Annotated in this window: 53 protein-coding genes, 1 tRNA gene and 1 pseudogene (2 of these 55 cut by a window edge); 30 read left to right on the top strand and 25 right to left on the bottom strand. The window is 71.0% G+C overall.

Annotation, left to right across the window (positions count from 1 at the left end; translation table 11 throughout):
- Both G3I54_RS35505 and G3I54_RS35500 read right to left on the bottom strand, forming a co-directional pair.
- Positions 1 to 956, bottom strand: the 5' portion of a protein-coding gene (locus tag G3I54_RS35505; protein WP_164618657.1) for an MFS transporter. The gene continues 325 nt to the left of window position 1, outside the view; the window shows 956 of its 1281 coding nt (coding positions 1-956); the start codon lies at positions 954 to 956; its stop codon lies off the left edge, out of view.
- A 299-nt stretch (positions 957 to 1255) separates the two neighbouring features.
- The gene (locus G3I54_RS35500) at positions 1256 to 2899 is read right to left on the bottom strand and encodes a potassium/proton antiporter (RefSeq protein ID WP_164618845.1); all 1644 of its coding nucleotides are present in this window, start codon (positions 2897 to 2899) and stop codon (positions 1256 to 1258) included.
- 217 nt (positions 2900 to 3116) lie between these two features.
- Between G3I54_RS35500 and G3I54_RS35495 the strand changes: the two genes are divergently transcribed.
- Positions 3117 to 5861 carry a penicillin acylase family protein gene (locus G3I54_RS35495; protein ID WP_164618659.1) on the top strand — a complete coding sequence of 915 codons (2745 nt, stop codon included), beginning with the start codon at positions 3117 to 3119 and terminating at the stop codon, positions 5859 to 5861.
- Between the two features lie 96 nt (positions 5862 to 5957).
- Here G3I54_RS35495 and G3I54_RS35490 read toward each other — a convergent pair whose 3' ends face one another.
- Complete coding sequence (locus G3I54_RS35490) at positions 5958 to 6563, bottom strand: 5-formyltetrahydrofolate cyclo-ligase (protein WP_164618661.1); 606 nt, start codon at positions 6561 to 6563, stop codon at positions 5958 to 5960.
- 93 nt (positions 6564 to 6656) lie between these two features.
- Between G3I54_RS35490 and galU the strand changes: the two genes are divergently transcribed.
- The 7 genes from galU to G3I54_RS35455 all read left to right on the top strand — a co-directional run bounded on the left by galU (position 6657) and on the right by G3I54_RS35455 (position 12356).
- Complete coding sequence (gene galU / locus G3I54_RS35485) at positions 6657 to 7559, top strand: UTP--glucose-1-phosphate uridylyltransferase GalU (protein WP_164618664.1); 903 nt, start codon at positions 6657 to 6659, stop codon at positions 7557 to 7559.
- Positions 7560 to 7563: 4 nt separating this feature from the next.
- A complete protein-coding gene (gene glp, locus G3I54_RS35480) occupies positions 7564 to 8874 on the top strand; it encodes a gephyrin-like molybdotransferase Glp (protein ID WP_164618666.1) in 1311 nt (436 codons plus the stop codon).
- A 99-nt stretch (positions 8875 to 8973) separates the two neighbouring features.
- Positions 8974 to 9474 (top strand): cyclic pyranopterin monophosphate synthase MoaC, encoded by a 501-nt coding sequence (moaC, locus tag G3I54_RS35475; protein ID WP_164618668.1) that lies wholly within the window; start codon positions 8974 to 8976, stop codon positions 9472 to 9474.
- A 146-nt stretch (positions 9475 to 9620) separates the two neighbouring features.
- Complete coding sequence (locus G3I54_RS35470) at positions 9621 to 10121, top strand: MogA/MoaB family molybdenum cofactor biosynthesis protein (protein WP_032766941.1); 501 nt, start codon at positions 9621 to 9623, stop codon at positions 10119 to 10121.
- A 17-nt stretch (positions 10122 to 10138) separates the two neighbouring features.
- Complete coding sequence (locus G3I54_RS35465) at positions 10139 to 10768, top strand: GNAT family protein (protein ID WP_164618670.1); 630 nt, start codon at positions 10139 to 10141, stop codon at positions 10766 to 10768.
- Between the two features lie 168 nt (positions 10769 to 10936).
- Positions 10937 to 12178, top strand: a complete 1242-nt coding sequence (gene glpR, locus G3I54_RS35460; RefSeq protein WP_343240454.1) for a gephyrin-like molybdotransferase receptor GlpR — start codon at positions 10937 to 10939, stop codon at positions 12176 to 12178.
- 104 nt (positions 12179 to 12282) lie between these two features.
- A tRNA-Ala gene (locus tag G3I54_RS35455) sits at positions 12283 to 12356 on the top strand.
- 118 nt (positions 12357 to 12474) lie between these two features.
- Here the strand turns inward: G3I54_RS35455 and G3I54_RS35450 are convergent.
- Positions 12475 to 15864: a hypothetical protein gene (locus tag G3I54_RS35450; RefSeq protein WP_164618673.1), complete on the bottom strand. Its 3390-nt coding sequence runs from the start codon at positions 15862 to 15864 to the stop codon at positions 12475 to 12477.
- Between the two features lie 7 nt (positions 15865 to 15871).
- On the bottom strand, positions 15872 to 16222 hold the full coding sequence (locus G3I54_RS35445) for a hypothetical protein (RefSeq protein WP_343240455.1): 351 nt from the start codon (positions 16220 to 16222) through the stop codon (positions 15872 to 15874).
- Positions 16223 to 16549: 327 nt separating this feature from the next.
- Between G3I54_RS35445 and G3I54_RS35440 the strand changes: the two genes are divergently transcribed.
- Complete coding sequence (locus tag G3I54_RS35440) at positions 16550 to 17770, top strand: S1 family peptidase (RefSeq protein WP_164618675.1); 1221 nt, start codon at positions 16550 to 16552, stop codon at positions 17768 to 17770.
- Between the two features lie 57 nt (positions 17771 to 17827).
- Here the strand turns inward: G3I54_RS35440 and G3I54_RS35435 are convergent, their stop codons facing one another.
- Positions 17828 to 18901, bottom strand: a complete 1074-nt coding sequence (locus tag G3I54_RS35435) for a helix-turn-helix transcriptional regulator (protein WP_164618677.1) — start codon at positions 18899 to 18901, stop codon at positions 17828 to 17830.
- A 138-nt stretch (positions 18902 to 19039) separates the two neighbouring features.
- Here G3I54_RS35435 and G3I54_RS35430 point away from each other — a divergent pair, with 138 nt between their 5' ends.
- The 3 genes from G3I54_RS35430 to G3I54_RS35420 all read left to right on the top strand — a co-directional run bounded on the left by G3I54_RS35430 (position 19040) and on the right by G3I54_RS35420 (position 21976).
- Positions 19040 to 20572: a sigma-70 family RNA polymerase sigma factor gene (locus tag G3I54_RS35430; RefSeq protein WP_164618679.1), complete on the top strand. Its 1533-nt coding sequence runs from the start codon at positions 19040 to 19042 to the stop codon at positions 20570 to 20572.
- A gap of 53 nt (positions 20573 to 20625) precedes the next feature.
- Positions 20626 to 21087 (top strand): GNAT family N-acetyltransferase, encoded by a 462-nt coding sequence (locus tag G3I54_RS35425; RefSeq protein ID WP_203687337.1) that lies wholly within the window; start codon positions 20626 to 20628, stop codon positions 21085 to 21087.
- 103 nt (positions 21088 to 21190) lie between these two features.
- On the top strand, positions 21191 to 21976 hold the full coding sequence (locus G3I54_RS35420; protein ID WP_164618681.1) for an SAM-dependent methyltransferase: 786 nt from the start codon (positions 21191 to 21193) through the stop codon (positions 21974 to 21976).
- A gap of 59 nt (positions 21977 to 22035) precedes the next feature.
- Here the strand turns inward: G3I54_RS35420 and G3I54_RS35415 are convergent, their stop codons facing one another.
- Positions 22036 to 22527, bottom strand: coding sequence for a GNAT family N-acetyltransferase (locus G3I54_RS35415; protein WP_164618683.1), 492 nt, complete (start codon positions 22525 to 22527; stop codon positions 22036 to 22038).
- Between the two features lie 50 nt (positions 22528 to 22577).
- Between G3I54_RS35415 and G3I54_RS35410 the strand changes: the two genes are divergently transcribed.
- Positions 22578 to 23393 (top strand): exodeoxyribonuclease III, encoded by an 816-nt coding sequence (locus G3I54_RS35410; protein ID WP_164618685.1) that lies wholly within the window; start codon positions 22578 to 22580, stop codon positions 23391 to 23393.
- Positions 23394 to 23492: 99 nt separating this feature from the next.
- Here the strand turns inward: G3I54_RS35410 and G3I54_RS35405 are convergent, their stop codons facing one another.
- Positions 23493 to 24134 carry a MerR family transcriptional regulator gene (locus tag G3I54_RS35405; protein ID WP_164618854.1) on the bottom strand — a complete coding sequence of 214 codons (642 nt, stop codon included), beginning with the start codon at positions 24132 to 24134 and terminating at the stop codon, positions 23493 to 23495.
- Between the two features lie 168 nt (positions 24135 to 24302).
- Here G3I54_RS35405 and G3I54_RS35400 point away from each other — a divergent pair, with 168 nt between their 5' ends.
- The 4 genes from G3I54_RS35400 to G3I54_RS35385 all read left to right on the top strand — a co-directional run bounded on the left by G3I54_RS35400 (position 24303) and on the right by G3I54_RS35385 (position 28047).
- Positions 24303 to 25901: an NAD(P)/FAD-dependent oxidoreductase gene (locus G3I54_RS35400; protein WP_164618687.1), complete on the top strand. Its 1599-nt coding sequence runs from the start codon at positions 24303 to 24305 to the stop codon at positions 25899 to 25901.
- Positions 25898 to 26851 (top strand): alpha/beta fold hydrolase, encoded by a 954-nt coding sequence (locus G3I54_RS35395; RefSeq protein ID WP_164618689.1) that lies wholly within the window; start codon positions 25898 to 25900, stop codon positions 26849 to 26851. The genes G3I54_RS35400 and G3I54_RS35395 overlap by 4 nt, the downstream gene beginning before the upstream one ends.
- Positions 26848 to 27741 carry an SDR family oxidoreductase gene (locus tag G3I54_RS35390; protein WP_164618691.1) on the top strand — a complete coding sequence of 298 codons (894 nt, stop codon included), beginning with the start codon at positions 26848 to 26850 and terminating at the stop codon, positions 27739 to 27741. The genes G3I54_RS35395 and G3I54_RS35390 overlap by 4 nt, the downstream gene beginning before the upstream one ends.
- Positions 27742 to 27852: 111 nt before the next feature.
- Positions 27853 to 28047: a hypothetical protein gene (locus tag G3I54_RS35385; RefSeq protein WP_164618693.1), complete on the top strand. Its 195-nt coding sequence runs from the start codon at positions 27853 to 27855 to the stop codon at positions 28045 to 28047.
- A gap of 460 nt (positions 28048 to 28507) precedes the next feature.
- Here G3I54_RS35385 and G3I54_RS35380 read toward each other — a convergent pair whose 3' ends face one another.
- Together G3I54_RS35380 and G3I54_RS35375 are read right to left on the bottom strand one after the other, a co-directional pair.
- On the bottom strand, positions 28508 to 29161 hold the full coding sequence (locus G3I54_RS35380) for a hypothetical protein (RefSeq protein WP_164618695.1): 654 nt from the start codon (positions 29159 to 29161) through the stop codon (positions 28508 to 28510).
- 461 nt (positions 29162 to 29622) lie between these two features.
- Entirely contained in the window at positions 29623 to 33030 is a 3408-nt protein-coding gene (locus tag G3I54_RS35375) for a S41 family peptidase (RefSeq protein ID WP_164618697.1), read from the bottom strand.
- 184 nt (positions 33031 to 33214) lie between these two features.
- On the opposite strand from G3I54_RS35375, the gene G3I54_RS35370 reads away from it, so the two are divergent.
- Together G3I54_RS35370 and G3I54_RS35365 are read left to right on the top strand one after the other, a co-directional pair.
- Positions 33215 to 33787, top strand: a complete 573-nt coding sequence (locus G3I54_RS35370; RefSeq protein WP_164618699.1) for a TetR/AcrR family transcriptional regulator — start codon at positions 33215 to 33217, stop codon at positions 33785 to 33787.
- A 160-nt stretch (positions 33788 to 33947) separates the two neighbouring features.
- Complete coding sequence (locus tag G3I54_RS35365; protein ID WP_164618701.1) at positions 33948 to 36182, top strand: MMPL family transporter; 2235 nt, start codon at positions 33948 to 33950, stop codon at positions 36180 to 36182.
- 166 nt (positions 36183 to 36348) lie between these two features.
- On the opposite strand, the gene G3I54_RS35360 is transcribed toward G3I54_RS35365, so the two are convergent.
- Complete coding sequence (locus G3I54_RS35360; protein ID WP_164618703.1) at positions 36349 to 36771, bottom strand: SsgA family sporulation/cell division regulator; 423 nt, start codon at positions 36769 to 36771, stop codon at positions 36349 to 36351.
- Between the two features lie 251 nt (positions 36772 to 37022).
- Between G3I54_RS35360 and G3I54_RS35355 the strand changes: the two genes are divergently transcribed.
- The 6 genes from G3I54_RS35355 to G3I54_RS35330 all read left to right on the top strand — a co-directional run bounded on the left by G3I54_RS35355 (position 37023) and on the right by G3I54_RS35330 (position 42363).
- Positions 37023 to 38081: an energy-coupling factor ABC transporter permease gene (locus G3I54_RS35355; protein ID WP_164618705.1), complete on the top strand. Its 1059-nt coding sequence runs from the start codon at positions 37023 to 37025 to the stop codon at positions 38079 to 38081.
- Position 38082: 1 nt separating this feature from the next.
- A complete protein-coding gene (gene cbiQ / locus G3I54_RS35350; protein WP_164618707.1) occupies positions 38083 to 38844 on the top strand; it encodes a cobalt ECF transporter T component CbiQ in 762 nt (253 codons plus the stop codon).
- A complete protein-coding gene (locus tag G3I54_RS35345) occupies positions 38832 to 39629 on the top strand; it encodes an ABC transporter ATP-binding protein (RefSeq protein ID WP_164618709.1) in 798 nt (265 codons plus the stop codon). The genes cbiQ and G3I54_RS35345 overlap by 13 nt, the downstream gene beginning before the upstream one ends.
- Before the next feature lie 186 nt (positions 39630 to 39815).
- Positions 39816 to 40982: a serine hydrolase domain-containing protein gene (locus G3I54_RS35340; protein WP_164618856.1), complete on the top strand. Its 1167-nt coding sequence runs from the start codon at positions 39816 to 39818 to the stop codon at positions 40980 to 40982.
- Entirely contained in the window at positions 40979 to 41764 is a 786-nt protein-coding gene (locus G3I54_RS35335) for an SDR family NAD(P)-dependent oxidoreductase (protein ID WP_164618711.1), read from the top strand. The genes G3I54_RS35340 and G3I54_RS35335 overlap by 4 nt, the downstream gene beginning before the upstream one ends.
- A 41-nt stretch (positions 41765 to 41805) precedes the next feature.
- On the top strand, positions 41806 to 42363 hold the full coding sequence (locus G3I54_RS35330; RefSeq protein WP_164618713.1) for a GNAT family N-acetyltransferase: 558 nt from the start codon (positions 41806 to 41808) through the stop codon (positions 42361 to 42363).
- Here the strand turns inward: G3I54_RS35330 and G3I54_RS35325 are convergent.
- The 5 genes from G3I54_RS35325 to G3I54_RS35305 form a co-directional block, all read right to left on the bottom strand.
- Complete coding sequence (locus G3I54_RS35325) at positions 42287 to 42733, bottom strand: SRPBCC family protein (protein ID WP_164618715.1); 447 nt, start codon at positions 42731 to 42733, stop codon at positions 42287 to 42289. The two genes, G3I54_RS35330 and G3I54_RS35325, sit on opposite strands and share 77 nt — an antisense overlap.
- 77 nt (positions 42734 to 42810) lie before the next feature.
- Positions 42811 to 43842 carry a hypothetical protein gene (locus G3I54_RS35320; protein WP_343240456.1) on the bottom strand — a complete coding sequence of 344 codons (1032 nt, stop codon included), beginning with the start codon at positions 43840 to 43842 and terminating at the stop codon, positions 42811 to 42813.
- A 179-nt stretch (positions 43843 to 44021) separates the two neighbouring features.
- On the bottom strand, positions 44022 to 44381 hold the full coding sequence (locus tag G3I54_RS35315) for a hypothetical protein (RefSeq protein WP_164618717.1): 360 nt from the start codon (positions 44379 to 44381) through the stop codon (positions 44022 to 44024).
- A 170-nt stretch (positions 44382 to 44551) separates the two neighbouring features.
- Positions 44552 to 45034, bottom strand: coding sequence for a GNAT family N-acetyltransferase (locus G3I54_RS35310; protein ID WP_203687323.1), 483 nt, complete (start codon positions 45032 to 45034; stop codon positions 44552 to 44554).
- 80 nt (positions 45035 to 45114) lie between these two features.
- Positions 45115 to 45807 carry a hypothetical protein gene (locus G3I54_RS35305; protein WP_164618719.1) on the bottom strand — a complete coding sequence of 231 codons (693 nt, stop codon included), beginning with the start codon at positions 45805 to 45807 and terminating at the stop codon, positions 45115 to 45117.
- Positions 45808 to 45926: 119 nt separating this feature from the next.
- Here G3I54_RS35305 and G3I54_RS35300 point away from each other — a divergent pair, with 119 nt between their 5' ends.
- The gene (locus tag G3I54_RS35300) at positions 45927 to 47042 is read left to right on the top strand and encodes a MerR family transcriptional regulator (RefSeq protein WP_164618721.1); all 1116 of its coding nucleotides are present in this window, start codon (positions 45927 to 45929) and stop codon (positions 47040 to 47042) included.
- 25 nt (positions 47043 to 47067) lie between these two features.
- On the opposite strand, the gene G3I54_RS35295 is transcribed toward G3I54_RS35300, so the two are convergent.
- Positions 47068 to 48048 carry a hypothetical protein gene (locus G3I54_RS35295; RefSeq protein WP_164618723.1) on the bottom strand — a complete coding sequence of 327 codons (981 nt, stop codon included), beginning with the start codon at positions 48046 to 48048 and terminating at the stop codon, positions 47068 to 47070.
- 329 nt (positions 48049 to 48377) lie between these two features.
- A pseudogene (locus G3I54_RS39885) lies at positions 48378 to 48500 on the bottom strand (ATP-binding protein); the annotation flags it as partial.
- A 181-nt stretch (positions 48501 to 48681) separates the two neighbouring features.
- Here G3I54_RS39885 and G3I54_RS35290 point away from each other — a divergent pair.
- Positions 48682 to 48948 carry a hypothetical protein gene (locus G3I54_RS35290; protein WP_164618725.1) on the top strand — a complete coding sequence of 89 codons (267 nt, stop codon included), beginning with the start codon at positions 48682 to 48684 and terminating at the stop codon, positions 48946 to 48948.
- 147 nt (positions 48949 to 49095) lie between these two features.
- Here the strand turns inward: G3I54_RS35290 and G3I54_RS35285 are convergent, their stop codons facing one another.
- From G3I54_RS35285 to G3I54_RS35275, 3 genes are read right to left on the bottom strand one after another with little or no spacing between them, the layout of a single operon-like run.
- Entirely contained in the window at positions 49096 to 49947 is an 852-nt protein-coding gene (locus G3I54_RS35285) for a DMT family transporter (RefSeq protein ID WP_164618727.1), read from the bottom strand.
- The gene (locus tag G3I54_RS35280; protein WP_164618729.1) at positions 49944 to 50471 is read right to left on the bottom strand and encodes a YbaK/EbsC family protein; all 528 of its coding nucleotides are present in this window, start codon (positions 50469 to 50471) and stop codon (positions 49944 to 49946) included. Before G3I54_RS35280 ends, G3I54_RS35285 begins: the two co-directional genes overlap by 4 nt.
- Before the next feature lie 56 nt (positions 50472 to 50527).
- Entirely contained in the window at positions 50528 to 51379 is an 852-nt protein-coding gene (locus G3I54_RS35275) for a helix-turn-helix transcriptional regulator (protein ID WP_203687324.1), read from the bottom strand.
- Positions 51380 to 51385: 6 nt separating this feature from the next.
- Here G3I54_RS35275 and G3I54_RS35270 point away from each other — a divergent pair, with 6 nt between their 5' ends.
- Positions 51386 to 52588 (top strand): MFS transporter, encoded by a 1203-nt coding sequence (locus G3I54_RS35270; protein WP_164618730.1) that lies wholly within the window; start codon positions 51386 to 51388, stop codon positions 52586 to 52588.
- A gap of 55 nt (positions 52589 to 52643) precedes the next feature.
- Here the strand turns inward: G3I54_RS35270 and G3I54_RS35265 are convergent, their stop codons facing one another.
- A complete protein-coding gene (locus tag G3I54_RS35265) occupies positions 52644 to 53192 on the bottom strand; it encodes a hypothetical protein (RefSeq protein ID WP_164618732.1) in 549 nt (182 codons plus the stop codon).
- On the bottom strand, positions 53189 to 53353 hold the full coding sequence (locus G3I54_RS35260) for a hypothetical protein (RefSeq protein ID WP_164618734.1): 165 nt from the start codon (positions 53351 to 53353) through the stop codon (positions 53189 to 53191). The genes G3I54_RS35265 and G3I54_RS35260 overlap by 4 nt, the downstream gene beginning before the upstream one ends.
- 500 nt (positions 53354 to 53853) lie before the next feature.
- Here G3I54_RS35260 and G3I54_RS35255 point away from each other — a divergent pair, with 500 nt between their 5' ends.
- The gene (locus G3I54_RS35255) at positions 53854 to 54315 is read left to right on the top strand and encodes a LuxR C-terminal-related transcriptional regulator (protein ID WP_203687325.1); all 462 of its coding nucleotides are present in this window, start codon (positions 53854 to 53856) and stop codon (positions 54313 to 54315) included.
- Between the two features lie 52 nt (positions 54316 to 54367).
- On the top strand, positions 54368 to 55015 hold the full coding sequence (locus tag G3I54_RS35250) for a 3'-5' exonuclease (RefSeq protein WP_239144635.1): 648 nt from the start codon (positions 54368 to 54370) through the stop codon (positions 55013 to 55015).
- Here the strand turns inward: G3I54_RS35250 and G3I54_RS35245 are convergent.
- Both G3I54_RS35245 and G3I54_RS35240 read right to left on the bottom strand, forming a co-directional pair.
- The gene (locus G3I54_RS35245) at positions 54975 to 55943 is read right to left on the bottom strand and encodes a hypothetical protein (RefSeq protein WP_164618736.1); all 969 of its coding nucleotides are present in this window, start codon (positions 55941 to 55943) and stop codon (positions 54975 to 54977) included. The two genes, G3I54_RS35250 and G3I54_RS35245, sit on opposite strands and share 41 nt — an antisense overlap.
- Before the next feature lie 2 nt (positions 55944 to 55945).
- Positions 55946 to 56001 carry the end of a hypothetical protein gene (locus G3I54_RS35240; protein ID WP_164618738.1) on the bottom strand. The gene runs 436 nt beyond the window's last position, so only the last 56 of its 492 coding nucleotides appear in the window; the start codon falls outside the window, past its right edge; its stop codon occupies positions 55946 to 55948.

The following is a 56001-nucleotide window of genomic DNA, read 5'->3' as shown; positions in this document are numbered from 1 at the left end:
CCGGCCAGCAGCGGCACCGAGTGGACGGCCCACAGGCCGGACGCGGTCAGGGTCAGCGCCACGTACCCGACGATCAGTCGACGGCGCGGGCTGCTCTTCCAGGCGATGGCGCCGCAGGCGATGCCGGCCAGCATGTTTCCCGCGGCGAAGATGCCGTAGAGCACACCGTTGACGCCGGGGTGGCCGATCTCCTCGGAGAACGCGGTCAGCGAAACCTGCATTCCGCCGAAGACCGCGCCGATGCCCAGGAAGGTGATGGCCAGGACGCGCACGCCCGGTACGGAGAGCGCCGAGGCGTGCGGTTCGGCCGCGGTGGCGGCGTTGCGCGGGGCGGGCTGGGTGGCGCGCTGCGCGGCGAAGAACAGACCGCCGACCAGAGTCAGGGCGGCTTCCGTGATCAGGCCGGCCGCCGGGTGCACGCCGGTGCACAGCGCGGTCGCGATCACCGGGCCGAGGACGAACGTGAACTCGTCCGTCACCGACTCGAACGCGGCCGCGGTGGACATCAGCGGCGAGGCGGGCCGGTCGGGGGTGGCCCCCAGCAGCGCCGCCCACCGGGCCCGCACCATGGGGCCGATCTGCGGGATCGAGGCGCCGGTCGGCACCGCGGCGACGAACAGCGCCCACAGGGGCGCGTCGGCCAGCGCCAGGACGGTCAGGGCGCTCACCGAGACGGCGTGGAGGAGAACCCCGGGCAGCAGGACGGAACGCTGGCCGAAGCGGTCGGCGAGCTTGCCGGTCTGCGGGGCGAACAGCGCCATGGAGACGCCGGAGACCGCCGCGACGGCGCCCGCGCTGCCGTACGAGCCGGTCGTGTGCTGCACGAGGAGGACGATGCCGATGGTCAGCATCGCGAAGGGCTGCCGTGCGGCGAAGCCCGGGAGGAGGAAGGTCCACGCACCGGGGGTGCGCAGCAGTTGCCCGTATCCGGGGCGGTCGGAGACCGTGGTTGCCACGGTCCTTGCCTTTCTGCCGCCTGGTAGCCCTGCTTCCCGGCGCCCTTGTGGGGCGGGCCGGACGGAAGCGGCCGAGAGCTGTCCTCTTCGCGCGGAACTGCGGTAGATGCCGGGCGACTCGCTGCAATCGGCGAAGAAACGCCGGGCGAAGAGACACCACGACCGCCATACGGTCGCGCCAGCTCTGCTTCAGACAGAGTTGGTCGATCAGGTTTGCCTTCATGCTACAGGCAGGAAGACCTGTGCGCCTGTGATTGCACACAGGGCTTCCGTTTCAGCCTGTGATCTGCGACGCCTTCTCAGGGGCGGGTCTTCGCGCCGCTTCCGCTTCCGTTGGCACCGGCATTGGCGCCGGCGCCGGCCCCGCCGAGCTTCTTGGCCAGCTTCATCGCCTGTGGGATGGCGGATCCGCCCTGGGGGCCCGCCGCACCGGGCGTGCCGGAAGCGGGCGATCCGCCCGTGCCCAGCCAGCCGGCCAGCTTGCCGCCCTCGGCGACCGCCCGCAGGCGTTCCTCCGTCCGGTCGCGCACCGGATCGGTGGCCACCACCAACAGCTCGTCACCGCGCCGCAGCACCGTCGCCGGGGACGGCACGAAGCTCTTGTTCTCCCGGACCACCAGCGTGACCGCGGAGCCGGCCGGGAGCCGGAGCTCGCCGACCTCCACGCCGTGCATCTTCGACTTCGCGGGGATGGCGACCGACAGCAGATGGCCGCGCAGCCGTTCCAGCGGGGCCGACTCGATGCCCAGGTCGTCGGCCTCGGCCGGATCGTCGGCGATCTTCAGCTTGCTCGCGACCCAGGGCAGCGTCGGACCCTGGATCAGGGTGTAGACGATGACCAGGACGAACACGATGTTGAAGATTCTCGTACTGCCCTCCACCCCGGACACCATCGGAATGGTCGCAAGGATGATGGGCACCGCCCCGCGCAGCCCGGCCCAGGACATCAGGACCTTCTCGCGGGCCGGCATCCGGAACGGCGCGAGGCTCAGGAAGACCGACAGCGGTCGCGCCACCATGGTCAGCACCAGGCCCACGACGATGGCGGGCCAGAAGTCGTCGACCAGGTCATGCGGGGTGACCAGCAGGCCGAGCAGCACGAACATGCCGATCTGGGCCAGCCAGCCGAGCCCGTCGGCGAAACCGCGGGTGGCGGGCCAGTGCGGCAGCTTGGAGTTGCCGAGGATCATCGCGGCCAGGTAGACGGCGAGGAACCCGCTGCCGTGGGCCATGGCGCCCGCTGCGTACGCGGAGACGGCGATGGCCATCACGGCGATCGGGTAGAGGCCGGAGGCGGGCAGCGCCACGTGCCGCAGCCCCAGGGAGCCCAGCCAGCCCACCGTGATGCCGATCGCGGCGCCGATGGCCAGCTCCAGGGCGATCTCGCCGACCAGGACGTACCAGTGCTCGACCGGGCCGACCGCGGAGAACGCGACGACCAGGATGACGACCGGAGCGTCGTTGAAGCCGGACTCGGCCTCCAGGACACCCGTGATCCGCGACGGCAGGGGCACTCTGCGCAGGACGGAGAAGACGGCCGCGGCGTCCGTGGAGGAGACGACCGCGCCGATGATGAGGGCCTGGCGCCAGTCGAGGCCGACGAGATAGTGCGCGGCCGAGGCGGTGATGCCCACGCTGATGGCGACGCCGACGGTCGAGACCACCGCGGCGGCGGGCAGGACGGGGCGGACCTCTTTCCACTTCGCTCCGAGTCCGCCCTCGGCCAGGATGACGACCAGGGCGGCATAGCCGATCACCTGCGTCAGCTCGGCGTTGTCGAACTTGACGTCGAAGATGCCGTCCTGACCCAGGGCGATCCCGATGCCGAGATACAGGAGCAGGCTGGGGAGCCCGCTGCGCGAGGAGATCCGTACCGCCGCCACGGCGACGAGCAGGACGAGCGAGCAGACGAGCAGGAGTTCGTTGAGCGCGTGGACAGTCAGGGTCCGTTCCTTCCCTGCGTGCGCCTGCCGGATCGTCCTCCGGCAGCCAGTTACTTCGTTACCTTACCTAATCGTTAACGATTCCTTGACGGCTTCGAGTGTTCGTACGAGGAAGACGCAAATGGATGCATCCCCATACCGCGTCCGAGTGGCTTCTCCGCTGCGCCTATGGTTGCTCCTGCACTCCCAGGACCACCCTGCCCCTCGAAGGACAGCGATGCCCGCCAACACAACCGCCTCTTCCGGCCCTTCCGACGCGAAGAAGCCCGGCAGGAAGAAGGGGCGACGCGCCCGCCTGATCGTGCTCGTCCTGGTGCTGGCGCTCGTCGCGGGTGTCGGGTACGGGGCGTACTGGTCCGTGTCCACCGTGCGGGCCTCGTACCCGCAGACCACCGGGTCGATGACTCTCGACGGCCTCAGCGGCGACGTCGAGGTCAAACGTGACTCCTACGGGATTCCGCAGATCTACGCGGACTCCGACGCCGACCTCTTCCGCGCCCAGGGCTTCGTCCAGGCCCAGGACCGCTTCTGGGAGATGGACGTCCGGCGGCACATGACGTCCGGCCGGCTCTCCGAGATGTTCGGTTCCGGCCAGGTGGAGACCGATTCCTTCCTGCGGACGCTCGGCTGGCGGCAGGTGGCGCAGAAGGAGTACGACGAGGTCCTCGACGAGAGCACCAAGAAGAACCTCCAGTCGTACGCGGAGGGCGTCAACGCGTACCTGAAGGGCAAGGAAGGCCGGGACATCTCGGTCGAGTACGCGGCGCTGGGCTTCACCAACGACTACAAGCCCGGCGAGTGGACCCCGGTCGACTCGGTGGCCTGGCTCAAGGCGATGGCCTGGGACCTGCGCGGCAACATGCAGGACGAGATCGACCGGTCGCTGCTGACCAGCCGCCTCGACAAGGACCAGATCGAGGACCTGTACCCCGGCTACCCGTACAAGAAGAACAGGCCGATCGTCGAGCAGGGCGCGATCTCCCCGGTCACGGGCGAGTTCGACCCCGAGGCGAACCCGTCGGACAACGTCGGCTCCACGACCCCCGAGGGCGCCACCGAGGGCCTGAACACCCAGCTCTCCGCCCTCTCCGACACCCTCGACGAGATCCCGGCGCTGCTCGGCCCGAACGGCAACGGCATCGGCTCGAACTCCTGGGTCGTCGACGGCAAGCACACGACGTCCGGCAAGGCGCTGCTCGCGAACGACCCGCACCTCGCGCCGATGCTGCCCTCCCTCTGGTACCAGATGGGCCTGCACTGCCGGGAGCTCTCCAAGACCTGCCAGTACGACACGGCCGGCTACACGTTCTCCGGTATGCCCGGTGTGATCATCGGCCACAACCAGGACATCGCCTGGGGCCTCACCAACCTGGGCGCCGACGTCACCGACCTCTTCCTGGAGAAGGTCTCCGGCGACGGCTATCTGTACGACGGCGAGACCAAGCCGTTCAAGACCCGCGACGAGACCATCAAGGTCGCCGGCGGCAGGGACCGGACGATCACCGTCCGCGAGACGAACAACGGCCCCCTGGTCTCCGACCGCAGCAAGGAACTGGACAAGGTCGGCCAGAAGGCGCCCGTCAGCAATGCCGCACCCGACCGGGCCGACGGCTACGCGGTGGCGCTGAAGTGGACCGCGCTGGAGCCCGGCAAGTCCATGGACGCGGTCTTCGCGCTCAACCGGGCCAAGGACTTCGCCACCTTCCGGAAGGCCGCCGAGTACTTCGAGGTCCCCTCGCAGAACCTCATCTACGCCGACACCGAGGGCAACATCGGCTACCAGGCGCCCGGCAAGATCCCGGTCCGCTCCGAGGGCTACGACGGCACGGTCCCGGCCCCGGGCTGGGACCCGAAGTACGCGTGGAAGGGCTACATCCCCTTCGACCAGCTGCCCTACGAGTACAACCCGGACCGCGGCTACATCGTCACCGCCAACCAGGCCGTCATCGACGAGAAGAAGTACCCGCACCTCCTGACCAAGGACTGGGGCTACGGAGCCCGCAGCCAGCGGATCAACGACCTCCTCGCCCAGAAGATCAAGGGCGGCGAGAAGGTTTCGACCGATGACATGCAGAAGATGCAGATGGACAACTTCAGCGAGATCGCCGCGCTGCTGGTGCCCGAGCTGAAGAAGATCAACATCTCCGACCCGAGCGTCCGCGAGGCCCAGAAGCTGCTGGAGGGCTGGGACTACACCCAGGAACCCGACTCGGCCGCCGCCGCGTACTTCAACGGCGTCTGGCGCAACATCCTGAAGCTCGCCTTCGGTAACAAGCTTCCCAAGGAGATGCGCGTCGAGGGCGACTGCATCAATGTGCCGCCGGCCAAGAACAGCGGCCCGGTGGACCAGCAGAAGAAGCTCGTCCGCGAGTGCGGCCAGCGCGACGGCGACACCGCGCAGCCGGACGGCGGCGACCGCTGGTTCCAGGTGGTCCGCGACATCATGGACGACCCGGACAACGAGTGGTGGAAGGCGCCCGCCCGGGGCCGCGAGGACGCCCTGGAGAGCCGGGACGACCTCTTCGCCCGGGCGATGGAGGACGCGCGCTGGGAGCTGACGGCCAAGCTCGGCAAGAACATCTCCACCTGGAGCTGGGGCCGGCTGCACCGCCTGACGCTGAAGAACCAGACGCTCGGCACCGAAGGCCCCGGCCTGCTCCAGCGGGCGCTCAACCGCGGCCCCTGGAACCTCGGCGGCGGCGAAGCGGCGGTCAACGCCACCGGCTGGAACGCGGCGAGCGGCTACGAGGTCGTCTGGGTGCCGTCGATGCGGATGGTCGTCAACGTGGGGGACTGGGACAAGTCCCGCTGGATCAACCTCAGCGGGGCCTCCGGGCACGCGTTCAGCGCGCACTACACCGACCAGACCGACAAGTGGGTCGACGGTGAACTGCTCGACTGGTCCTTCGGGACGGAAGCGGTCGACGCGTCCACCGTCGACACGCTGACGCTGAAACCGTAGGGATCGCCAAGAGCGCCCGGTAGGAAGCCCCTAGGGGCTCACGCGTGAGCCCCTAGGGGCTTTCGCCTGTCCGGGGTTCAGGCGCCTGTCCGGGGTTCAGGATGCGAAGCGCCGCGCTCCGGACGGTGTGACCACCGCGTCCACCGGGTGGTCGTGCGGTTCCGAGGGAACCCGTGCGACCACCTCGTCGTCGTACAGGAGCACGACGAGCGCCGGGTGCGCCCCGGCGGCCGTCAGCCGGGCCAGCACCCGGTCGTAACTGCCGCCGCCCCGCCCGAGCCGCATCCCGGCCCCGTCCACCGCCAGGCCGGGCAGCAGCACCGCGTCGGCGTCCAGGACGGCGGCGGGGCCCAGCCGTGGGCCGTCCGGCTCAAGGAGCCCCCGCCCGGCCGGCAGCAGGTGCTCCGGGCCCTCGTAGGACGCCCAGTCCAGGTCGTTGTCGGGCAGGAGCACCGGCAGCAGCACGCGCACGCCGCGCCCGCGCAGCGCTTCCAGGAGTGCACGGGTGCCTGGCTCGCGACCCACGGAGACGTACGCGGCGACCGTACGGGCGTCGGCCAGTTCGGGAAGGCCCAGGGCCGCTTCGGCGAGAACCGCGGCGGCCCGCACGGCGTCCTCCTTCGTCAGAAGGGCCCGCGCGGCGAGCAGTTCGCGCCGCAGGGAGCTCTTCGCGGACGCCTTGCCGGACTTGTCGGTGTTCAATAGAGACTCGCACGATTCTCGTATGGGCATATTTAAGGACGAAGTTAACCGGAATATCAGCTTCCGGCCGTGTGCAGCCGTTAAGGTCTGCACATGACTCAGTCGCCCTCCAGGATCAGCAAGGCCGTCATCCCGGCAGCAGGTCTCGGCACCCGGTTCCTGCCCGCCACGAAGGCCACTCCGAAAGAGATGCTGCCTGTCGTCGACAAGCCGGCCATCCAGTATGTCGTCGAGGAGGCCGTGGCAGCGGGACTCTCCGACGTACTGATGATCACCGGTCGCAACAAGCGTCCCCTCGAGGACCACTTCGACCGCAACTACGAGCTGGAGTCCGCGCTCACCCGCAAGGGCGACGCCGAACGCCTCGCCAAGGTCCAGGAGTCCAGCGACCTCGCCACCATGCACTACGTCCGCCAGGGTGACCCCCGCGGCCTCGGACACGCCGTGCTGTGCGCCGCCCCCCACGTGGGCGACCAGCCCTTCGCGGTGCTCCTCGGCGACGACCTGATCGACCCGCGCGACGCCCTGCTGGCCCGGATGGTCGAGGTCCAGGAGCGTGAGGGCGGCAGCGTCATCGCGCTGATGGAGGTCGACCCCTCGCAGGTCCACCTCTACGGCTGCGCCGCCGCGGACGCCACCGTCGACAGCGACGTGGTCCGCATCACCGACCTGGTCGAGAAGCCGGACCCGGCCGACGCCCCCAGCAACCTCGCCATCATCGGCCGGTACGTCCTGGACCCCGCGGTCTTCGACATACTGCGACACACCGAGCCGGGCCGCGGCGGCGAGATCCAGCTCACCGACGCGCTCCAGCTCCTCGCGGCCGACGAGAAGACCGGCGGCCCCGTGCACGGCGTCGTCTTCAAGGGCCGCCGCTATGACACCGGCGACCGCAGCGACTATCTGCGCGCCATTGTCAGACTGGCGTGCGAACGTGAAGACCTGGGGCCGGACTTCCGGACCTGGCTGCGCAAGTACGTCGCTGAGGAGATGTAACCCCGTGAGCAGCACGATCTGGTCGGTCGACGAACACCTGGACGACATCGTCGCCGCGGTGCGGCCGCTGGAGCCCATCGAGCTGCAGCTGCCGGACGCCCAGGGCTGCGTGCTCGTCAAGGACGTCGTCGTGGAGGTGGCCCTGCCGCCGTTCGACAACAGCTCCATGGACGGTTACGCGGTCCGGATCGCCGATGTCGAGGGCGCCAGCGAGGAGTTCCCCGCGGTCCTCACCGTCATCGGCGACGTCGCCGCGGGCAGCGCGGGGCTCGCCGACGACCAGGTCGTGGGACCGGGACAGGCCGCCCGCATCATGACGGGCGCACCGCTGCCCGCCGGTGCGGAGGCCGTCGTCCCGGTCGAATGGACGGACGGCGGTACGGGCGAGGGCCCGGCCGCCGCCATGCGCGCCCACAGCGACGCGCCCGAGGACGCCACCGGCGAGGTCAGGGTGCACCGGCCCGTCGTCGCCGGCGCCCATGTCCGCGAGCGCGGCAGCGACGTCAAGCCGGGCGATCTGGCGCTGGCCGCCGGGTCGGTCGTCGGCCCGCCGCAGATCGGGCTGCTCGCGGCGATCGGCTGCTCGACCGTGGTCGTACGGCCCCGCCCCCGCGTGGTCGTCCTGTCCACCGGCAGCGAACTGATCCAGCCCGGCGAGACGCTGACGGGCGGCCAGATCTACGACTCCAACAGCTTCGCGCTGACGGCCGCCGCCCGGGACGCCGGAGCCATCGCCTACCGGGTCGGCGCGGTCGCCGACGACGCCGAGACGCTGCGCGCCACGATCGAGGACCAGCTGATCCGCGCGGACATCGTCGTCACCACGGGCGGCGTCAGCGTCGGCGCGTACGACGTGGTCAAGGAGGCGCTGTCCTCCGTCGGCGACGAGGACGAGCCGGGCAGCGGGATCGAGTTCCGCAAGCTCGCCATGCAGCCGGGCAAACCCCAGGGCTTCGGCTCGATCGGCCCGGACCACACCCCGTTGCTGGCCCTGCCGGGCAACCCGGTCTCCAGCTATGTCTCCTTCGAGTTGTTCGTCCGCCCCGCCATCCGCGCCCTGATGGGCCTCACCGATGTGCACCGCCCCACCGCCCGCGCGGAGCTGAGCGCCGAGAAGGCGCTCACCTCGCCGGACGGCCGCCGCCAGTTCCTGCGCGGCCGCTACGACGCGGAGGCGGGCACGGTCACTCCGGTCGGCGGTTCCGGATCGCATCTGATCGCCGCGCTCGCGCAGGCGGACGCGCTGATCGTGGTGCCCGAGGACGTCACCTCGGTCGAGCCCGGCACGGAGACGGACGTGATCCTGCTCCGCTGACCGCCGCCCGGTGGCGGTACGGTATCTGCCGCCGTGCCTTCCGGGGGACCCCCTCCGGGTCCGAGGCCCATCGGTGCCCCTACCGCTAGGCGGAGTGAGTTGAGTACGCAGAACAGGCTGACGCACATCGACGAGGCGGGCGCGGCCCGCATGGTCGACGTGTCGGAGAAGGACGTCACCACCCGCGTCGCCCGGGCCGCCGGCCGGGTGCTCGTCTCGCCGCGCGTGATCGAGCTGCTGCGCGGCGAGGGAGTCCCCAAGGGCGACGCCCTCGCCACCGCCCGGATCGCCGGGATCATGGGGGCCAAGCGCACCCCGGAGCTGATCCCGCTCTGCCATCCGCTGGCCGTCTCCGGTGTGACGGTCGACCTGAGCGTGGCCGACGACGCGGTGGAGATCACGGCCACCGTGAAGACGACGGACCGTACGGGCGTCGAGATGGAGGCCCTGACGGCGGTGTCGGTGGCGGCCCTGACCGTCGTCGACATGATCAAGGCGGTCGACAAGAGCGCGGTCATCACCGACGTACGGGTCGAGGCGAAGTCGGGCGGCAAGTCCGGCGACTACCGGCGCACCGCGCCGGAGGGACCGGACGCGTGACGCCGCCCGAGCCGGCCGCGTCCGGCCACGAAGGGCGGGCGCCCGGGCCCGGGGCCTCCGGCCACGAGGGGCACGCGCAGGCGTCGGGGCCAGGGGCCTCCGGCCACGAGCAGCCGGCAGGGGGGCCGGAACCCACCGGAGCCGCGTTGCTCTCTCCGTACGCCGCCCTCGTCGTCACCGCCTCCAACCGGGCCTCCGCCGGGGTGTACGCGGACAAGGGCGGCCCGCTGATCGCCGAGGCGCTGACCGGCCTCGGCTTCACGGTCGACGGCCCGCAGGTGGTCCCCGACGGCGACCCGGTCGAGGCGGCCCTGCGCGCGGGCGTCGCCGCCGGGTACGACGTGATCGTCACCACCGGCGGTACGGGCATCTCACCCACCGACGCCACCCCCGAGGCCACCCGCCGCGTCCTCGACCACGAGATCCCCGGCATCCCGGAGGCGATCCGGGCCGAGGGCCTCGCCAAGGTTCCGACCGCGGCCCTCTCCCGGGGCCTCGCGGGCGTCGCCTCCCGCACCCTGATCGTCAACCTCCCCGGCTCCACCGGCGGGGTGAAGGACGGACTCGCGGTCCTCGGCAGGCTTCTGGTGCACGCCGTCGACCAGCTCCGCGGCGGCGACCACCCCCGACCGGGGAGCCCGAGCTGAACATCGCGACCTGGCCGGTGACGCTGACCGACGGCGAGATCGTCCTGCGCCCGATAAAGATGCGTGACCAGCGGATGTGGCGCGAGGTCAACCGGCGCAACCGCGACTGGCTGCGCCCCTGGGAAGCCACCGTCCCGCCGCCCGCCCCCGGCGGCCCGATGGCGCAGCGCCCCACGTACCGGCAGATGGTCCGCCATCTGCGCGCCGAGGCGAACGCGGGGCGGATGCTGCCGTTCGCCATCGAGTACGAGGGCCGGCTGGTCGGTCAGCTCACGGTCGCGGGGATCACCTGGGGCTCGATGTGCTCCGGGCACATCGGCTACTGGGTCGACCGGGGCGTCGCCGGGCGCGGGGTCATGCCGACGGCCGTGGCACTCGCCGTGGACCACTGCTTCCGCACCGTGGGCCTGCACCGCATCGAGGTCTGCATTCGCCCGGAGAACGGGCCCAGCCGCCGGGTGGTGGAGAAACTCGGATTCCGCTCGGAGGGCGTGCGCCCGCGCTATCTCCACATCGACGGGGCCTGGCGCGACCACCTGATCTTCGCCCTCACCGCCGAGGAAGTGCCCGAGGGGATGCTCCGGCGCTGGCGCCGGTCGCGCCCGGTGACGCCGAGAAGCCCCGGACCGTCCGACGAAATAAAATAAGTGTTCGAATTTGATCGCGGGATGACCGTCGGATGACCGCATTGGGTCGGGCTATCGGCGGCTGTTGATCCGAACAATCACAAAAAAAGTCCGTGATATCAGCCGGATCGTGCGACACACCGAGCCAATTGGCGGATCCTTCCGCGCAAACCCCTCTACGGTGTGAGCGTGAGCAGCAGCGGCCTCATCTACGCAGTCATCGTCGGGGCCTGGGCCGCCTACTTGGTGCCGATGTGGCTCCGCAGGCAGGACGAGCTCAACGAAGCCCGTCCGACGGAACGCTTCAGCACCGCCATCCGGCTGGTGTCCGGACGGGCGGCGATGGAGCGCCGGTACGCCAAGGAGCTGCGGGAGCGCACCGCCGAGGAGGCGGCGCCCGACGTCGACCCGGACCGGGAAACGGACCGTATGGAATCCGTGGACGTCCGGGCCTTTGCCGCGCCTCCGGCGCACACGGAAGCCAGGCTGAGCGACCCGGCGCACGCGCCCGAGCGCGTCCCGGACCACCAGGCTTCCGACCGCCAGGCGCACGACCGTCCGGCGCATGACCGTCCGGCGCACGATCGTCGGGCGGGGCATCAGCCGTCGGACCGTCAGCCGAACGAACGCCGGTCCGGTGAGCGCCCCGCGGAGCACGCGCCCCCCGCCCAGCGGCGACCCCGCTCCGGCGCGGCCGACGCCGAGCGGGCCCGGCGCGCCCAGCGCTCCCAGGTCCTGGCCCGGCGCAGGCGGACCACCGTCGTCCTCTTCCTGGCCTTCACCGCCGGCGCGGTCGTCGCGGCGGTCGGCGGCCTCGGCTTCCTGTGGGCCCCGGCGGTACCGGCCGTGCTGCTGAGCACGTACATCGTGCATCTGCGCGCCCAGGAACGCCGACGGTTCGCCTTCACGATGGACCGTCGCCGGGCCGAGGTCGCGGCCCAGCGCCTGCGCGAGAACCGTCCCCGCAGGCACCAGCCCGCGGCCCCCGCCCCCGCCGAGCCTGACGACGACTCCGAGGCCCACCACCCGGAGCCGGAGCCCACGCCCACGGTCTCCCCCCAGGAGGCCGGCCGGCGCGCCCTCGTCGAGCAGACGGACCACGCGGAGTGGGTGGACCAGCAGCGCGAACGCGGCCGTGTCCAGGGCGACAGCTGGGAGCCCGTCCCCGTACCGCTGCCCACCTATGTCACCGCGCCCGTCGCCCCCCGGGCCACGGGCGGCGTGGAGGTCGGCGACCCGGAGACCTGGAGCGCGGCCCGCTCCAGCACCGCCGAGCCCAGCCAGACCGGCACGTCGCACCCGACGCCCCCCGCGGTCGACCCGGCCCCGCGCCAGCGCACGAACCAGTCCCGCCGCAACCGCGACCGGGGCCGGACCCCGCTCTTCGACCAGTACGACGACGAGGACCGGCCGCGCGCGGCCAATGAGTGAGGCGGCGGGGGCGCCGGGGGCCCGGGAAGCCCGACACCGCTGACCAGCGGAGGAACGGATTTCCAAGCACCCCCATGAGGGTGCTAGAGTTTCACACGTCGCAAGGGCCTGTGGCGCAGTCTGGTAGCGCACCTCGTTCGCATCGAGGGGGTCTGGGGTTCAAATCCCCACAGGTCCACAACCGACAGTTCTTGAGTAGCTCTCAAGAAACGTCACGAGATCCCGTTCCGCCGGAAGGCGGGGCGGGATCTCGTCGTTTCCGGCCACTCGTCGCCGCATCCCCGCCCGGGACGGGACTACCGCTCGCCCCGGGACAGGGACGCCAGCAGGGGCAGCTGCTCGGGCGCCACACCGGCGATCGCCTCGACCAACTGGTCCCAGGGGCCCAGGGACAGTGCCTTGGCGAGGAGGAGACGGGCCGTCGGGGTGGGGCCGAGTGAGTGGGCGATGGCTCCGATGGCTTCGCTGCGGCTGTCCGGCTCGCTGATGGAGTCGGCCAGGGCGAGGGTTGCCTCCGTCGCGCCCGCCCGGGCCGCGGCCTGGACGACATCGGCCGTGCTCCTGTCCCGCAGGGCGGGGCTGAAGATCTCGTCGAGCAGGGCGATGGCACGGGGGAGGTCGCCGGCGGCTGCTGTGCCCGCCGCCAGGTGCCCGAGGCCGTGTTCGTCCGCACCGGGCCCCAACGAATCCTCGGTCAGTCGTTCCGCCCGGTTCAGATCGCCTGTCTCGACGAGCTTCGCCACGACGGCGGAGAGGAATTCGTGCACTATGTCCTCCGGCAGAGACGTGGTGAGAGCCAGGGCCTCATCGATGTCCCCCGCCGCGAGGAAGGCGCCTGCGGCGCTGTACCTGTGCCAGCTCTGCTGGTAGGGGCTGTCCAGGGCTCTTGCCTCGTACAGGAGTTCCTGAGCCACCTCGCGGGCCCGGTCCGGGCTGCCCGTCGCGCCGAACGCCATGGCGATCTTCTCCATGGCGTGGGAGTACTGCGAGATGGACAGCCTTTGCCGGGTCTCTTCGAGCAGGGAGGCGAGCAGAGCGTTCTTCCGGTCGTCCCGGCCGGTGTGGTGCAGCCCCTTGACCACCTCCACCATGTCCAGCACCCGGGCGTATCCGTCCTCCGGCTCGGCCGATTCCTCGGCCCACCGCACGAGGGCGTACGCCGCGTCATCAGCGCCCGCCGAGATCAGTGCACCGGCCACCGCGATCTGCGGCGTCACCTTGCCGCGCGGCGCCCGGCTGACCCGCGCGAGGTCCGTGGCCGCCGCCACCACCGGTTCGGCAAGCTCCGGGCGACCCGCTCGGAGCAGTGATTCCGCCAGACGGACCCGAAGGTCCACCTGCCAGCCCGGGGAGGACACCTGGCTGATCGCATGGAGGTTCCGCACCGCCAGGTGCGCGCAGAGCGTCGGCTGTGCGGCCTTCGCCCATGCCGTTCCTACGGCGGTCAGAGCTTTCGACCGGAAGACCGGAGTGGCGATCCGCTCGGCCGACTCCAGCGCTCCGTCCGGGTCGCCTGATTCGGCGATGGCCGTCGCGATGGCGCACAGCTCCTCGTCGCGGTCGGCCGGGTCGGGGAGGAACCGTTCGACGATCCGCTCCGCCCGTTCGTGCTCCCCGACCGCTGCCAGGCCGGCGGCGACCTCGGGGAAGAGCCAGGCGAACTCCTGCAGGTCCGTTGTCGTCGCGGCCAACTCGGCGGATCTGAGGGCGATCTCGGCCGCCGACGCCGCGAGGCGAGGCGCTTTCGCCAGGCGTACGGCGATGAAGCTGAGGTTCTGAGCCTGTCGGAACACCTCTGCGTCCGCCGTGGAGGAGAGAGCGCGCTCCATCGCCGCCTGAGCCTGGCCGTCCTCCCCGAGCAACGAGAACGCGCAGGCTAGGTCGGCGTACAGCTCAGGGTGGTGGGTGGTGTCGGCAGCGGAATCGACGGCCCGTACTGCCTCGGCCGCGTGCTGGACGACAGTCGCCCTCACTTCCGGCTGCCGCCGTACGTCTGCCTCGGCCGCCGTCTTGACGACGGCGACGAGAGCTTCCGTCCACCGTTCCTCGTCCTTCACCACGGACGTCATCAGCAGGGCATCGGTGTACCGGCCGGCTTCCGCCAGTCCCTCCGCGGTCGCCGCCAGGAGGAGGTCCCGGTCCTTGAAGGTCTCCACGTTGTACGTCAGCTCGAGGGCCCGAGCCGGTTGCCCGGATGCGGCGAACGCTAGGGCGACGGCCACCAGAGCGCTCACCCGGGTGCCCGGATCGTGCCGCGACTTCGCCATGCTGACGGCGCGGTCCGTATGCCCGAGCCGCGCCCACAGGCCGATCAGATCGCGCGGCAGGGCACCCGTCCGTTCGTGCAGCCCGTCGCGGGCGGCGGCCAGGCGCAGAGCGGCGGAGACGTCCACGTCCCCGTTCCGCGTGCCGTCCGACAGCAGCTGGTCCAGGGAAGCCGACAACTCGCTGAGCGCTTCGAGGTCCGCCCCGGTGACCTGCCACAACCGCTCGTGCCGTTCCGCGTCGCACACCAGCTCCACCAGCCGCCCGGTGTCGCCCAGTTCTCGCAGGCGCTGGGCGTACCCGCGCAGCAGATACTCGGGTGTCGTGGCGGGCCAGCCCGCGCTCCGGTACGTCTGTGCCCACCGGTGCAGGCGGGCGCGGCAGTCCGTCAGCTCCGCGGCCGTGATCAGGTCCGCGGCGCTGCGCTGGATCTCCTCGTGGGCCAGGAGGTAGACCTCGGGGCCGTCCGGCGTCCAGTGCGCGGAGCGGCGGCGGAAGCTTCGGCCGCTGACGGCGGACAGCTCGCGCTCCACCAGGCGGGGCCGGCTCCCGGACAGCGCGGCGATGTCGCTCGCGCTGAGACCGCCGCCGGCCGCCACCGTCAGGCCGACGAGGTCCCATCCCAGACCGCCGGCGTCGCGCAGCCGCAGCAGGTCCTCCTCCGCGTCCCGGCGGGCTGCTTGGGCGTGCGGGGAGGGCTTCAGCCAGTGGTTGATCTCCGTGGTGTGCAGGGGGTGGTCGGCGGGCACGTCCTCCGGTACGGGCGGGTGCGGGCGGCCGGCCACGATGATCCGCATGCCGTGCGGAGGCGTACGCGGCAGCAGCGCGGCGATGCTGTGGCCGCCCGGCCCGGAGGTGATGCCGTGGTCCTCGTCCAACCCGTCCACCACGAGCACGAGCCGGCGGCCCTGTGCGGCGCAGTGTTCCGCCGTACGGTTCAGGGCGAGCCGCATCTGCTCGTCGCGGGTGTGGGGTGTGCTGAGCGGCTCCTCCTCCCGCAGCAGGGCGTACAGCTGCCGTTGGACGACCTCGCAGAAGGCCGCCGCGTCGTTCTGGCCCGCCATGCGGGAGGTGATGAAGAACGAGACGACGTCGATTCCGGGCGGCGGACGCAGGACGAAGTCGGCCAGCAGGGCGGACTTTCCGGCCCAGGCGGGGGCCAGCCAGCGCCAGTAGTTCTTTCCGGAGACGTCTTCCGAGCGTGTCTCCGTACTGAAGGACGCCAACTCCGAAAGCTCGGCCTCACGTCCACGGAAATCGGCCGCGGCCACCCGCTCGACCTGGAGCAGGTAGCCCGACACAGCGATCCGTGGTGCGGCCATGTTCGCCGAGCCGATGAAGACCCCGGTGTTCGAGAACGCGACGCCGCCCTCCGCCGACGCGTCGCCCGTTCCCTTCACCCCGATCCTGCCCTCGGCCACCGCGCCGCTACCCCTGCCGGAAGCCGGTGTTCGCGTTGCCCCCGTCGGCCTCCGCGTCGCCGGTGTCGCTGACGGAGACCGCGCCCGGCGTGCCGGTGGAGGCCGGGGCGATGAAGCCGGTGTTGGCCTCGCCGCCGCGGGACATCGCTCCGCCCGTTGCCTTGACCTGCACGTCGGGGCCGCGGGGCGGGCCGAGGGCCCCGTACACGCCGACCCCCAGGGCGGCCACGCCTACCACGGCGGAGATCACCCCGGCCACCTGATCGGCCCGGTCCCAGCTGAGGAAGGACAGCGCTCCGGCGAGCACGGCGACCGCCAGGCCCGTCCACATCAGTACGGTTCTTCGGGCACTGTTCACGGCCGCGTCCTTCCTTATTCGGAAGGCAACTCTACTGCTGGGGAATGGTGTTCGGGCTGGACTCGGACGCGCTCGCATTGCCGGGCGCAAAGGTCTGCACCTGCGCTTTTCGCCGATCTCTCTACAGTTCTCGGCCAGTTCTGTAGAAAAGAGCCCCGCCGTCGCTTCTTGTCGCGGCAGTTCCGGCTGCGCCAGAGTTCGAGGCGCGGCGACAGGAACATGTCATCGCCGCCGGGCAGTGTCCATGGAACACATCGCGCTTCCCCAGGCGCGGTGTGGCCACCCCCCCATTGTCTGGACGCTCGCCTGCGTAGCGGAAGGAATCGCGTGAAGCACAGCAGGAAGAAGAACGCGCGCAGATACATCGTCGCCGCCTCGATCGGCGCCCTTCTGTCGGCCGGAGTCGCCACAGGGGCCTACGCCGGTTCGACGACGGAATCCTCGGCTCCCTCGGCGCCGGCGTACCAGCCGGAGATGGTCAAGGCGCTCGCCACCACCCTGGGCGTCAGCGAGAAGGCCGCGGTGCAGCGGCTGGACCGCGAGGCCCAGCAGCAGGACCGGTTCGCGGAGTTGCGGAAGGACCGGGTCAGCACGCTCGGCGCCTTCTTCGCCGCCGACGGTTCGCTGGTCGTCAACGCCGCCGACGCCGAGGCGGCCGAGGAAGTCCGCGCTGCCGGCCTCAAGGCCCGGGTCCCCGAGCGCGGTGAGAGCAAGCTCGACCGCATCAAGGCCGAGCTCGACGCCAAGGCGCTCAAGAGCGCCCCGGCCGGGGTGTCCGCGTGGTCCGTCGACCTCGCTTCGGACACCGTGACCGTCGAGGTCAACGGTGACTCCGACGCCGCCACCCGCAGCTTCCTCAAGGCCGCGAAGAGCAACGGCGACGCCGTACGCGTCGTCAAGGGGCAGGAGAAGCTGGAGACCCAGGCCGTCGTTCCGCCCGGCAGCCGGATGACCTTCAACGGCTACCTCTGCTCCGTCGGTTACGGCGCCAAGGACCGCAACGGCAAGCAGGTGCTCGTGACCGCCGGGCACTGCATCGAGGACCTGCCCGAACTGGCCTACAACGGCACCCGGTTCGCCAAGGGCACCCACACCCGGTTCGCGCTGGGCACCCGCAGCGTGGACATGGGCATCGCCGCCGTCGACGCCGGCAACTCGATCGGCCTCGACGTCACCACGTACGGCAAGGCCGGCACCGTCCCGGTCAAGGGCAGCAAGCGGGCCCCCTCCGGCGCGGCGCTCTGCAAGTCCGGCCAGACCACCCAGTGGACCTGCGGCAAGGTCGGCTCGTACAACGTCAGCGTCACCTACACCGACCAGAACGGCGGCCCGGACACCGTCGTGACCGGCCTGGCGAGCTCCAGCGTCTGCACCCAGGGAGGGGACAGCGGAGGCGCGTACATCTCCGGTGACCAGGCCCAGGGCATGACGTCCGGCGGTCCCAGCAACCAGCGCTGCAACGGCCAGGTCAACTCGCCCGGCTCCTCCTACTTCCAGCCGCTCGACGACGCCCTCGCGTACTACGGGCTGACGCTCAACACCAAGTAACAGCACCGCAGTTCAAGACCGGCCAAGGCCACCCCCCAGACGCGGGAGACCGTCCACTCATCCTGGGCGGTCTCCCGTTCCACCTGTTCCCGGCCCGTAGTCCCATGCCACCCCGTGGACCCCGGGCTTGCACCGGGAGGTGAGCACATGGACGTTGTGCGCGTCGCTCAGCGGGATACGCCGCCGGCCGCGGGGCGGTTCGCCGACCTTGTCCCGGACGTAGCGGTGGCAGTCCGTCGGCAGGGCGCCCGGGTGGAAGAAGACCTGCTGGAGGTATTCGTGGAGGTTCGTCCGCGACCAGCGCTCGTAGTGTGTGGCCGGGGTGTCGGACGGGCTCACATCGACCGCGTAACTCACCACCGTGGTGTCCAGCTTGGCCAGTTCCCGGCCGAAGTGGATCTCCAGCACCAGGGATTTCAGCCCCTTCAGGTACGTGGCCTCGACGAGGCGTCCGCAGGTGACCCTGATGTCGACGGGCTCGGCCGCCTCGTCGTCGAAGCTGAGCACGAAGATCGCCCGGTCCGCCCCCGCCCGGCTGGCCCGCAGCACGTTCGTGGTGGAGATCCCGCTCATCGTGCCGCTCTCGCCGATCTTCACGATGTCGTGGACGAGCAGCGAACTGGTCTCCTGGTTGAAGTGGCGGAACCGTGCGCCGAGCGCCTTCTCCACCACCGAGTCCTCCCCGAGGATCTGGAGCGCCGCCCCCTCCGCACCGGGCGGGGTGATCCGGCCGCGCGGGCGGCGCGGGCCGAGCAGCGAGCGCAGGGCTCCGGCAGGCAGCTCCAGGATCTCCTCCAGCACGTCCACCGCCCGCAGGGACCGGGCCCGTTCGGGCTGGCTGCGGCCGCGCTGCCAGCTGCTGAGGGTGGCCTGGCTGATGGTGATGCCGCGCACCCTGAGCCGCTCGCTCACCCGCTCCAGGGACAGCCCGCGGCGGTTCAGCGCCTCCCGCAGGACGCCGGGGAAGGTGTCGGCGCCGGTCGCCGCCGCGTGCAGGGCCGAGGTGGTGATGGCCTCGCCCGTCCGCGCCGCGGTGGCATGCGCCTCGGTGGCGCGTGGGTCGGTGAGGCACGTATCGGTGACCCGCGCTTCGGTGGCGCGCGCCTCTTCGGTGTCCGTTCTGCTCGACATGTCCCTCCCGTTTCCGGCAGCCTCTCGGCGGGACGGCCGACAGGCCCCCGCATACTGGTTGACCACCGGACGGGTGGCGGATAACAAATCCCTCAGGGGTGACCTGTCCCACATCCGGCGGCGAACCGAACGAAGGGCGTGAACGGCGTGGACAGCACCGCTCTGGTCATCGCGGCGAGGAACGGCGACCGGGCCGCCGGGGAACGGCTGGCCGCCCAGTACCTCCCCCTGGTCTACAACGTCGTCGGGCGCGCCCTCAACGGCCATCCGGACGTGGACGACGTCGTGCAGGAGACCATGCTCCGGGCGCTGTCCGGACTGCCCTCGCTGCGCGATCCGGCCCGCTTCCGCTCCTGGCTCGTCGCCATCGCCATGAACCAGGTCCGCACCCGATGGTCCGGTCTCGGCCACCGTCCCGCACCGCTGGAGGCGACCGAGGACGCCGCCGACCCCGCCGCCGACTTCGTCGACCTGACGATCCTGCGCCTCGAACTCTCCGGGCAGCGGCGCGAGACGGCCGAGGCGACCCGCTGGCTGGACGACGCCGAACGCGATGTGCTGTCGCTGTGGTGGCTGGAGACGACCGGCGACCTCACCCGGTCCGAGCTCGCCGAGGCGCTCGGCCTTTCCCCGCAGCACGCCGCCGTACGCGTCCAGCGGGTGAAGAACCAGCTCGACGTCGGCCGCGCGGTCGTCCGGGCCCTGGCCTCCGACCCCCGCTGCCCGGCCCTGGAGGAGCTGCTGGGCGACTGGGACGGTACGCCGACGCCGCTGTGGCGCAAGCGGATCGCCCGCCATGTACGCGGCTGCGCCTCCTGCTCCGACGGCAGTGCGGGGCTGGTCCCGCCGGAGGGCCTGCTCTCCGGGCTCGCCCTCGTGGTGCCGCTCTACGACAGCGGGCAGTCGGCGGCGGTGGCCGTCGCCTCCTCGGCCTCGTCCGCCGCGCCGGCCACCGCGTCCGCGGCGACCTCGTCCGCCGCCGCCCCTTCCGCGTCCGCCGCGTTCTCGGTCGGGAAGGCGGCGGGGCTCATAGCCGGGGCGGCCGCCGTGACCGCCCTCGCCGTACTGATCTGGCCCTCCGCCCCCGCCCCGCCCGAAGCCCGGGGCGGCGGCGTCACCCACAGCCCCGCGCCCCCGCCGCCCGCGGACGCCCCCGCCGAGCCACTGCCCTCGCCCTCCACGGTCTCGCCCACGCCTTCGCCGTCGCCGAGCCGTACGGTCTCCGCCTCCCGGCCGCCCGCCGCCACCCCGTCGCCCTCCGCATCGCCCGCGCCCAGCAAGCCGCGCCCCGGCCCGGACACCGGTGTGGTCACCCGGGTCAACACCCTGCGCGCCGCGAACGGCTGCCCGGAGCTGGAGACCGACCCCCGGCTGACCCAGGTCGCCCAGCGGCACTCCGAGGACATGGCCGCGCGGAACTACTTCGGCCACACCGACTCCTCAGGCCGGGGCGCGGGCGACCGGGTCGGCGCCACGGGCTACGACTGGTCGGCCGTCGGTGAGACCATCGCGACCGGTATGAGCGATCCCGCCGCGGTCGTCGAGGAGTGGCGCAACAGCCCCGGCCGCGACGACGACATCTTCAACTGCGACTTCGTCCACGTGGGCGTGGGCATCGCCGACTCCCCGCGCGGCCCCTACTGGACCCAGGTGCTGGCCACCCCGAGGTGAGCTGTCGGGCCGATTGTCAGTGGCGGGTGCCAGACTCGGTCGGCATGGAGACCATGGAGAACGGTGTGCGGCTCAGGGATGTCGAACAGGCCGACCTGGAGGCGTTTCTCGCGTACGAGCACGACCCGGAGGCGGTCGAGAAGTCGCGGTTCCCTCCCCGGGAGAGGGAGGCGTTCATGGCGCACTGGAAGACGCGGGTGCTGGGCGACCCCACGGTCCTCGTGCAGACGGTCGTCGTGGACGGCGAGCCGGCGGGGAACGTCGTGGCCTGGTGGGAGGAGGACCGGCGCTTCATCGGCTATTGGTTCGGCCGTCCGTACTGGGGCCGGGGCATCGGCACCCGGGCGCTGACCGCGTTCCTGGAGCGGGAGACGGTCCGCCCGTTGTACGCGGACCCGGTCGTCGGGAACACCGGATCGGTGCGCCTGCTGGAGAAGTGCGGTTTCGTGGCGACGGAGACGGTGAAGCACGGGGAGAACGAGCACGTCGTTCTGGTGCTGGGCGGGAGCGCCTGATCAACGGCCGCTCCCGAGTGGTTACTTGACCGTAGGGCGGCGTACGCTTTCCGGGGCGCCGGCGGAGGTCCCGGCGCCGGTTCCGTACGGAGGAGTGGCTTCTGTGACGTCCGCCCCGCAGCGCGACCCGATCGACACGAGCAAGCCCCATCCGGCGCGCGTCTACGACTGGCTGCTCGGCGGCAAGGACAACTACGCGGTCGACCAGGAGGTGGGGGAGAAGCTGCCCGCCGAGGCGAGGGCCAACGCCGCGCGGAACCGGGCGTTCATGCACCGGTCCGCGGCCTGGCTGGCGCAGCGGGGGGTGGACCAGTTCCTGGACGTGGGCACCGGGATACCCACCGCCCCCAATCTCCACCAGATCGTCCAGCGGATCACCCCGACGGCCCGGATCGTCTACGCGGACAACGACCCCATCGTCCTGCGGCACGCGGAGGCGCTGCTGGTCAGCAGTCCCGAGGGGGCGACGGACTATCTGCACGCCGATGTGCGCGAGCCGGAGGCGATCCTCGAACAGGCGCGGAAGGTGCTGGACTTCGACCGGCCGATCGCCCTGTCGCTGATCGCGCTGATGCACTTCCTGCGGGACGAGGACGATCCGTACGGCATCACGCGGACGCTCGTCGGCGCGCTGGCCCCGGGCAGCTTCCTCGTGCTGTCGCACGGCACGGCGGACCAGCACCCGGAGCTGCGGGAGGAGACGGAGAAGGCGTACCGCAAGGGGGCCATCGCCCTGCGGATGCGGACCCGCGCGGAGGTCGAGCCGTTCTTCGAGGGGCTGGAGCTGGTCGCGCCGGGTCTGGTGCCCGCCGCCGAGTGGTACCAGGAGCAGCCCGCGCCCGCCCAGGAGCGCAGTGGGTTCTACGTGGGGGTCGCGCGGGTGCGCTGACCGAGGGTCGCGCGGGTGCGCCGGCCCCGCCCCGGAGTCCGTGGCCCCGGGGCGAAGGGTCACGCTCCGGGCTGCCGGAGCGGCTTGGCCATGCAGATGCTGCTCTCGTACTCCCGGTAGTGGCCGAACTTCTCGCACACCGTGTAGCCGCTCGACGCGTACAGCGCGATGGCCTCGGGCTGCTGGTCGCCGGTCTCCAGGACCATCCGGATGCGGCCGGCGGCGCGTGCGTCCTCCTCCAGGGCGGCCAGCATCCGCCGGGCCAGGCCCCTGCCGCGCCCTTCGGGGATCACGAACATCCGCTTGATCTCGGCGTCGCCGTCCCAGTAGCCCTGGTCGTTGCGGTTCTGGGTCCGCCAGCCGCCGGTCGCCACCGGGCGGTCCTGCTCGTCGTAGGCGAGGAGGTACAGGCCGTGAGGCGGCAGGAACATCGAGGGGTCGAGCGGTGTGAGATCGCCCCCATCGCCGTAGCGCTCGTCGTATTCGAGCTGCACCTGGTCGTTGAGTTTGACGGCGTCGGGGTGGTCGAAGGGCCGCGTCTGAATAATCATGCCATGTATCGTACATCTATGCGTAGGGGTGGAGTGGGTACTGTTTCGGGATGCTCACCGTTACCAGCGTGAATGTTAATGGGCTCCGCGCCGCCGCCAAGAAGGGCTTCGTCGAGTGGCTGGCGGGCACCGACGCCGATGTGGTCTGCCTCCAGGAAGTGCGGGCCGAGCTCGCCCAGCTGCCCGAAGAGGTGGGCACCCCCGAAGGGTGGCACACCGTCCACGCGCCCGCGGCCGCCAAGGGTCGCGCCGGCGTCTCGCTCTACTCGCGGCAGGCCCCCGAGCGGGTCCAGATCGGCTTCGGCGGCTTCGGTGTTCCCGGGGCCGAGGAGTTCGACGCGAGCGGCCGGTATGTGGAGATCGACCTCCCCGGTGTCACCGTCGCGAGCCTGTATCTGCCCTCCGGCGAGGTCGGCACCGAGCGCCAGGACGAGAAGGAGCGCTTCATGGCCGCCTTCCTGCCCTACCTCCAGGGCCTGAAGGCGCGGGCCGCGGCGGACGGCCGTGAGGTCGTGGTCTGCGGCGACTGGAACATCGCCCACCAGGAGGCCGACCTGAAGAACTGGAAGGCCAACCGCAAGAGCTCCGGCTTCCTCCCCGAGGAGCGCGCCTGGCTGACCCGCGTCCTGGAGGAGGCCGCGTACGTCGACGTCGTGCGGCGGCTGCACCCGGACGTCGAGGGGCCGTACAGCTGGTGGTCGTACCGGGGGCGGGCCTTCGACAACGACAGCGGCTGGCGCATCGACTACCAGATCGCGACCCCGGGGCTGGCCGGGCGCGCGGTGAAGGCCTGGGTCGAGCGGGCCGCCACGCACGGCGAGCGCTGGAGCGACCACGCGCCGGTGACGGTCGTCTACGAGCGGTAGCACGAGGCGTTACGCCTTCGGGGGCTGTGCCGCGGGACGTCCAGCCTCCGGAGGTCGTGCCGCGGGGCGTCATGCCTCCGGAGGCCGTACCGCGAGGCGTTACGCCTTCGGGGGCTGTGTGCCGTCCTCGCGGCGCAGTCTCCGGTCCAGGGCCATCGACAGCTCCGCGTCCACCACCGCGCGGGCCAGCGGGCGCAGTTGGGCCGGTTCGGTCTCCTTCGTGTGGGCATGCAGTACGCGTACGAAGATTTCGGCGAGCGCGTCCGCGTGCTCGCGGACGCGGCGGCCCGAGGAGAGCACCGTGGACAGCGGCACCCCTTCCCGTACGAGCTCGGCCGACACCTCCAGGAGGCGGCGGCTGATGTGCACGATCTCGTCCCCGTCGGTGGCGAGATAGCCCAGGTCCAGCGCGCTGGCGAGGTTCTCCGGCGTGACCTCGCCCTCGAAGTAGTCCGCGAGCTGTTCCGGGGTGAGGCGGACCGGGGTCTCCTCGGTCGGCTCGCCCAGGCCCAGCACCTCGGCGACATCGCGGCCGCTCTCGAAGGTGGCGGCCAGGTCGGCGATGCCGTTGAGAGTGTGGCCGCGCTCCAGCAGGCCCGCGATGGTCCGCAGGCGGGCCAGGTGATGGTCGTCGTACCAGGCGATGCGGCCCTCGCGGCGAGGCGGTGGGATCAGCCCGCGCTCCCGGTAGAAGCGCAGGGTCCGCACGGTGATGCCGGCCTCCTTGGCCAGCTCCTCCATGCGGTATTCGCGGTGCTCGCGTCCTTCAGCCACAAGGGCACCCTATGTTGTACCGCCGGTAACTTTCCTCGGTCCGACCCCTACCCATCAGTACGGTCCTGCTCTACTCTCCGAACAATGCCAGTGATTGCTGGCAGAGTCGCGTGACGTACCGCGGGAGGCGGCAGCATGGCCCAGCAGGAGCACGTACGTGTGGCGGTGATCGGAACCGGATTCGGGGGCCTGGGGGCCGCCGTCCGGCTGCGCCGCGAAGGCATCACCGATTTCGTCGTCCTGGAGCGGGCCGACTCGGTGGGCGGCACCTGGCGCGACAACAGCTATCCCGGCTGCGCCTGCGACGTACCGTCCCACCTCTACTCCTTCTCCTTCGCCCCCAACCCCGACTGGCCGCGCACCTTCTCCGGGCAGGAGCACATCCGCGCCTACCTGGAGCGCGTCGCGGACACCTTCGGGCTCCGCCCGCACATCCGGCTGAACCACGAGGTGAAGCTGATGAGCTGGGACAAGGAGAATCTGTACTGGGTGATCGAGTCGGCCAACGGCACGACGCTCCACGCGGATGTCGTCGTCTCCGCCACCGGTCCGCTCTCCGACCCCAAGATGCCGGACATACCCGGGCTCGACTCCTTCCCCGGCAAGGTCTTCCACTCCGCGCGCTGGGACCACGACTACGATCTGGCCGGCAAGCGCGTCGCGATGGTCGGAACGGGCGCCTCCGCGATCCAGATCGTCCCGGCGATACAGCCGAAGACCGCGAAGCTCACGCTTTTCCAGCGCACCCCGCCCTGGGTCATGCCGCGCATGGACCGCACCATCAGCAAGGCCGAGCGGGCGCTCCACCGGGCCGTTCCCGTGACCGGCACCGCTCGCCGCGGACTGCTTTGGGGCATACGGGAGTTGCAGGTCAGCGCCTTCACCAAGCACCCGGACCAGCTCGGCTTGGTGGAGAAGATAGCCAAGTCCAACATGGCGCGGGCGATCAAGGACCCGGCCCTGCGGGCCAAGCTGACCCCGGACTACCGCATCGGCTGCAAGCGGATCCTGCTCTCCAGCACCTACTACCCGGCGCTCGCCCAGCCCAATGTGGACGTGGTCGCCTCCGGGCTCAGCGAGATACGCGGCTCCACGGTGGTCGCCGCCGACGGCACCGAGGCGGAGGTCGACGCGATCATCTTCGGCACCGGCTTCCATGTGACGGACATGCCGATCGCGGAGCGGGTCGTCGGCGAGGAGGGCATCACGCTCGCCGAGTCCTGGAAGGACGGGATGAACTCGCTGCGCGGCGCGACCGCCGCCGGGTTCCCCAACTGGATGACGATCATCGGCCCCAACACGGGCCTCGGGAACTCCTCGATGATCCTGATGATCGAGTCCCAGCTGAACTACATGGCCGACTATCTGCGGCAGTTGAACGTCCTCGGCGGACGCGCCGCGCTCGGCGCCCGGTCCGCCTCCGTCACCGCGTGGAACGACCGCGTCCAGCAGCGGATGAAGCGCACGGTGTGGAACACCGGCGGCTGCACCAGCTGGTATCTGGACGAGGCGGGCCGCAACACCACCGTCTGGCCGGGCACGACGGGCGAGTTCCGGCGTCAGACGCGTTCGGTGGACCTCGCGGAGTACGACGTCATCCGGGCCGGCGCGGCGGGCGGTGCGCGGCGGTCCGCCGGGTCCGGGCGCGTACCCGAACAGCCCGGCCGTACCGACCGCGAGAGCGTGACCGCCGCGTCGGAAGCCGCGTCCGTCGCCGAGGAGGCCGCGCGATGAGCCGCCTCCTGCACCGCGACGCACCCGCACCGGTGCCCGCGGCCGAACTGACCGCGCGGTCCGCCGACGGTTCGCGGATACACGTCGAACTGCACGGCCCCGAGGACGCCCCGGCGGTGGTCCTGGCCCACGGCTGGACCTGCAACACCCGCTTCTGGGACGCCCAGATACGCGACCTCGCCGCCGACCACCGGGTCATCGCCTACGACCAGCGCGGCCACGGGCTCACCCCCGAACCGGGCCCCGGCGGCTACAGCACGAACGCGCTGGCCGACGACCTCGAAGCGGTCCTCGCCGCGACGCTCGCCCCGGGCCGCAAGGCGGTGCTCGCCGGGCACTCCATGGGCGGGATGACGCTGATGGCCGCCGCCGCCCGCCCCGGGCTGCGCGAGCACGCCGCCGCCGTCCTGCTCTGTTCCACCGGCAGTACGCGGCTGACCGCCGAGGCGCGGGTCCTGCCGCTGCGCGCGGGCGCGCTGCGCACCCGGCTCACCACCGCCGTACTGGGCGCGAAGGCACCGCTCGGCCCGGTCAACCCGGTCTCGAAGAAGGTCCTCAAGTACGCGACGATGGGCCGGGGTTCGGCTCCGGAACGGGTCGACGCCTGTGCGCGCATCGTGCACGCCTGCCCGCGCCGCGCGAGGGTGGAGTGGGGCCATGTGCTCGCCGAACTGGACCTCGCGGCGGGCGTACGCGAGCTGCGGGTGCCGACCGCGGTGATCGCCGGCGCGGACGACCGGCTGACCCCGCCGGTCCACGCCCGGACCATCGCCGCCGCGCTGCCGGTCGGCCTCGGCCTGACCGAGCTGGCCGGCATGGGGCACATGACGCCGGTGGAGGCCCCGGAGGCCGTCACGGCGAAGATCAGGGAGCTGGTCACGCGGTACGTCGCCTCGGGGGCGGCCGCCACGGGCACGGCCGCCACGGCGGAGAGGGAGGATGTCGCATGAGCAGCAGGCGGAATCTGGAGGGCCAGGTCGTCGTCGTCACCGGCGCGGCCCGGGGCGTGGGCGAGCTGCTGGCCCGCAAGCTGTCCGCGCGCGGCGCGACGCTGGCGCTCGTCGGCCTGGAGGCGGACGAGCTGAAGCACGTCTCCGAGCGGCTGCACGGCGAGAGCGACCACTGGTTCGCCGACGTCACCGACCACGCGGCGATGGCCCAGGTGGCGCGCGAGGTGAAGGAACGCTTCGGCAAGGTCGACGTGGTCGTCGCCAACGCGGGCGTCGCCTCGGGCGGCCCGTTCGTCGACTCCGACCCGGACGCCTGGCGGCGGGTCATCGAGGTGAACCTCATCGGCGGCGCGGTCACCGGCCGGGCGTTCCTGCCGGTACTGATGGAGAGCCGCGGCTACTTCCTCCAGATAGCGTCGCTGGCCGCGATCACCCCGGCCCCGATGATGACCGCGTACTGCGCGTCCAAGTCGGGCGTCGAGGCCTTCGCGCACAGCCTGCGCGCCGAGGTCGGCTACAAGGGCGTCAAGGTGGGCGTCGGCTATCTCTCCTGGACCGACACCGACATGGTGCGCGGCGCGGACCAGGACGACGTGATGCGCGAGCTGCGCCAGCGGCTGCCGTGGCCGATGAACCGTACGTATCCGCTCGGCCCGGCCGTCGACCGGATCGTCGACGGCATCGCGCGGCGCTCCCCGCATGTGTACGCCCAGTGGTGGCTGCGCGGCATGCAGTCGGTCCGCGGCTATCTGCCCTCCGTCATCGCGATCGGCGGACAGCGCGAGATGCGGCGCTTCGAGCCGCGCCTCCACACGGTGTCGAAGGGCTTGGTGGGGGCCGGAGGAGCGGCGGACCAGGACGCGCGAGCGGAGCGTGCGGACCGTGGGTGACGGTGGGTAGCGGTCCGAAATGCGTGAGATGTCGGGTCGTGTAACGCTGGGCACGGCCCCGCAGGGGGGCCATCCCACACGTACCCCACGCATCCCACAGGAGTGAACAGCATGGGTATCGCAGACCAGTTCAAGGACAAGGCGCAGGAGCTCGCCGACCAGGCCAAGCAGAAGGCCGGCCAGGGCAAGGACGAGGCCAAGGACCGCGCCTCGCAGGCCCGCGACCAGAAGTCGGACTCCTCCTCGGGCATGAAGGACCGTGCCCAGGACGCGGCGGACCAGGCGCGCGAGCGTTTTGACCGTTGACGGTCTCTGAGGTGTGACGCGTGCGCGCTGCGGTTCGCGCGTGCGTACGCGTCGCGTCAGGAGGCGCACCCGGGTGACCGGGTGCGCCTCCTTCTTGTGTGCCGAGCGACCGCTGACCCGGGCACACCCGGGCGGCGAGCCGGTCGCCGCCGCACGGGACACGATGAAGGCTGCCGTGCTGAACGAGCACGTGAGCCCGCACCACTTGGTCCAGCTCGCCGTACTTCTTGTCGTGTTCGAACGGGCTGAGAGACACCGGCTCCCCTGGAGGTAGATCGGAAAGGTGGAGTGCACGGCGAACCCGTTCGGACGGGCCAGGCCGCTTCGACAGTCAGTCGCCGCCGGGTGGACCGGGCCGGCCATCGGTGGATCAGTTGCTCGTTCTGCGTGACCACCTGTCGGGTGGCCCACTGGGCTGTGTCGCGGTCCGGGTAGGTGGCGGACCGGTTTCGGACTGCTGTCATGAATGCTCTCGCTGCATGTGTTCGTTGACCGTGTCGATCAGTTCGAGGAGCCCGGCGCGAGTGGCCCAGGAAAGATGTCGCGCGATGCACTGCTCTCCGGGGAAGAGTGCGAGGGCGTATTGCGCCTGTGCGGACAGCGCGGCCGCTCGCTCGTTGCAGTACGGGTGCTCGGCCGCCACGAACCTCCGGACCAGGCCGGAGAACGGGAGGTCTCCTTCGTCCATGAGGACGGCATCGAAACCGTACAGCGATGGGAACGTCTGCAAGAACTCCCAGCCGGCCATGGGTAGTTGATCGTATTCGGGGTAAGGGCCGCGATTCAGACTCCTGACTATTTCGGCAAGGATGTGCAGGTATTCTGAGGGGTCCATTCCTTCGGCTGCCCGTGTGACCTTCTCCTTGAACTCTGGAGGGTAATCATCGAGCGTTCCCGATGCCGATACGGATTTCCCGGCAAGGTCCAGTGCGGCCGCTGCTGTGTAGACGGGGCAGATCCAGTTCGCCGTCCAGTTCGTTTCGGTCAACCGGATGTAGCGTCGGATCTCATCGTCCAGAGAGAGTTCGCCTCTCGATTCCTGTACTGCGGTCGCAAGTTCGATCAGTCGAATTACCGGCCCACTGGAGAACAGGCTGACAATCGAGAGCTCCACCGAATTCACCTCTCTATGGTCTGTTCGGGCCGCTGTGCGGCATGGCTGTGAGGGCAATGAAGGGAGGCTCCAGCCCTTCCTGATTCGCGAGATCCAGCGTGATGCCGATTCCCAGAACACGCCCCATTTCGAGGAGGCTTCTCCCGATCTTCTTCACGTCGTCGAGGCCAAGGCCGTCCTTGAGCCGTGGCAAGGCGTCCCAGACCGCTTTGCGGTGGACGCGTGCCGCCTCTCGCCGACGAAACCATTTGGGCGGTTGGGTCGTACCCGCCGCAGTCCATGAACTCGACGAGATCGCATATCAGATCGCTCGCGACCTTGTGCATCACGCTTTATTGGAGAGCCACGAACAGGAGAACCTACCGGGCGGAATGCGCAGCGCAGTCGAATGCAAGACGTGGGAAGCTCCTTCGCGCTTCGGCCCGGGAGTTCTGACGGCTTCCCCCGGGGGTGCCCCGCCCTCAGGCCTTCCGCGGCGGCAGCGGCGGCCTCCGTAGGTCCGGGGCCGTGTCGTACGACGGTGGGGTCGATGCCGGGTGTGCGGCGAGCAGGTCCAGGGCCAGGCGGACCGCGTCGTCCAGGACCGCGTAGCGGCCCTCCGCCCAGTCCAGGGGGGTGCGCAGGGCCTCCACGTCCGGTTCCACGCCGTGGTTCTCCACCGACCAGCCGTACGTGTCGAACCAGGCCGCGTTCATCGGGACCGTGATCACCGTGCCATCGCCCAGCCGGTGGCGGCCGGTCATGCCGACCACGCCGCCCCAGGTGCGCTGGCCCACCACCGGGCCCAGCTTCAGCAGCCGGAACGCGGCGGTGATCATGTCGCCGTCGGAGGACGTCGCCTCGTCGGCCAGGGCGACGACCGGGCCGCGCGGCGCGTTGGAGGCGTAGCTCACCGCCTGGGCGTTGCGGGTGAGGTCCCAGCCGAGGATCTTGCGGGTGAGCTTCTCCACGACCAACTCGCTGATGTGGCCGCCCGCGTTGCCCCGGACGTCCACGATCAGGGCCGGGCGGGAGACCTCCAGGCGCAGGTCCCGGTTGAACTGGGCCCAGCCCGAGCCGCCCATGTCCGGGATGTGCAGGTAGCCGCACTTGCCGCCGCTCAACTCCCGCACGACGTCACGGCGTTTGGCCACCCAGTCCTGGTAGCGGAGCGGGCGTTCGTCGATCAGGGGCATGATCGCCACCCGGCGGGAAGGGCCGCCGCCGGCCGGGGAGAAGGTCAGCTCGACCGTTGTGCCGCCTGCCGCCGTCAGCAAGGGGTACGGGCCCGCCACCGGGTCCACCGGGCGGCCGTCCACGTGGGTGAGGACCGCGCCCTCGCGGATGCCCGTACCCGCCAGCGGCGAACGCGCCTTGGAGTCCGAGGAGTCGCCGGGCAGGATGCGCTGGACGGTCCAGGCTCCGTCCCGGCAGACCAGGTTGGCGCCCAGCAGGCCGATCGCCCGCTGGTAGTGCGGCGGGCCTTCGTTGCGGCGGGCGGGGGAGACGTACGCGTGCGAGGTGCCCAGCTCGCCCAGCACCTCGCGCAGCAGATCCGCGAACTCGTCGGGCGAGGCCACCCGTTCGACGAGCGGTCGGTACTGGTCCAGTACGCCGTCCCAGTCGATGCCGCACATGTCCGGCTCCCAGAAGTAGGAGCGGATGATTCGGCCCGCCTCGCCGTACGCCTGCCGCCACTCCGCCCCCGGGTCGACCTCGTGCAGGATGCGGCGCAGGTCCAGATAGACCGTGGAGTCGGTGTCGCCCGGCTCGGTGGCGGGTACGGCGCGCAGTTCGCCGTCGTCCATCACGACGAGCCGGGTCGCGTCGCCGCTGACCGCGAACCAGTCGAGGTGGTCGACCAGTTCGGTCCTGCGCGCCTTCGCGATGTTGAAGTGCTCCAGGGTCGGCCGCCCCGACATGTCGGCCGGGTTCGCGAACGTCTCGCCCAGCGCCCCCGAGATCGGCCAGCGCAGCCAGACCAGCCCGCCGCCGCTCACCGGGGCCAGCGCCGAGTACTTGGAGGCGGAGACCGGGAACGGCGTCACCCGGCTCTCCAGGCCTTCGAACTCGACCATGACCGTGGACCCTTCGCCCGTACCCCCTCCTTCCGGAACGTCTATCGGGTCCAGGCCGCCCGCCGCCGGACGGCCGTCGGGCGAGAGGGCGAAGGGGGAGGGCGTCGCCGAGGAGAGCGGGACCAGGTACGGGCGGCAGCCGAGCGGGAAGGACAGGTCGCCGGTGTGGACGTCGTACACCGGGTCGAAGCCTCGCCAGGAGAGGAAGGCGAGGTAGCGGCCGTCCTCCGTGAAGACCGGGTTCTCGTCCTCGAAGCGGCCGTTGGTGACATCGACGATCACCGGGGCGCCGGGGCCGGAGATCCGGGCCAGCTTGATCTGCCGCAGCGAGCGGCCGACGCCCGGGTGCGACCAGGTCAGCCAGTCGCCGTCGGGGGAGAAGGCGAGATCGCGGACCGGGCCGTTGACGGAGCGGATCAGCTCGGTGAGGCCGGGGTGCTCGTCGACCGGTGCGGCGCTGTCCGGGGCCGCCGCGCCCGTGGCCGCGTGGAGGTCGGCGCGGGTCGAGCCGCTGGGGGCCTTCTCCGCGGGGGCCCCCGCCTCCGCCTCCGCTTCCGCCTCGGGCTCCGCCGTGTCCAGGAGCAGCAGGCGGCCGTCGTTCGACGCGATGGCGAGGCGTTCGCCGTCCGGGTCGGAGATCATCTCCTGCACCCGGCCCAGCTGCCCGGTGGCCAGCCTGCGCGGGGGCCGGTCGCCGCTTGCGCGCGGCAGATAGGCGATCTCGACCGCGTCCGGGCCGTCCGCGTCTGTGACGTACGCGACCTGCCCGCCGCTGCCGAGCATCTCCGGCAGCCGCACCCGTACGCCCGGGGTGTCGGCGATGGTGCGGGCGGGGCCGTCGCGGTGGGTGAGCCAGTAGAGGCTGCCGCGTACGGTGACGGCGCTGGCCCGGCCCGTCTCGTCGACGGAGAGCGAGTCGACGTTGCTGGCGGCCGGCACCTGGTGGACGCGCCGGCCGGTGCGCGGGCCCCCGAGGCGTACCTCCAGCTTGCGCGGGGTGGCGTCCGGCGCCTCCAGGTCCTCGACCAGCCAGAGGTCGCCGGCGCACTGGTAGATCACCCGGTGGCCGTCGCTGGAGGCGTTACGGGCGTAGAAGGCGTCGTGGTCGGTGTGGCGGCGCAGGTCGGTGCTGTCCATCAGGCAGGAGTAGAGGTTGCCGACGCCCTCGTGGTCGGAGAGGAACGCGATACGGCGGCCGACGAACATCGGGTTGGCGAGGTGGCCGTCGATGTCCGGGAGCAGGCGTTCGCCGTGCAGCCACAGGCGGCCCATGGCCCCGCCCCGGTAGCGCTTCCATGCGGCCGGCTCGTGCGGGGGCGTGCCGGTGAGCAGCAGCGTGCGGCGCTCGCCGTCGATGTCGGCGACCGCGATGTCGGAGACCGGGCCCCAGGGGAGCCTGCCGCCGGGGCCGCCGTCGGTGGGGACGCTGTAGGCCCAGGAGAAGTAGGAGAACGGCTGGTTGTGCGAGGACACGGCGAGGATCTGGCAGGCCTCGCCCGGATCGGGGCTCCAGCCGCAGACCCGGGCGTCCGTCGAGCCCCAGTGGGTGAGCCGGCGGGCCGGGCCGCCGTCCACCGGGGCGAGGTGGATCTCGGGGTCCAGCGTGCGCCAGGTCGTATAGGCGATGGAGGCGCCGTCGGGAGAGAAGCGCGGATGGCTGACCCGGGTCCGGTCGACGGTCACCCGCCAGGCCCGTCCTGGGCGGTGCCCCGCGGGGGCGAGGGGGGCGACCCAGAGGTCGTCCTCGGCCGCGAAGCACAGCAAGTCCTGGTGAAGGTGCGGGAAACGGAGATACGCGACGTCGTCACTCACCCCCCAATGCTTTCCGCGAGAAGGGCCCGGGGCAACTTGTGGTGCACGACACAAGCGAAACGATTTCGTTTCGCTGGGCGGTGGGGGTACGGTTCAGGTGTACGAAACAGTTTCGTTCGATGCTGAGCGGGACTGAGTGAGAATGAGCGGGACACCGGACAGGTGAAGCGAAGGAGGTCGGCACATGGCACGCACCAGGCTGACCCCCGAGCGTGAGGGCGAGCTCTACGAGGCCGTTCTCGACCTGCTCCGCGAGGTCGGCTACGACGCCCTGACCATGGACGCCATCGCCGCCCGCACCCGGTCGAGCAAGGCCACCCTCTACCGCCAGTGGGGCTCCAAGCCCGAGCTGGTCGCGAAGGCGCTGCGGCACAACAAGCCGGGGAGCCTCGCGGACATCGACACCGGTTCGCTGCGCGGGGACTTCCATGCCGCGCTGAGCCGGACCGACGACTGCCAGATGGAGAAGGACGCCGCGCTGATGCGGGGTCTGAGCCATGCCGTCCATGAGTACCCCGAGCTGCTCCAGGCCCTGCGCGAGCTGCTGATCGAACCGGAGATGACCGGTCTCGACCAGCTGCTGCAACGGGCGGTGGACCGGGGTGAACTGCGTCCGGACAATCCGGCGCTGAAGTACATCCCGCACATGCTGGTCGGCGCGCTGGCCGCCCGGCAGCTGATCGAGGACCGTCCTGTCGACCAGGCGTTCCTCATCGATTACGTGGACTCCGTGGTTCTCCCCGCCCTCGGCGTCTGACGTCCCCGCACCACTGCCCGTACGGCTTGTTCCCCGCGTACGGCCCGTCCCACCCGCACGGCCCTCTCCCCGACGCTCCACCTGACACGCCGCTCTCGTCGTCGGGCTGGTTCCTCACGCCCGATTTCCACTCATACGACCTGACCGGGAGTACGCCCCCGTGGCCACTTTCCTCTACAAGCTCGGACGGCTCACCTTCCGCCGCCGCCGCTTCGTCGCCCTGATCTGGGTGGCGTTGCTGGCGGTCGCCGGAATCGGTGCGGCCACCGCGTCCACCGCCACCTCCAGTTCCTTCTCGATCCCCGGTACGGAGGCGCAGCGCGCCTTCGACCTGCTGGAACAGCGCAATCCCGGCAACAGCGCCGACGGCGCGACCGCCCGGGTCGTCTTCCAGGCGCCCGAGGGCGAGAAGGTGACCGACGCCGAGAACAAGCGCGAGATCACCGGCATCGTCAAGGAGCTGCGGTCCGGCTCGGACCAGATCGCCGTGGTCGCCGACCCGTTCCAGCAGCAGGCCGTGAGCCAGAACGGTTCGACGGCGTACATCTCGGTCTCCTACAAGGTCAACTCCATGGAGCTGACCGACGCGACCCGGGACGCCCTGGAGGACGTGGGCAAGGAGGCGCAGAGCAGCGGCATGAAGGTGGAGATCGGCGGCGACGCCCTCCAGGTCATGCCGCACACCGGGACCGCCGAGATCATCGGCGTCGTCATCGCCGCCATCGTCCTCGTCATCACCTTCGGTTCGCTGATCGCGGCGGGGCTGCCGCTGGTGACCGCGCTCGTCGGGGTCGGCATCGGGGTCTCCACGATCACCGCGCTGGCCAGCGTGATGGACCTGGGCTCCACCACCTCGATCCTCGCCATGATGATCGGCCTCGCGGTCGGCATCGACTACGCCCTCTTCATCGTCTCCCGCTACCGCGCCGAGCTGGCGGAGGGCCGGGAGCGCGAGGAAGCCGCCGGGCGGGCCGTGGGAACCGCCGGATCCGCTGTCGTCTTCGCGGGCCTGACCGTGGTCATCGCCCTGGCCGGCCTCGCCGTCGTCAACATTCCGATGCTGACGAAGATGGGCCTCGCCGCCGCCGGTACGGTCGCCATCGCCGTCCTCATCGCGCTCACCCTCGTCCCGGCCGCCCTCGGCTTCGCGGGCAAGCGGATCATGGGGCGCAAGGCGCGCAAGGCCGCCGAGGCGGAGAAGAGCCCCGACGCCAAGCCGAACATGGGCACCCGCTGGGCGCGGTTCGTGCTGCGCAAGCCGGTCTGGGTCATGCTCGTCGGCGTCCTCGGCCTCGGCATCGTCGCCGTACCGGCCGCCTCGCTGGAGATGGGCCTGCCCGACGACGGCGCCCAGCCGAAGTCGACCACGCAGCGCCAGGCGTACGACATGCTCTCGGACGGCTTCGGCCCCGGGTTCAACGGTCCGCTGCTGACCGTCGTCGACACGAAGAACAGCTCCGACGGGAAGGCCGCGGCCGACCGGGTCGCCGAGGAGATCGAGGCGCTCGGCGTCAGCGCCGTCATCCCGCCCGTCTTCAACAAGGCGGGCGACACCGCGACGATCACGGTCATCCCGAAGGACCGGCCCTCCTCCCACGCCACGGAGGAGGTCGTCCACGACATCCGTGACGCGGGCAAGGACATCAAGGCCGACACCGGCGCCGAGGTCCTGGTCACCGGCGCCACCGCGATGAACATCGACTTCTCGCAGAAGATGAACGACGCGCTGCTGCCCTACCTGGCGCTCGTCGTGGGCCTCGCGTTCCTGCTGCTGATGCTGGTCTTCCGCTCGATCCTCGTCCCGCTGAAGGCGGCCCTGGGCTTCCTGCTCTCGGTGGTCGCGGCCCTCGGCGCGGTCGTCGCGGTCTTCCAGTGGGGCTGGCTCGGCTCGCTCTTCGGCGTCGAGCAGACCGGTCCGATCATGAGCATGATGCCGATCTTCATGGTCGGTGTGGTCTTCGGTCTGGCGATGGACTACGAGGTCTTCCTCGTCACCCGGATGCGCGAGGCGTACGTCCACGGCGAGAGCCCGGGCCAGGCCATCGTGACCGGCTTCAAGCACGGGGCGCGCGTGGTCACGGCCGCGGCCGTGATCATGATGGCGGTCTTCTCCGGCTTCATCGGCTCCAGCGAGCAGATGATCAAGATGATCGGCTTCTCGCTCGCCATCGCCGTCTTCTTCGACGCCTTCGTGGTGCGTATGGCGATCGTGCCCGCCGTCCTGGCCCTGCTCGGCAAGAAGGCCTGGTGGCTGCCGCGCTGGCTGGACCGGGCGCTGCCCAACGTGGACGTGGAGGGCGAGAAGCTGCAGAAGCAGCTGACCGACGAGCCCGGCTCCGGGCAGGGGTCCGGGGACGGCGGCGGCGAGGGCGAGCGCGAGCTCGTCCGCGTCTGACCCGATCCCCGTGGGGCCTGTGAGCCCTTCTGGCTCCGGGGTCCGCGTCTGAGCGGAGCGCGGCCCCGGAAGCGCCGGTTACCTGTGGGGACGGGGACCGGGGCACAGCGAGAGCCCCCGTGCTGACAGCACGGGGGCTTTCCGTGTTTCTCGGGGGTGCGAGGGCTCAGCCGTGGGCCGGCTGCGCGCCTCGCTCCGGGCGGGTGGCGGTTGTACGTGACGGCGGCTGCGGCCCCCGGCCGGAGTCCTTCGGCGCGGCCGGTGCCTGCGCGCGGGTACGGGCCAGGAAGCGCATCAGCGTCCGGATCTCGAACTGGAACACCTCGACGCCGTCCGTCGAGTGCAGCTCCACGATCAGCTGCGTACGGCCGCACGGCCAGACGCGGACGGCGCCGCGCTCGATCGGGGTGCGCAGGCCGCGTTCCAGGAGGTCGAGGCCGAACGCCCAGTCGATGCCGTCGGGCAGCCCTATGTGGACGGTGCGCCGTTCGTCGGCCGGGTCGTAGCGCAGGTCCACGGGGACCGGACGGGTCAGAGGGCCATCGGTGATGAGCCGGGCCCGAGCATGTACTTCGACGACAGGGGACATAGGCCGGCTCCTCCTATATGTGTAGCTCTGCCCTCTAATGTCCCATATTTTGCGGAAGTGGCACGGTGAGCGTGTGCTCACGTGACAGCGGGTGAGCCCGAGGGGTTCGCGGAGCCCAGATGCTGGACCTCTGCTCTTGCGTATGGTTCGCAGGAGGGCACTATTATTGATGGGTTCATGACCCCGCCCCGCAGGACCGCGTCCGCACGGCGCGGAGACCGCGTGGACCCCCGCAGGAAGCGGAGCCTCCCATGCATGTACCCGATGGATTCATCGATGCACCTGTCTCCGTGGCCGCCGGGGTGGCGGCCGCCGGTGCGGTGGCCGTCAGCCTGCGCGGCGCGCGCCGCGAGCTGGACGAGCGCACCGCCCCGCTCGCCGGGCTCGTCGCCGCCTTCATCTTCGCCGTGCAGATGCTGAACTTCCCCGTCGCGGCCGGTACCAGCGGCCACCTCATGGGAGGGGCGCTGGCCGCGATCCTCGTCGGGCCCTACACCGGGGTGCTCTGCGTCGCGGTGGTGCTGCTGATGCAGGGCGTCTTCTTCGCCGACGGCGGGCTCACCGCCCTCGGCGTCAACATCACCGTCATGGGCGTGGTCACCGTCCTCGTTGCGTACGGCCTGTTCCGGCTGCTGACCGGCGTACTCCCGCGCACCCGGCGGTCGGCCACCGCCTCCGCCTTCGTCGCCGCCCTGGTCTCCGTACCGGCCGCGGCCGCCGCCTTCACGCTCCTCTACTGGATCGGCGGCACCACCGACATCCCGATCGGCAAGGTCTTCACGGCCATGGTCGGCGTACACATCCTGATCGGCATCGGCGAGGCCGTCATCACCGCGCTGACCGTGGGCGCGGTCCTGGCCGTGCGCCCCGACCTCGTCCACGGCGTCAGCGGACTCGCCGCCCCCCTCAAGCTCCGGATCGACGGCGAACTGGTCGACGCCCCGGCCGCCACCCGCGAGCCCGAGCCCGCGGCCGCCCGCTCCAACCGCGGGTTCTTGATCACCGGACTGGTCTCCGCGTTCCTGCTCGCCGGCGTCGTCTCCTTCTACGCCTCCGCCGACCCGGACGGCCTGGAGAAGGTCGCCGCCGACCAGGGCATCGACGAGAAGGCCGAGGAGCACGGCGCGGCCGACTCGCCGCTCGCCGACTACGGCGTCGGCGACATCGCCGACGCCCGGCTCTCCGGCGGCCTCGCCGGAGTGATCGGCGTCAGCGCCACCGTCGTCGTCGGCACCGGGGTGTTCTGGGTGGTCCGCCGCCGCCGCGAGGACGAGAACGCCATCGCCTCCCGCGAGCACGAGAACAGCTGACATGGGTGCGGGCCACGCCGACAAGCTCTACCGGCCCGGACCCTCGCCGGTCCACGACCTGCCGCCGCACTGCAAACTCACGGCCGTGTTCTGCTTCGTGCTCGTGGTCGTCTCCACCCCGCGCGAGGCGATGTGGGCCTTCGGGCTGTACGCGGTGCTGCTCGCCGCCGTCGCCGCCGTGGCCCGCGTCCCCGCCGGCTTCCTGCTGAAGCGGCTCGTCGTCGAGGTGCCGTTCGTCGCGTTCGCCCTGCTCATGCCGTTCGTGGTGCCGGGCGAACAGACGACCGTGCTCGGCCTCTCCGTCAGCGTCCCCGGCCTCTGGGGCGCCTGGAACGTGCTGGCCAAGGCCACCCTCGGCGTCGCCGCCTCGGTGCTCCTGGCCGCCACCACCGAACTGCGCGCCGTCCTGCTCGGCCTCCAGCGCCTCAAGCTGCCGCCGCTGCTCGTGCAGATCGCTTCCTTCATGATCCGGTACGGGGACGTCGTCACCGACGAGATGCGGCGCATGTCGATCGCCCGCCGCTCCCGGGGCTTCGAGGCGCGCGGCGTACGGCAGTGGCGGGTGCTCGCCGCCTCGGCGGGCGCCCTGTTCATCCGCTCCTACGAACGCGGCGAACGCGTCCACCTCGCCATGGTCAGCCGTGGCTACACCGGCACCATGCCCGTCATCGACCGGGCGACCGCCACCCGCACCCAGTGGGCGTACGCCGCCGCCCTCCCCGTACTCGCCCTCACTGTCTGTCTGCTGGGATGGACCCTGTGACCCCTACCTCCGTTTCCGGCGACGCCCCGGCCGACGCCCCGTCGCTCGAAGTCAGCGGCCTCGCCTACGCCTACCCCGACGGCCACCAGGCCCTCTTCGGGGTGAACCTGACCGTCGGACGCGGCGAACGCGTCGCGCTCCTCGGCCCCAACGGAGCGGGCAAGACCACCCTCGTCCTGCACCTCAACGGCATCCTGGACGCCGGCTCGGGCACGGTGCGCGTCGCCGGACTCCCGGTCGCCAAAAGGAATCTCGCCGAGATCCGCCGCCGTGTCGGCATCGTCTTCCAGGACCCCGACGACCAGCTGTTCATGCCCACCGTCCGCGAGGACGTCGCCTTCGGGCCGGCCGCCGCCGGACTGCGCGGCCCGGAGCTGGAGGAGCGGGTGCTGCGCGCGCTGAAGCAGGTCGGCATGGCGGAGTACGCCGCCCGGCCGCCGCACCACCTCTCCTTCGGGCAGCGCCGCCGCGTCGCCGTGGCCACCGTCCTCGCGATGGAGCCCGAGATCCTCGTCCTGGACGAACCCTCGTCCAACCTGGACCCGGCCTCCCGCCGCGAACTGGCCGACATCCTGCGCTCCTTGGACGTCACCGTGCTGATGGTCACCCACGACCTGCCGTACGCCCTGGAGCTCTGCCCGCGCGCCGTCATCCTCAGCGAGGGCGTCATCGCCGCCGACGACCGTACGCAGCACCTCCTCTGCGACGAGAAGCTGATGCGCTCCCACCGGCTGGAGCTGCCGTTCGGCTTCGACCCGCGTTCGGTCACCGTTCCATCGCCGTGAACGGATCGTGGCCGTAAACAGCTCGTGACAGTGCGGTGGCCACGGCGACCCGCCCCGCGAACACCCCGCCGGGACGTGCACCATGGGGGGATGAGCGGGAGCGCGGGAGTGAGCACGGCGGGCGCGGCAGCGGAACCGGGAGCGGGCACGGAGGCGGGCACGGAGGCGGTGAACGCGTCCAGGGCCGTGGACGTACGGGGCACGGTGGCCCCCGGGTACGAACCGGTCGCGGACGCCTTCGTCCGCAACTTCGAGCAGCGCGGCGAGCGCGGCGCGGCCGTCGCCGTCTACCGCCACGGGCGCAAGATCGTCGACCTGTGGGCCGGTACGAGAGACGTCGACGGCACCGAACCGTGGGCCGTCGACACCGTCCAGATCGTCCGCTCGGCCGGCAAGGGCATCGCCGCCGCCGTCCCGCTCCTCCTGCACCAGCGCGGGCAGGTCGACCTGGACGCCCCGGTCTCCACCTACTGGCCGGAGTTCAAGACGAACGGCAAGGAACGCGTCCTCGTCCGCGACCTCCTCGCCCACCGGGCCGGGGTGCCCGCCCTGGACACCGCCCTCACCCCCGCCGAGGCCGCCGACGGGGTCTCCGGGCCCGCCGCCGTCGCCGCCCAGCGCCCGCAGTGGGAGCCCGGCACCGACCACGGCTACCACGCCCAGACCTACAGCTGGCTGATCGGCGAACTGGTCCGCCGCGCCACCGGCCGCACCATCGGCCGCTGGATCGCGGAGGAGATCGCCCGCCCGCTCGGCCTCGACTTCTGGTTCGGGCTCCCCGCCGACGAGGCCCACCGCATCGGCCGCATCGGCCCTGTGGAGCCCCCGGCAGCGGCCGCCGCCTCGGGCGCCCTGCGCGTACGCCCCAAACGCTCCGTCGTCGAGGCCTACCGCGACCCGGACTCCCTCACCCGCCGGGCGTTCGGCGCGATCGACCCGTTCCCCGACGAGAACGACCCCGCCTACCGCGCGGCCGAACTCCCCGCCTCGGGCGGCATCGCGACCGCCCGGGGCCTGGCCCGCTGCTACGCCGCGATGATCGGCCCGGTCGACGGCCACCGCCGCCTGTTCGCCCCCGCCACGCTCACTCTGGCCCGCACCGAGGAGTCGGCGGGCCCGGACCGCGTCCTGGTCGTCAACACCCGTTTCGGCCTCGGCTACATGCTGCACGGCCCGGCCGCGCCGCTGCTGGGCCCCGGCTCGTTCGGCCACCCGGGCCGCGGCGGCTCGCTCGGCTTCGCCGACCCCGAATCGGGCATCGCACTCGGCTACGTCACCAACGGCCTCCAGAAAGGGGTCACCGCCGACCCCCGTGCCCAGGCCCTGGTCAGGGCAGTACGGTCGGCGCTATGACACGACCTCGATTCGATGGCTACAGCGTCCTGATCACCGCCGCCGGCCAGGGCATCGGCGCGGCAACGGCCCGCCGCCTGGCGGCGGAAGGGGCCTCCGTCCTCGTCACCGACCTGGACGCGAAGCGCGCCGCCCACACGGCGGCGGCGATCCGCGAGGCGGGCGGCACCGCCGAGTCCCTCGTCTGCGACGTGGCCGACCGGGCGGCGGTCGAGGCGGCGGTGGCGTACGCGGTCGAGACCTTCGGCGGCCTGGACGTCCTGGTCAACAACGCCTACGCGGCGGGCCAGGACACCCCGCTCTTCGAGGACGAGACGGACGAGGTCTGGGAACGCGACCTGGACATCACCCTCTCGGGCCCGTTCCGCTGCGCCCGCGCCGCCCTGCCGCACCTGGTCGCCTCGGGCCGGGGCGCGATCGTCACCATCGGCTCGGTCAACGGCGAACAGGACTTCGGCGGCCACGCGTACAGCGCCGCCAAGGCGGGCCTGACCAGCCTGACCCGTACGCTCGCGGGCCACGCGGGACCGCGGGGTGTACGCGTCAACCTGGTCGCCCCCGGCACGATCCGCACCGACGCCTGGGCGGGCCGCGACGCCGAACTGGCCCGGGCCGCCGCCCTCTACCCGCTCGGCCGCGTCGGCACCCCCGAGGACATCGCGTCCGCCGTCGCCTTCCTCGCCTCCACCGACGCGGCCTGGATCACCGGGACGACGCTGCGCGTGGACGGCGGGATCCTCGCGGTGAACACGGGCTTCCGGAAGGCGATGGCGCAGCCGTAAATCCGTGGTCGCTCGGCACCCGTGCGACCTACCCTGCGCGGATGATCAACCACGGACACACCGACAGAACCGGCCGCCCCGTCACCCTCCACGAGGTGGACGCGGACAACTGGCGGGCGGTCGCCGACAGCGCGCCCCGCGACGACCAGCGCGACTGGGTCCCGGCCCTGGCCGCCCGCTACCTGCTGCTGAGCAGCCGCGAGGACACCTGGACCTCGCTGGCGGTCCTGGCCGGCGACCAGGTGACAGGCCACATCATGTGGGCTCGGGACGAGGAGGACGGCGCGTACTGGATCGGCGGCATGCTGATCGACGCCGCCCACCAGGGCACGGGCATCGGCGCAGCCGCCGTACGCACCCTGGCGGCCTGGCTCGCCGCCCGCGAGGACAGCACCGCCGTACGCCTCTCCTACGCCCCGGCCAACCGGGCCGCCGCGCACCTGTACACCGCGCTCGGCTTCCGGCCGACGGGGGTGGAGGAGGACGGGGAGGTGGTGGCGGAGCTGAACTTTCGCTGCACTTCTAGGAGTTACGGCTCACGATCGAGTTGGCGTATGAAGCGAGGTCGTGGACCAGAACCCGCAGACGCCGCCTCCTGAGCTTGTCCAAGAGGGGGAGGGCGTGCCGGTAGGTCGCTGACCAGGTGATGTCGGTGCCGCCATCGAGGGCTCGGGCCAGGTCCACAGACCCTCGGTGAGAGGTGAACAGCCCTGCGGCCTGTTCGTAGCTGAACCGCTGGTCGGGAACCATCTCCACGACGCGCTCGTGGCAGTGCACACGTCCGGTGAGGGTGCGGATGGTGCGCCGGTCACCCACGCGTGCCGGTCGGTCGATTCCCGCGGGCACATCCCACTCGACGTCGGCGTGGGCGGACCACAGCGGCCAGGACTCCGCATGCAGGAGCGCCGCGTAGACGATGGCGGCCGATGCCGATGAGTGCGAAGACGCAGTGACAGCGAGGGACGACACCTCGACAAGGGTAGACCGCGTCTCACGGTGATCGTGAGGCCGAGAGGCCGGATGCTCCCGGGGGCGAGGTCGGGCACTCAAGGCGAGGAGGCCCAGGGGTCGTCCGACGGTTCGGGCTCTTCGGGGTGGAGCATGCGGCGAATACAGCGCCGGAGTCCCGGTTCACCGGATCCGGCGGCGGCGTTCATCCACGGCAGGGCGTCCATGGCGTGCACGCGTTCATCTGTGGCGAAAGTGTCGATGGTCCGGTGGAGGTCCTCGGGGGCGGGCTCGTCCGTGAGGCAGAGCCAGCCGATCGCCGCGGCCAGGCGGACTTCGGGTGCCTCTGTCCAGTCCTGCCACCGCTCACGGAGCCACCGGACGGTCGGCGGATGTGCGTGGGCCCGGCGGGTCTCCGCGGCGGCAAGGAGCAGGGCGGCACGGACCATGGCGTCGTGCTCCGTGTCGAACCTGTCAGCGAGGCCGCTTCGGACCGTGTGGTCGGGGTCGGCGGCGGTGGCCAGAGCGTAGGCGGCGTCGATGCGGATGGTGGGGTCGGAGTCGTTGAGAAGGGGCAGGAGCACGGGTGCTTCGGCGGTGATCACGGCGCGGGCGGCGGCCACCGACCAGCCTGCCGGGTAGCCGGTCACCTCGACGCCGTAGCCGTCGTAGCCGCCGGGGGCGTGACGCCGAGGATCGGCGCGGTGGAGCAGGAGTTCATCGCGGGAGGCGACGCCGAAGTGCTGGGCACGGGCCGGGCCGGAGAGTACGCCGAGGGCGGCGGCACGGTGCGGGTGGTGGGCATCGGTGGCGATGGGGATCAGGAACGGTACGGCGAGGGCGACGGCGGCCCGGCTGTCGTTGGCACACAGGCCCCCCAGCACGCCCGTAGCGTGGCTTGCGGGGCCCTCGCCGGTGTGCAGCAGGTGAACGGCCTTCCGGGCCTCGTTCCCGTGAGGGAAGTTCCCCCACGGAACGGCGTCGAGAGGCAACCTGCCGTGGGCCCCGGACTGGATGCCGGCCACCACCGCCCGCACATCGAACGCGCCTCCGGCGAACGAGGCCAGATCCGCTCCGGCCACCAGCGCCTGGCACATCTCGAACGCCGGATCGGTCCGCCGATCCCTCACACCACACCCCCGCCTCTGCGCGGCCGTCGTCGGCCGCCTCACCTTCAACGAACCGGCCAAGGCCGGCGGACCACCGCAGGCTCTTGCTCGACGGCCCGCCGCCCTCCGGCGCGGACGGCCGTCGCCGGTACGCACTTCCTGCGCTCGTGAGTACCGGCCAGTCCTGGGTGCTTCTGCCTCTACCAGGCGCTCCAGAGCACACCATGACGGTGGCGGACCGGCGGTATGTCCGCGTCGTCAAGGTCGTGGCCAGCTCGGTGCAGCCCGCGGATCCGCTGGGCCTCCAGTCGCCCCTGGAGCCGGGCGCGGCCCTCGGCTGACGCGATCTCGCCGGAGAACGAGCCCTTCCTGCAGTACAGCACCATCCACTGCCAAGAGGTGATCCGGCGCAGCGTCTTCACCGGGGCAGGGCGACGGCCTTCACGGGCTGCTTGGGCCAGTTCAGCGTTCGCGTAGCGCAGGTCGTACAGGAACGTGGACTCCGACGCGCCCTCTCGGCGGCGGAGCCGGCTGGGAGTCGTGCGGACAGTTCGGGACATCAGGAGCCTCCGTAGGGCCCTCCGGGCTTTCCAGAGGTACCTACGGCGGGTGCGTAGTGGTCAGCACAACCCAGCTCTCTTCGTCGGGCGGGACGATCTGCCGGCAACACAGTAGCCGCGCGGAGATGTGGAGCCGAGGTGCCGCCGACCGGCACGTGCCGCTCGGTCGGCTACGACGTCGGGCCCAGGATCATGAGCATGTTGGGATCGGACACGGAGACGAACCCGACCTTGGCGTACAGCTCGTGGGCGTCGAGCGTGGCGAGGAGAGTCCGCTTGAGCTCGTACGGGGCGAGGTGGTCGCGGACGGCGGTCGCCAGCCGTACGCCGAGGCCCCGGCCGCGATGCGCCGGGTCCACGTAGACGTCGCAGAGCCAGGCGAAGGTCGCCCGGTCCGTGACGACCCGGGCGTAGGCGACCTGCGTCCCGTCGCCGTCGTACACACCGAAGTTGAGCGACCCGCGCATCGACCGCTCGACGAGGTCACGGCTGCGGCCGAGCGCCCAGAAGGCGTCGGTGGAGAGCCAGTGGTGTACGAGGCCGATGTCGATGCGGTCCGGATCGGTGTCGACCTCGTACCCGTCCACGAGGCCGACGCTCTCCGGGTGTTCCTGGGAGCCGTGGGTGCCTTCGCCGCGCGTGGTGGTCGTCATGGGCCGGATGGTAGTCGCGGAGCCCGCCGGACCGCCTGCCGGACCGCCTGCCGGACCGCCCGCCGGACCGCCCCGCCTCGTCAGCGCCGGTCAGCGGCTCGAAGGTGTTCCTGGAGGTAGGGGTCGTCGAGACGGGCGTCGGTGACGCGGTCGCGCACATCGGTGAGGAGCCAGCCGAGTAGCTCCGTGCCGGCGTCGTACTCGTCGTAGAAGCCCATGGCCAGGTCGGTGATCTCGAACTGGAACATCACGCCGTCGACGAGGTCTTCCAAGTGCGCGTCGGCGGCCGGGGTACGGGTCGCGGTCCAGGTGTTCAGCCAAGGACGCAGGCCGTTGGTGGCGACGGTGAGGAAGCCGAGGACTTCCCGGACGGGTACGGGGCCGGGATGGGTGCGCAGCGTGCTCGACCACCAGGTGGACCAGAAGGTGCGGAGAGCCTCGGTCAGCGGCGCGTCCCAGGTGGTCCAGCCCGCCTGCACCAGGCGGGAGGCGATGAGCTCCTCGTCGACATGGAGCCGGCCGGTGACGAGGGCGCGGATGATGCGCGGGAGGAGACGGCGGTAGAGACGCGGGAAGTCGTCCCAGTGATCGGGCACTTCCGCGGCGACCGAGGACACCAGGCTGTCGGGTATGAGGTGCGCCGGCCCGGAGAGTTCGGCGAAGTCCTGCTCGTCGTAGCAGTGGGTGCACCCTGTGACGCGGAACGGCTCTTCCGAGGCGAAGGCCTGGTCCAAGTCGTCGAGTGCTGTGGCGAGTTGTTCGGAGCAAGGCATAAGGACCTGCCGGGGGACTCCGTCCGGGCGACCGGCGAAGATCGCAGATTATCAGGGCCCGGTCAGGCCGCGGAGGAGTGCTTGACCCTCACGTGGCGTGATGCCACATAGTCCGTCCCATGGAGGAACACCTGATCGTGGGGCGCGTGGCCGGGCTGGCCGGTGTGAGCGTCCGCACGCTGCATCACTACGACGAGATCGGCCTCGTGCGGCCGTCCGAGCGGACAGCCGCCGGGTACCGGGCCTACACGGCCGGCGACGTGGAGCGGCTGCGCGAGGTGCTCGCCTATCGGCGGCTGGGCTTCGGGCTGCGTGAGATCGCGGATCTCGTCGACGACCCGGACACCGACGCGGTCGCGCACCTGCGCCGGCTGCGCGGCCTGCTGGTGGCCCAGCGCGACCGCGCCGACGGCATGGTGGCGGCCATCGACAGGGAACTGGAGGCACGGGCCATGGGGATCACGACCACACCGGAGGAACAATTGAAGGTGTTCGGCGCGCAGTTGTACGAAGTCATCGGGTCCGCCTATCCGGCGACGCGACGTACCGATCCGCGGATCGCCGCGCAGGTCTGGGACGCGCTCGGGGACGCCCGGACGGTACTGAACGTCGGGGCCGGCACCGGTTCCTACGAGCCCCGCGACCGTGACGTCACTGCGGTGGAGCCGTCGGCGGTCATGCGGGCGCAGCGTCCGCCGGACGCGGCCCCGTGCGTGGCCGCCGCCGCGGAGAGCCTGCCGTTCGAGGACCGGTCCTTCGACGCCGCGATGGCGTTCAGCACGGTGCACCACTGGCAGGACCCGATCGCGGGCCTGCGCGAGATGCGGCGCGTGGCCCGCCGCGTGGTCGTGTTCACGTACGACGCGAGCACGACCGGGTGGCTCGAACGGTTCTGGCTCACCCGCGACTACCTGCCCGAGTTCGCCGACCTCCTCGTCGACTGGCCTTCCCTGGCCGATCTGACGCGCGCCATCGGCGGTCGTGCGGAGCCGGTGCTCATCCCCTGGGACTGCGCCGACGGTTTCTTCGAGGCGCACTGGCGGCGGCCCGAGTCCTACCTGGACGAACAGGTGCGCCGTGCGGTGTCGGTGTGGACCCGAGTCGGGCCGGAGGCCGAGCAGCGGGCCGTGGACAGCCTCCGCGACGACCTCTCCTCCGGCCGATGGGCCGAACGCAACCGTGACCTCGTCGCCCTCGACAGGGCAGAGCTGGGGCTCCGCCTTCTCGTCGCCTGACCGAGCGGACGACGAACGAGCTGTCTCAGGCGGCGGCTCGGGTGTGTTCCGCGCGGCAGTCGCGGCAGTCGCGGCAGTGGCCGGGGGTGGGGGAGCGGAAGGCCCGGTCGCAGTCGTCGCAGGTCTGGAACGGTGTGACGGTGACGCGGGGGCGGGCGGGCGTGGGGATGCCGTGGATGCCGGGGAGCGGTGGTGGGAGCAGTTCGGTGAGCCGGTACTTGAGGAGTTTGGCGGGGTGCTTGAGCGGGCGGGGCGGGTCGTAGGTGAGGGCGTGGCGCATGGCGTCGGGTTGGGCCGCGCGTTCGAGCCAGGCCGCGACTCCGGGGACCAGTCGGCGGACGTCGTCCTCGGAGAGGACGAACTGGGGTGCGTGGCGGCGTAGATCGCTGAGGAACGCGGTGGCCGCGCGGGCGAGTTCCGGGGTGAGCTCGCTGGGCCGGGGGAGGGGCCGGGGCGGCGGCTTGGGCGCGGTCGGGGGCGGTACGAAGGGTGGGGCCGGCGGAGGAGGCGGTGACAGCGGTGACAGCGGTACGGGCGGGGCTGCGGGCGTCTCCGTGTCCGCCTCCGGTGGCGGGGGCGCGGGCAACTCGGCAGGTGTGGCCCGTTGTTGTTGTTGGACTGCCGGGCGAGGCCGTAACAGCGCGGGCGGCTGGTTGCAGAAGACCGTGCGGGTGACGATCCGGCCGCTGGGCTGACGGACCCGGGCCCGTTGCAGGTAGCCGTGGGCTTCGAGTTCGCGCAGGGCGGCGGCGATGCGCTTCTCGCCTTCGCGGCAGTGGGCGGCGAGCGCCTTGATGCCGACCTTGGTTCCAGCGGGGAGCGACTGGATGCGTACGGCGATGCCGACTGCGGTGCAGCTGAGGTCGGGGTGCTGGGCGAGGTGGTTGCCGACGACGGTGAAGCGGTCGGTGTGCGGGATCGCGATGTGGATCACGCCGGAGGTGGGGAGAGGTCCGGGAATCTCCGCCAGGGCGCGGGTGAGGGCAGTATTCTGCTGGGTATCCATCGGGGAAGCGGCTTTCTTCCTTGGTGGCCAGGCCCTCGGTTGGGATTGCACTCCCGGTCGGGGGCCGACGTATGTGCGGTGTGGTGCTGGCGTGAGCATATGCCGGGCAACCGGGCCGAAAGCGAGCCGAGTTGGCAAACCTCACCCGTGTGGGTGACGTGCCCGCAGGTGCCCAAGGGGGTCGGTTGGGTGGGGTTATTTCTCTTGTTTCTTTGATGGGTTGATGTCGCGCTTCAGTGGGTCGCGGTCGGGCGCGATCCGGTCGCGGGTGTGTCGTGGCGTGTCGGGGGTCTACCGGGTCGCGGGAGGGCGCGACCCGGCGGGAGCCGTCACCGTACGAGGTCGATTTCCGCCCATACGGTCTTGCGAGGAACGGGGTCGGGCGGAACGCTGCCGCCGTGCGTGTCCGTGGCCTCGATCCGTAGCCTGCTTCCATTGAGCCGGCCGGATACGCCATCGACGGGGAACTCTGGACGGACCCCACCAAGACCTTGGTGAGTGTCGCCGCCCAGTGCCAGGACACAGGACACAGGATGCAGTAGCGGGGCAGTGGCTGCGGCACGGTCCGTCCGGGCCAGTGCGCCGCATCCGGCGAGTAGCTAGGCTTCCCGGACCGCTACGGAAGGTGAGCACATGGACGCCGAACAGGCCCGCCAGGTCGGCAGCGTGTTGCGGCGGTTCGGTATTCCGGGCGTCGTCGCCCCGGAGAACCCCGAGAACCTGACAGGCCCGTGGCGAGTGTTCGATCAGACCGACCCGGCAACCCGCAAGGACATCACTGCGGACGCATTGGCGGCTCTTGCGGCACTGCTTCCCGCGTCCACTCCCGACCCTGCCCCGAAGAGGCAAGGGCGGCCGACACGAGGGTTTGTGTTGCCTCCGAAGAACGACGAGGAATAGCAGCGCAGCCCCGGACAGGCCTCGTCCGTGTGTTGCTTCCGTGGCACATGGTCGGGGCCTTTCAGCGCCCCGACCGCACAAGCCCCTCCTGGCTCAGCCCCTCCCGCCGTACCCGTTGAGCAGCGGGCGGTCGAACGGACAGAAGCCTCAACTCGTGTGCAGCATCAGCCCGATGCCGACCACCATCAGCCCCGCCGCCGCGATCCTCGGAGCCCCGAAGCGCTCCTTGAAGAACAGCGTGCCGATCGCCGCGCCCACGATGATCGACGACTCGCGCAGCGCCGCGATCGGGGCCAGCGGGGCCTTCGTCTGGGCCCAGAGCACCAGCCCGTACGCGGCCACCGAGAGGGCCGCGCCGAGCAGGCCGCGTACCGCGAAGGGCCTTAGCTGCGGGAGGAGTTCGGCGCGGCGGCGGTAGTACGCGTACGCCGGGATCGCCAGGCCCTCCAGGACCATCAGCCACGCGACGTAACCGAGCGGTGTGCCCGAGGCGCGTACCCCGACGCCGTCGACCGTCGTGTACCCGGCGATGGCCAGGCCCGTGCCGAGGGCGGCCACGATCGCAGGCCAGTGCGGGCGCTTCCCGGAACCCCGGATGCCCCACAGCGCCAGCCCGACCAGCCCGGCCGAGGCCACCGCCACGCCCGCCGTCGCCCAGCCGTCCGGACGCTCGCCGACGAACACCGCCGCCAGGACCGTCACCACCAGCGGGGCCGTGCCCCGGGCGATCGGGTACATCTGGCCGAAGTCGCCCAGCGTGAACGAGCGCATCAGCAGCATCATGTACGCCACGTGCAGCGCGGCCGAGACCAGGAGGTACGGCCAGGCGGCCGCCGCCGGGAACGGGGCGAACAGGGCCATCGCCACACCGATCAGCAGGCCGCCGCCGGAGATCAGCGTGAAGGACACCAGCTGGTCCTTGATCGCGTGGGCGATGGCGTTCCAACTGGCGTGCGTGACGGCGGCTATGAGGACCGCGAGGGCGACCAGGGGGGTCACTTGGCGGACTCGCGCACATCCGTGACCGTCGCGCCCGCGTGGGCGATCAGCGTTTTCGGGTCGAGCGGGAACACCGTGTGCGGGGTGCCCGCGGCCGCCCACACCACCGCGTGGTCCAGGAGGCGTCGATCGGCCAGGACACGGGTCTTGGTGGCGTGGCCGAACGGGGGTACGCCGCCGATCGCGTAACCCGTCGTCTGCCGGACCAGGTCCGCGTCCGCCCGCTTGACCTTCTGCGCGCCGAGTTCGCGGCGTACCAGCTCGACGTCCACCCGCGACGAGCCGTCCATCAGGACCAGCACGGGCACGCCGTCGGCCGTGAAGACCAGGGACTTGACGATCTCGCTCAGCTCGCAGCCGATCGCCGTGGCCGCCTCCGCCGCCGTACGGGTCGCGTCCGGGAAGCGGCGCACCTCGACCTGGAGGCCCAGTTCGGCCAGCGCCTCGGCGAACCGGGGGTGGGCGTGGGAGACCTGGGCGGCGGCTGCGGCGGGAGTGGTTTCGGTGGGTTCGGGTGTGCTCATGGCTGCACGCTAGCGGTCGGTGCAGTATGCATGCGAGCGGGTTCCGGGTAGTGGGCTCACCCTGCCGGATGCGAGCCCGGGGTGTGGCCGAAGGTGCGGCGGAAGACGTCTATGAAGGCGCTGGTGGACGACCAGCCGCACTGATGCGCCACCGCGGTCACCGGCGTCCGCTCGGTCAGGAGGATCAGGGCGTGGTGGAGGCGGAGCTGGGTGCGCCACTGCGGGAACGTCATGCCGAGGTCGCTGCGGAACAGCCGGGACAGGGTCCGGTCGCTCGCCCCGACCTGGCGGCCGAGTTCGGCGAGCGTACGGCCGTCGCCCGGGTCGGCCTGGAGGAGGGCGCACAGGGCGCGGAGCAGGGGTGCGGTGGGCGTGGGCAGGTGCAGCGGCTGCTGCGCGGACGCCCGCAACTGGTCGAGGAGGACCGCGCGGAGGCGGGCCCGTTCGGGGCCGTCGTCGTCCTCGGCGCGGGTGTAGGCGATGAGCAGTTCGCGCACCAGCGGGCTGACGGCGAGCACGGTCGGTGCGTCGAGGCCGAGCGGATTCTCGGTGACGGGCAGCCCGACCAGATGCAGATCGAGCTCGCCGTACGCCCGGTGCGCGTGCACGACGCCGGCGGGGACCCAGATCGCGCGGGTGCCCGGGGCGACCCAGGACCCCGCGTCGGTCGTGATGGTCAGGACGCCGCGGCCCGCGTAGACGATCTGGTGGTCGTCGTGCCGGTGGGCGTCGATCGAGCCGCCGGGAGCCAGTCGACGTGTACGGGTCGGGGCCACGGGGTCGTGACGGACGGCGGCCGGGGGGATGTCAGCCGGGCGTACGGCGGCGTGGTCGACGTCAGCGTGGCGGATGTTCGGCATCACCTGGCAGTTTATCGAAAGCGCGACAGCCCGCCCCGGCCGGACCATGACGGCATGCGAAGGAACACGCCGATCGTTCTGCTGTCCGTGGGCCATGCCTGCGTCGACGTCTACCAAGGCTGCGTCGCGGCCCTGGTGCCGTTCTTCATCGCCGAGCGCGCCTACTCGCTCGCGGTCGCCTCGGGCATCGTGCTGGCCGCCTCGCTGCTGTCCTCGGTGGCGCAGCCGGTGTTCGGAGTGCTCACCGACCGGTGGGCTATGCCGTGGCTGCTGCCGGTCAGCACGCTGCTCGGCGGTGTCGGCATCGCGCTGAGCGGGCTGAGCGGCTCCTACCCGCTCACCCTCGCGTTCGTCGCGTTGTCGGGCATCGGGGTAGCCGCCTACCACCCCGAATCGGCCCGTGTCGCCCGTATCGCCGCCCGGGGCAGCCACCGGGCGATGGGCTGGTTCTCCATGGGCGGCACGATCGGCTTCGCGCTGGCCCCGCTCATGGTCGCCGCCGCGATGACCGCCGGTGGGCTGCGCTGGACGCCCCTGCTCGTGCTGCCGGCCCTCGCCGGAGCCGCGCTGTGCCTGCCGGTGGTGCGCGTCCTGCAACAGCGGCAGGCCGCCGAACCCGCTACGAAGCCGCCGGCCGGGAGCGACGACGTCGCCTCCTTCGTGAAGCTGTCGCTGGCCGTGGTCTTCCGGTCGATCGCGTTCATCGGCCTGAGCACCTTCATCTCGCTGTACGCCCGCCAGCGCCTGGGCGGCGGTACGGCCGTGGGCACCGCGGCCCTGACCGTGCTCTACCTGGGCAGTACGGTCGGCTCGGTGCTCGGCGGATCCCTGGCCGCCCGGTGGGACCGGGTGGTGGTCGCGCGCTGGTCGTACCTGATCACGGCCGTGTCCGTCGCGGGCGTGGTGTGGGTGCCGGGACCGGCCTTCTACCTGTTCGTGGCGCTGACCTCGGCGGGCCTGTACGTGCCCTTCTCGCTCCAAGTGACGCTCGGCCAGGACTACTTGCCCTCCCGGGTCGGCACCGCCAGCGGGATCACGCTCGGCCTGACCGTCAGCATCGGCGGCCTGGCCAGCCCGGCCATCGGCGGCCTCGCCGACGCCACGTCCCTGCGGACGGCCCTGGCACCGCTGGTGCTGATGCCGTTGCTGAGCTGGCTGTTCTTCCGGACCTTGCCCGAACCGGGCGTGCCGCGGGCGGAGTTGCCGGGGGCCGCGGCCGTCGCGGGTTCCGGGGGCGGGGCGGCGAAACCTGGGTGACCGGGGCGGCGGGGTGCTTCTACCGCCGCCCCTCGGGCGCTGGGGCCCAGGGCTGCTATGCGTCGCATTTCTGTTTGACGAGTTCCGGTACATAGGAACGGAGGAACGCGGTGATCTCCGCGCTCTGGTCCTCCGTGCTCTTGGCACGGTGTTCCGGACTGCCGATGACTACCTTGGTGACGAGATAGCTCTCACCGTGTCCCGTGCACGGGATTTCCATGAGAGCGCCATCTTCGGCGATTTGCAGTTGAGAGGTTCTCTCGAGTGTCTCAGACTTCGGGTTTCTGAGATGGAGAGAGCCATTATCCGCCAGGTCGGATATATCGATTCCTTGGCCGACCCGTTCGCTCGCCACCTGCAGGACGAGATTTTCGTCGACTTTTATGTTGCATCCCCACGACGTGGCGGATCCAGGTACATGCGGTAGGTTCTTCAGTTCCATCCCGGGCGGCAGGAAGGGTTTGATGGTGTCAGGCTCGACAGCAGTTCCGCAAATGTCTTGCGGTGTTTCATATCCGTACGGTTCTCCTGCCGAGCAACCGGCAACAGCTGCGGTCAGCAAGCATGCGGCGGCTGTGGTGACGGCCCGCTTCACCCTGATCATGATCCCTTGCCCGCCAGTCCTCGAGCTGTAGCGCTTCCCTGGCTGGCGGCGTCATCCATCTTGTCGGTGATCACGTAGATACTTTCGGTGGAGTGTGGGTTGGCCTGGGACCAGGTTAAGTGGGTCAACCGGACAGAAAGCACGTCCTGATAGTTGAGCATCGTTCTCCTGAGTCGAAGGGGGTGGGCTCTGCGGGGTCCCGGCCAGGCGGCGCACCCTCAGGAGATGAGCGATGGAATCTCTCCGGGATCGGACTCCACGGTGCAGAGGCCCTGCCGCGGCGTCGCACTGTTCTCCGGGGGCGGCCCAATGTTTGCGTGGCCGAACACCAGGGGGTGAAGGTGAGCCTGGCCGTGCGCGGCCGGCCGGGTGAGGTGCCGGTGGAGGTACGCAGGGAGCTGATCGACCCGGTGGCGGTGACTCTGGGCCGTACCCGCTCGACGGCGCGGGTGACCGTCGTGTGGACCCCTCGTACCGTCCGGGTGAGCGTGGTGAGCGTGGTGGGCGTGGACTGCGCGGACGACCGCGGCACGGCAGCGGCTGTCCCGTCGCACAGCGGCCCCGGGGACCCGGACGTATCCGTGGTAAGAACCAGACTCGGTGAAAGTGTGTGGGCAGAAGCGAGTTGGAGCAGACCGGCATCATCAGGAGTTGACCTGCCATGAGCATCGACGCACCGGTCGGCGTGGTCGTCATCGACGATCATCCCGCTATCCTCTCGGGCGTGGAGATGTGGTACAGCGCTTCGCCGCGGCTCATCACCGTGGTCGCGGCGGGCGCCTCCGTGCGGGAGGCCTGGACCGCCCCGGGCAGTACGGCCGATGTGGTCGTCCTGGATCTGCAGCTGGGCGAGACCGTCCCCGCCTTCAGCAGTCTCCGGAGGCTTGTCGACGCCGACCGCCCGCAGCTCTCCACGCGCGAGGAGAACGTGCTCATCGAGTGGTTCCAGTCGGAGTCGAAGGAGCTGGTCGCGCAGCGCCTCGGCATCTCCGTACGGACGGTCAACTCGTACCTGGACCGCGTGCGCATCAAGTACGCGAACGTCGGCCGCCCCGCACGGACCAAGGCGAGCCTGGTGGCCCGGGCGGTCCAGGACGGGCTCGTCGACGTGGACGACCTCTGAGAGGCTGTGAAACCCGGATGCCCCGGGGCGGCGGCGCTTCTACGCTCGCCCCATGGACATGGGGGAGCAGGGCGAACAGCTGCTGAACGTCGTCGATGTCGAGGCGACCTGCTGGGAGGGGCAGCCGCCGCCCGGGCAGGTGAGCGAGATCATCGAGATCGGTCTCACCGTCGTCGACCTGCGCGCGGGCGAACGGCTCGCCAAGCACCGCCTGTTGGTCCGGCCCGAGCGCTCGACGGTCAGCCCGTTCTGCACGGAGCTGACCGGGCTGACGCAGGCGGAGGTGGACGGCGGCCTGCCGTTCGCCGAGGCCTGCCGGGTGTTGGCCGCCGAGCACCGTACGGGGCTGCTGCCCTGGGCCAGTTGGGGCGACTACGACCGTAAGCAGTTCGCCCGTCAGTGCCGGGCGACGGGTGCGGAATACCCCTTCGGGCAGCGGCATACGAATGCCAAGGCCGCCTTCACCGCCGCGTACGGGCTGAGCCGCCGGCCCGGTATGGCCCAGGCCCTGACGGTGGCCGGCCTCCCGCTGGAGGGCCGCCACCACCGGGGCGACGACGACGCGTGGAACATCGCCGCCCTGGTGCTGGACCTGGCGGGGCGGGGTGAGTGGGCGGCCGGTCAGGCGTGTCCTTTCCGGACAGACCTCCCACACGGTTTCAGGAGGAAGGAAGAACCGTGGCCCGAGCCTGCTGGATGATCTCCTCATTCTTGGCCGAGGCCTGAACCAGCTCGGCGGAATGCTTCTTGATCAGTTGCTCCTGAACTGCCTTCTCCGACGTGAACCAGATGTCGATCAGGCTCGTCTGCTCCTTGCACTCCACCTCCGAGGCTGCCAGGTGGGTTTCGTCCACACCGGATTCACCCTTGGTGGGGTCGATGAGCTCGCCCGCCTCCCAGATGGTTTTGACCGAGTACCCCTTGCCCTTCATGCAGGTTGACCATCGAGCCATCGCTTCGCGGACTTCTGGCGATCCCTGTGATTGTTCGAAGCTCTTTATGGACAGTTCTTCGACCAGGTCCATGTTGGAGTTTCCGACGGTCCGCTGGACCTCGCCGATACACCCGTTCTCGGGCAGCGACCTGCCCTTCAGCTCCTTCGCCCTCTCGCCCGTGTTCGACTTTCCGGTCAGGGCGACCACGGCCTCGGGAGTTTCTTGGCCGGCTATGTCCTGAGCGCCGTTACGCTGGCTGCGCGCCGGGAGCTGGTATCCGTTCTGTGCCGCCTGCGAAGCGTCGCTCAGACCGTAGCGACGTTGCATGTTCGATGAGTTGCTGCTCAGCGGGGGATTGGAGCCGATGGTCTCGGTCTTCCAGCCGGGAAATCCGAGCCGCTGCATACAGGAGAGCTCGACCGTGTCTCGCGCCTCCTGGATCAGCATTTCATCGGCATACGAGATCATGAACTTTTCCAGGGGAAGCTGCTTCCCTTTCACCAGGCCGCTGGTGGGCACTTCCGCCGGCCAGCCCTGGCGCTGCACGAGAGGACCGGGCGAGCTCGGAGAGCCGGCCGCCCCAACGGTGGACGGGGCTGCCGAAAGCTCCTGTGCCCCTTGCTGGCCACATCCGACCAGGGAGGCGGAGAGCAGAGCGATCGACGAGATCGAGAGAATGCGAATGATCTTCATGACTACAGCCTCTCGCTGCTTGCGTTCTGGTTCTTGAGGGTCGCAGACAGGTTCTCGT

Origin of the sequence: Streptomyces sp. SID14515 (genome assembly GCF_010548505.1) — a bacterium.
Classification (GTDB): domain Bacteria; phylum Actinomycetota; class Actinomycetes; order Streptomycetales; family Streptomycetaceae; genus Streptomyces; species Streptomyces caviscabies.
The sequence above is the reverse complement of the archived record's forward strand: the minus strand, read 5'-3'. Positions and strand labels throughout refer to the sequence as shown.

Excerpts from the sequence above, each read along its gene's own strand:
- G3I54_RS35495 (WP_164618659.1), top strand. The coding sequence starts at position 3,117 with ATGCCCGCCAACACAACCGCCTCTTCCGGCCCTTCCGACGCGAAGAAG.
- galU (WP_164618664.1), top strand. The coding sequence starts at position 6,657 with ATGACTCAGTCGCCCTCCAGGATCAGCAAGGCCGTCATCCCGGCAGCA.
- G3I54_RS35435 (WP_164618677.1), bottom strand. The coding sequence starts at position 18,901 with ATGTCGAGCAGAACGGACACCGAAGAGGCGCGCGCCACCGAAGCGCGG.
- G3I54_RS35425 (WP_203687337.1), top strand. The coding sequence starts at position 20,626 with ATGGAGAACGGTGTGCGGCTCAGGGATGTCGAACAGGCCGACCTGGAG.
- G3I54_RS35415 (WP_164618683.1), bottom strand. The coding sequence starts at position 22,527 with ATGATTATTCAGACGCGGCCCTTCGACCACCCCGACGCCGTCAAACTC.
- G3I54_RS35410 (WP_164618685.1), top strand. The coding sequence starts at position 22,578 with ATGCTCACCGTTACCAGCGTGAATGTTAATGGGCTCCGCGCCGCCGCC.
- G3I54_RS35405 (WP_164618854.1), bottom strand. The coding sequence starts at position 24,134 with ATGGAGGAGCTGGCCAAGGAGGCCGGCATCACCGTGCGGACCCTGCGC.
- G3I54_RS35400 (WP_164618687.1), top strand. The coding sequence starts at position 24,303 with ATGGCCCAGCAGGAGCACGTACGTGTGGCGGTGATCGGAACCGGATTC.
- G3I54_RS35395 (WP_164618689.1), top strand. The coding sequence starts at position 25,898 with ATGAGCCGCCTCCTGCACCGCGACGCACCCGCACCGGTGCCCGCGGCC.
- G3I54_RS35390 (WP_164618691.1), top strand. The coding sequence starts at position 26,848 with ATGAGCAGCAGGCGGAATCTGGAGGGCCAGGTCGTCGTCGTCACCGGC.
- G3I54_RS35385 (WP_164618693.1), top strand. The coding sequence starts at position 27,853 with ATGGGTATCGCAGACCAGTTCAAGGACAAGGCGCAGGAGCTCGCCGAC.
- G3I54_RS35370 (WP_164618699.1), top strand. The coding sequence starts at position 33,215 with ATGGCACGCACCAGGCTGACCCCCGAGCGTGAGGGCGAGCTCTACGAG.
- G3I54_RS35360 (WP_164618703.1), bottom strand. The coding sequence starts at position 36,771 with ATGTCCCCTGTCGTCGAAGTACATGCTCGGGCCCGGCTCATCACCGAT.
- G3I54_RS35355 (WP_164618705.1), top strand. The coding sequence starts at position 37,023 with ATGCATGTACCCGATGGATTCATCGATGCACCTGTCTCCGTGGCCGCC.
- cbiQ (WP_164618707.1), top strand. The coding sequence starts at position 38,083 with ATGGGTGCGGGCCACGCCGACAAGCTCTACCGGCCCGGACCCTCGCCG.
- G3I54_RS35345 (WP_164618709.1), top strand. The coding sequence starts at position 38,832 with ATGGACCCTGTGACCCCTACCTCCGTTTCCGGCGACGCCCCGGCCGAC.
- G3I54_RS35335 (WP_164618711.1), top strand. The coding sequence starts at position 40,979 with ATGACACGACCTCGATTCGATGGCTACAGCGTCCTGATCACCGCCGCC.
- G3I54_RS35330 (WP_164618713.1), top strand. The coding sequence starts at position 41,806 with ATGATCAACCACGGACACACCGACAGAACCGGCCGCCCCGTCACCCTC.
- G3I54_RS35315 (WP_164618717.1), bottom strand. The coding sequence starts at position 44,381 with ATGTCCCGAACTGTCCGCACGACTCCCAGCCGGCTCCGCCGCCGAGAG.
- G3I54_RS35310 (WP_203687323.1), bottom strand. The coding sequence starts at position 45,034 with ATGACGACCACCACGCGCGGCGAAGGCACCCACGGCTCCCAGGAACAC.
- G3I54_RS35305 (WP_164618719.1), bottom strand. The coding sequence starts at position 45,807 with ATGCCTTGCTCCGAACAACTCGCCACAGCACTCGACGACTTGGACCAG.
- G3I54_RS35300 (WP_164618721.1), top strand. The coding sequence starts at position 45,927 with ATGGAGGAACACCTGATCGTGGGGCGCGTGGCCGGGCTGGCCGGTGTG.
- G3I54_RS35295 (WP_164618723.1), bottom strand. The coding sequence starts at position 48,048 with ATGGATACCCAGCAGAATACTGCCCTCACCCGCGCCCTGGCGGAGATT.
- G3I54_RS35290 (WP_164618725.1), top strand. The coding sequence starts at position 48,682 with ATGGACGCCGAACAGGCCCGCCAGGTCGGCAGCGTGTTGCGGCGGTTC.
- G3I54_RS35280 (WP_164618729.1), bottom strand. The coding sequence starts at position 50,471 with ATGAGCACACCCGAACCCACCGAAACCACTCCCGCCGCAGCCGCCGCC.
- G3I54_RS35275 (WP_203687324.1), bottom strand. The coding sequence starts at position 51,379 with ATGGTCCGGCCGGGGCGGGCTGTCGCGCTTTCGATAAACTGCCAGGTG.
- G3I54_RS35270 (WP_164618730.1), top strand. The coding sequence starts at position 51,386 with ATGCGAAGGAACACGCCGATCGTTCTGCTGTCCGTGGGCCATGCCTGC.
- G3I54_RS35265 (WP_164618732.1), bottom strand. The coding sequence starts at position 53,192 with ATGATCAGGGTGAAGCGGGCCGTCACCACAGCCGCCGCATGCTTGCTG.
- G3I54_RS35260 (WP_164618734.1), bottom strand. The coding sequence starts at position 53,353 with ATGCTCAACTATCAGGACGTGCTTTCTGTCCGGTTGACCCACTTAACC.
- G3I54_RS35255 (WP_203687325.1), top strand. The coding sequence starts at position 53,854 with ATGAGCATCGACGCACCGGTCGGCGTGGTCGTCATCGACGATCATCCC.
- G3I54_RS35250 (WP_239144635.1), top strand. The coding sequence starts at position 54,368 with ATGGACATGGGGGAGCAGGGCGAACAGCTGCTGAACGTCGTCGATGTC.
- G3I54_RS35245 (WP_164618736.1), bottom strand. The coding sequence starts at position 55,943 with ATGAAGATCATTCGCATTCTCTCGATCTCGTCGATCGCTCTGCTCTCC.